The organism is Geodermatophilus sp. SYSU D00766 (genome assembly GCF_054049915.1).
In genome coordinates this window covers 1-56,503 of the sequence record NZ_JBJGYI010000007.1, presented here as the reverse complement: position 1 = coordinate 56,503, position 56,503 = coordinate 1, and the positions used below count along the sequence as shown (strand labels likewise).

The 56,503-nt window shown below is 76.2% G+C and carries 52 protein-coding genes (1 of these 52 cut by a window edge); 27 read left to right on the top strand and 25 right to left on the bottom strand.

The window, feature by feature from the left end; genetic code table 11:
• A protein-coding gene (locus ACI8AD_RS08285) for an aldo/keto reductase (RefSeq protein WP_456870142.1) crosses the window boundary here: on the top strand, positions 1-959 show its 3' portion. 103 nt of this gene lie to the left of the window's left edge; the window shows 959 of its 1,062 coding nt (coding positions 104-1,062); its start codon lies off the left edge, out of view; it ends in the stop codon at positions 957-959.
• 41 nt (positions 960-1,000) lie between these two features.
• On the opposite strand, the gene ACI8AD_RS08280 is transcribed toward ACI8AD_RS08285, so the two are convergent.
• Positions 1,001-1,213: a hypothetical protein gene (locus tag ACI8AD_RS08280; protein WP_456870054.1), complete on the bottom strand. Its 213-nt coding sequence runs from the start codon at positions 1,211-1,213 to the stop codon at positions 1,001-1,003.
• A gap of 111 nt (positions 1,214-1,324) precedes the next feature.
• On the opposite strand from ACI8AD_RS08280, the gene ACI8AD_RS08275 reads away from it, so the two are divergent.
• From ACI8AD_RS08275 to ACI8AD_RS08260, 4 genes are read left to right on the top strand one after another with little or no spacing between them, the layout of a single operon-like run.
• On the top strand, positions 1,325-1,765 hold the full coding sequence (locus tag ACI8AD_RS08275) for a phage holin family protein (protein ID WP_456870053.1): 441 nt from the start codon (positions 1,325-1,327) through the stop codon (positions 1,763-1,765).
• Entirely contained in the window at positions 1,762-2,322 is a 561-nt protein-coding gene (locus tag ACI8AD_RS08270; protein WP_456870052.1) for a DUF3618 domain-containing protein, read from the top strand. The genes ACI8AD_RS08275 and ACI8AD_RS08270 overlap by 4 nt, the downstream gene beginning before the upstream one ends.
• Positions 2,319-2,594, top strand: a complete 276-nt coding sequence (locus ACI8AD_RS08265; RefSeq protein WP_456870051.1) for a DUF4235 domain-containing protein — start codon at positions 2,319-2,321, stop codon at positions 2,592-2,594. The genes ACI8AD_RS08270 and ACI8AD_RS08265 overlap by 4 nt, the downstream gene beginning before the upstream one ends.
• Before the next feature lie 40 nt (positions 2,595-2,634).
• Entirely contained in the window at positions 2,635-3,771 is a 1,137-nt protein-coding gene (locus tag ACI8AD_RS08260; protein ID WP_456870050.1) for a YihY/virulence factor BrkB family protein, read from the top strand.
• Between the two features lie 9 nt (positions 3,772-3,780).
• Here the strand turns inward: ACI8AD_RS08260 and gcvT are convergent, their stop codons facing one another.
• Entirely contained in the window at positions 3,781-4,890 is a 1,110-nt protein-coding gene (gene gcvT / locus ACI8AD_RS08255; protein WP_456870049.1) for a glycine cleavage system aminomethyltransferase GcvT, read from the bottom strand.
• Between the two features lie 81 nt (positions 4,891-4,971).
• Here gcvT and ACI8AD_RS08250 point away from each other — a divergent pair, with 81 nt between their 5' ends.
• From ACI8AD_RS08250 to ACI8AD_RS08235, 4 genes are all read left to right on the top strand, one after another.
• Entirely contained in the window at positions 4,972-6,483 is a 1,512-nt protein-coding gene (locus ACI8AD_RS08250) for a leucyl aminopeptidase (RefSeq protein ID WP_456870048.1), read from the top strand.
• Positions 6,484-6,639: 156 nt separating this feature from the next.
• The gene (gene lpdA, locus ACI8AD_RS08245) at positions 6,640-8,019 is read left to right on the top strand and encodes a dihydrolipoyl dehydrogenase (protein ID WP_456870047.1); all 1,380 of its coding nucleotides are present in this window, start codon (positions 6,640-6,642) and stop codon (positions 8,017-8,019) included.
• 66 nt (positions 8,020-8,085) lie between these two features.
• A complete protein-coding gene (sucB, locus tag ACI8AD_RS08240) occupies positions 8,086-10,005 on the top strand; it encodes a 2-oxoglutarate dehydrogenase, E2 component, dihydrolipoamide succinyltransferase (protein ID WP_456870046.1) in 1,920 nt (639 codons plus the stop codon).
• Between the two features lie 70 nt (positions 10,006-10,075).
• Positions 10,076-10,987: a TIGR01777 family oxidoreductase gene (locus ACI8AD_RS08235; protein ID WP_456870045.1), complete on the top strand. Its 912-nt coding sequence runs from the start codon at positions 10,076-10,078 to the stop codon at positions 10,985-10,987.
• 3 nt (positions 10,988-10,990) lie between these two features.
• On the opposite strand, the gene ACI8AD_RS08230 is transcribed toward ACI8AD_RS08235, so the two are convergent.
• A complete protein-coding gene (locus tag ACI8AD_RS08230) occupies positions 10,991-12,673 on the bottom strand; it encodes a serine/threonine-protein kinase (protein ID WP_456870044.1) in 1,683 nt (560 codons plus the stop codon).
• A gap of 118 nt (positions 12,674-12,791) precedes the next feature.
• On the opposite strand from ACI8AD_RS08230, the gene ACI8AD_RS08225 reads away from it, so the two are divergent.
• Genes ACI8AD_RS08225 through lipB form a run of 3 tightly spaced genes read left to right on the top strand, consistent with a single transcriptional unit; the run spans position 12,792 to position 15,437 of the window.
• Positions 12,792-14,039, top strand: a complete 1,248-nt coding sequence (locus tag ACI8AD_RS08225; protein ID WP_456870043.1) for an NAD(P)/FAD-dependent oxidoreductase — start codon at positions 12,792-12,794, stop codon at positions 14,037-14,039.
• Positions 14,039-14,773 carry a Type 1 glutamine amidotransferase-like domain-containing protein gene (locus ACI8AD_RS08220; RefSeq protein ID WP_456870042.1) on the top strand — a complete coding sequence of 245 codons (735 nt, stop codon included), beginning with the start codon at positions 14,039-14,041 and terminating at the stop codon, positions 14,771-14,773. The genes ACI8AD_RS08225 and ACI8AD_RS08220 overlap by 1 nt, the downstream gene beginning before the upstream one ends.
• A 22-nt stretch (positions 14,774-14,795) precedes the next feature.
• Positions 14,796-15,437, top strand: a complete 642-nt coding sequence (lipB, locus tag ACI8AD_RS08215; protein ID WP_456870041.1) for a lipoyl(octanoyl) transferase LipB — start codon at positions 14,796-14,798, stop codon at positions 15,435-15,437.
• A 64-nt stretch (positions 15,438-15,501) separates the two neighbouring features.
• Here lipB and leuS read toward each other — a convergent pair whose 3' ends face one another.
• The gene (gene leuS, locus ACI8AD_RS08210; protein ID WP_456870040.1) at positions 15,502-18,402 is read right to left on the bottom strand and encodes a leucine--tRNA ligase; all 2,901 of its coding nucleotides are present in this window, start codon (positions 18,400-18,402) and stop codon (positions 15,502-15,504) included.
• A gap of 214 nt (positions 18,403-18,616) precedes the next feature.
• Here leuS and ACI8AD_RS08205 point away from each other — a divergent pair, with 214 nt between their 5' ends.
• The 4 genes from ACI8AD_RS08205 (at position 18,617) to ACI8AD_RS08190 (ending at position 24,100) form a co-directional block, all read left to right on the top strand.
• Positions 18,617-20,893 (top strand): putative bifunctional diguanylate cyclase/phosphodiesterase, encoded by a 2,277-nt coding sequence (locus ACI8AD_RS08205; protein ID WP_456870039.1) that lies wholly within the window; start codon positions 18,617-18,619, stop codon positions 20,891-20,893.
• Between the two features lie 99 nt (positions 20,894-20,992).
• Positions 20,993-22,132 carry a hypothetical protein gene (locus tag ACI8AD_RS08200; protein ID WP_456870038.1) on the top strand — a complete coding sequence of 380 codons (1,140 nt, stop codon included), beginning with the start codon at positions 20,993-20,995 and terminating at the stop codon, positions 22,130-22,132.
• An 84-nt stretch (positions 22,133-22,216) separates the two neighbouring features.
• The gene (gene lipA, locus ACI8AD_RS08195) at positions 22,217-23,188 is read left to right on the top strand and encodes a lipoyl synthase (protein WP_456870037.1); all 972 of its coding nucleotides are present in this window, start codon (positions 22,217-22,219) and stop codon (positions 23,186-23,188) included.
• Positions 23,189-23,239: 51 nt separating this feature from the next.
• On the top strand, positions 23,240-24,100 hold the full coding sequence (locus tag ACI8AD_RS08190) for a DUF4191 domain-containing protein (RefSeq protein WP_456870036.1): 861 nt from the start codon (positions 23,240-23,242) through the stop codon (positions 24,098-24,100).
• Positions 24,101-24,186: 86 nt separating this feature from the next.
• Here the strand turns inward: ACI8AD_RS08190 and ACI8AD_RS08185 are convergent, their stop codons facing one another.
• Both ACI8AD_RS08185 and ACI8AD_RS08180 read right to left on the bottom strand, forming a co-directional pair.
• Positions 24,187-24,684, bottom strand: coding sequence for a GNAT family N-acetyltransferase (locus tag ACI8AD_RS08185; RefSeq protein WP_456870035.1), 498 nt, complete (start codon positions 24,682-24,684; stop codon positions 24,187-24,189).
• 10 nt (positions 24,685-24,694) lie between these two features.
• On the bottom strand, positions 24,695-25,105 hold the full coding sequence (locus ACI8AD_RS08180; protein ID WP_456870034.1) for an RDD family protein: 411 nt from the start codon (positions 25,103-25,105) through the stop codon (positions 24,695-24,697).
• A 169-nt stretch (positions 25,106-25,274) separates the two neighbouring features.
• On the opposite strand from ACI8AD_RS08180, the gene glnA (ACI8AD_RS08175) reads away from it, so the two are divergent.
• The gene (gene glnA / locus ACI8AD_RS08175) at positions 25,275-26,711 is read left to right on the top strand and encodes a type I glutamate--ammonia ligase (RefSeq protein ID WP_456870033.1); all 1,437 of its coding nucleotides are present in this window, start codon (positions 25,275-25,277) and stop codon (positions 26,709-26,711) included.
• Positions 26,712-26,840: 129 nt separating this feature from the next.
• Here the strand turns inward: glnA (ACI8AD_RS08175) and ACI8AD_RS08170 are convergent, their stop codons facing one another.
• A complete protein-coding gene (locus tag ACI8AD_RS08170) occupies positions 26,841-29,762 on the bottom strand; it encodes an AfsR/SARP family transcriptional regulator (protein WP_456870032.1) in 2,922 nt (973 codons plus the stop codon).
• A 159-nt stretch (positions 29,763-29,921) separates the two neighbouring features.
• Between ACI8AD_RS08170 and ACI8AD_RS08165 the strand changes: the two genes are divergently transcribed.
• Together ACI8AD_RS08165 and ACI8AD_RS08160 are read left to right on the top strand one after the other, a co-directional pair.
• Positions 29,922-30,740, top strand: a complete 819-nt coding sequence (locus ACI8AD_RS08165; RefSeq protein WP_456870031.1) for an alpha/beta fold hydrolase — start codon at positions 29,922-29,924, stop codon at positions 30,738-30,740.
• 96 nt (positions 30,741-30,836) lie between these two features.
• A complete protein-coding gene (locus ACI8AD_RS08160) occupies positions 30,837-31,271 on the top strand; it encodes an ester cyclase (protein ID WP_456870030.1) in 435 nt (144 codons plus the stop codon).
• A gap of 97 nt (positions 31,272-31,368) precedes the next feature.
• Here ACI8AD_RS08160 and ACI8AD_RS08155 read toward each other — a convergent pair whose 3' ends face one another.
• From ACI8AD_RS08155 to ACI8AD_RS08130, 6 genes are all read right to left on the bottom strand, one after another.
• A complete protein-coding gene (locus tag ACI8AD_RS08155; RefSeq protein ID WP_456870029.1) occupies positions 31,369-32,721 on the bottom strand; it encodes a dicarboxylate/amino acid:cation symporter in 1,353 nt (450 codons plus the stop codon).
• Between the two features lie 224 nt (positions 32,722-32,945).
• Positions 32,946-33,314, bottom strand: coding sequence for a hypothetical protein (locus ACI8AD_RS08150; protein WP_456870028.1), 369 nt, complete (start codon positions 33,312-33,314; stop codon positions 32,946-32,948).
• 308 nt (positions 33,315-33,622) lie between these two features.
• Positions 33,623-34,171, bottom strand: a complete 549-nt coding sequence (locus tag ACI8AD_RS08145) for a DUF1353 domain-containing protein (protein WP_456870027.1) — start codon at positions 34,169-34,171, stop codon at positions 33,623-33,625.
• Positions 34,172-34,209: 38 nt separating this feature from the next.
• A complete protein-coding gene (locus ACI8AD_RS08140) occupies positions 34,210-34,347 on the bottom strand; it encodes a hypothetical protein (protein ID WP_456870026.1) in 138 nt (45 codons plus the stop codon).
• Positions 34,344-34,751, bottom strand: a complete 408-nt coding sequence (locus tag ACI8AD_RS08135; RefSeq protein WP_456870025.1) for a hypothetical protein — start codon at positions 34,749-34,751, stop codon at positions 34,344-34,346. The genes ACI8AD_RS08140 and ACI8AD_RS08135 overlap by 4 nt, the downstream gene beginning before the upstream one ends.
• A 113-nt stretch (positions 34,752-34,864) precedes the next feature.
• Positions 34,865-35,710, bottom strand: coding sequence for an SDR family NAD(P)-dependent oxidoreductase (locus ACI8AD_RS08130; protein WP_456870024.1), 846 nt, complete (start codon positions 35,708-35,710; stop codon positions 34,865-34,867).
• Between the two features lie 75 nt (positions 35,711-35,785).
• On the opposite strand from ACI8AD_RS08130, the gene ACI8AD_RS08125 reads away from it, so the two are divergent.
• Positions 35,786-36,796, top strand: coding sequence for an iron-containing redox enzyme family protein (locus ACI8AD_RS08125; RefSeq protein WP_456870023.1), 1,011 nt, complete (start codon positions 35,786-35,788; stop codon positions 36,794-36,796).
• Positions 36,797-36,898: 102 nt separating this feature from the next.
• Positions 36,899-38,458, top strand: a complete 1,560-nt coding sequence (locus tag ACI8AD_RS08120) for a methyl-accepting chemotaxis protein (RefSeq protein ID WP_456870022.1) — start codon at positions 36,899-36,901, stop codon at positions 38,456-38,458.
• Positions 38,459-38,502: 44 nt separating this feature from the next.
• Here the strand turns inward: ACI8AD_RS08120 and ACI8AD_RS08115 are convergent, their stop codons facing one another.
• The 7 genes from ACI8AD_RS08115 to ACI8AD_RS08085 all read right to left on the bottom strand — a co-directional run bounded on the left by ACI8AD_RS08115 (position 38,503) and on the right by ACI8AD_RS08085 (position 46,917).
• Positions 38,503-38,826: a CDGSH iron-sulfur domain-containing protein gene (locus ACI8AD_RS08115; RefSeq protein ID WP_456870021.1), complete on the bottom strand. Its 324-nt coding sequence runs from the start codon at positions 38,824-38,826 to the stop codon at positions 38,503-38,505.
• 40 nt (positions 38,827-38,866) lie between these two features.
• The gene (locus tag ACI8AD_RS08110) at positions 38,867-41,959 is read right to left on the bottom strand and encodes a bifunctional [glutamine synthetase] adenylyltransferase/[glutamine synthetase]-adenylyl-L-tyrosine phosphorylase (RefSeq protein ID WP_456870020.1); all 3,093 of its coding nucleotides are present in this window, start codon (positions 41,957-41,959) and stop codon (positions 38,867-38,869) included.
• A 4-nt stretch (positions 41,960-41,963) separates the two neighbouring features.
• Complete coding sequence (locus ACI8AD_RS08105) at positions 41,964-42,698, bottom strand: type 1 glutamine amidotransferase (protein ID WP_456870019.1); 735 nt, start codon at positions 42,696-42,698, stop codon at positions 41,964-41,966.
• A 160-nt stretch (positions 42,699-42,858) separates the two neighbouring features.
• Positions 42,859-44,199: a type I glutamate--ammonia ligase gene (glnA, locus tag ACI8AD_RS08100; RefSeq protein WP_456870018.1), complete on the bottom strand. Its 1,341-nt coding sequence runs from the start codon at positions 44,197-44,199 to the stop codon at positions 42,859-42,861.
• Positions 44,200-44,308: 109 nt separating this feature from the next.
• Positions 44,309-45,529: an NAD(P)/FAD-dependent oxidoreductase gene (locus ACI8AD_RS08095; protein ID WP_456870017.1), complete on the bottom strand. Its 1,221-nt coding sequence runs from the start codon at positions 45,527-45,529 to the stop codon at positions 44,309-44,311.
• A 13-nt stretch (positions 45,530-45,542) separates the two neighbouring features.
• The gene (gene folE / locus ACI8AD_RS08090) at positions 45,543-46,172 is read right to left on the bottom strand and encodes a GTP cyclohydrolase I FolE (RefSeq protein WP_456870016.1); all 630 of its coding nucleotides are present in this window, start codon (positions 46,170-46,172) and stop codon (positions 45,543-45,545) included.
• Positions 46,173-46,251: 79 nt separating this feature from the next.
• On the bottom strand, positions 46,252-46,917 hold the full coding sequence (locus tag ACI8AD_RS08085) for a helix-turn-helix transcriptional regulator (protein ID WP_456870015.1): 666 nt from the start codon (positions 46,915-46,917) through the stop codon (positions 46,252-46,254).
• 124 nt (positions 46,918-47,041) lie between these two features.
• Between ACI8AD_RS08085 and ACI8AD_RS08080 the strand changes: the two genes are divergently transcribed.
• Positions 47,042-47,572 carry a DinB family protein gene (locus tag ACI8AD_RS08080; protein WP_456870014.1) on the top strand — a complete coding sequence of 177 codons (531 nt, stop codon included), beginning with the start codon at positions 47,042-47,044 and terminating at the stop codon, positions 47,570-47,572.
• 13 nt (positions 47,573-47,585) lie between these two features.
• Here the strand turns inward: ACI8AD_RS08080 and ACI8AD_RS08075 are convergent, their stop codons facing one another.
• A complete protein-coding gene (locus ACI8AD_RS08075; RefSeq protein ID WP_456870013.1) occupies positions 47,586-48,047 on the bottom strand; it encodes a hypothetical protein in 462 nt (153 codons plus the stop codon).
• A gap of 106 nt (positions 48,048-48,153) precedes the next feature.
• On the opposite strand from ACI8AD_RS08075, the gene ACI8AD_RS08070 reads away from it, so the two are divergent.
• Together ACI8AD_RS08070 and panB are read left to right on the top strand one after the other, a co-directional pair.
• Complete coding sequence (locus ACI8AD_RS08070) at positions 48,154-49,995, top strand: NAD+ synthase (protein WP_456870012.1); 1,842 nt, start codon at positions 48,154-48,156, stop codon at positions 49,993-49,995.
• On the top strand, positions 49,992-50,822 hold the full coding sequence (gene panB, locus ACI8AD_RS08065) for a 3-methyl-2-oxobutanoate hydroxymethyltransferase (protein ID WP_456870011.1): 831 nt from the start codon (positions 49,992-49,994) through the stop codon (positions 50,820-50,822). Before ACI8AD_RS08070 ends, panB begins: the two co-directional genes overlap by 4 nt.
• Positions 50,823-50,829: 7 nt before the next feature.
• Here the strand turns inward: panB and ACI8AD_RS08060 are convergent, their stop codons facing one another.
• A complete protein-coding gene (locus tag ACI8AD_RS08060) occupies positions 50,830-51,204 on the bottom strand; it encodes a DUF2784 domain-containing protein (RefSeq protein ID WP_456870010.1) in 375 nt (124 codons plus the stop codon).
• 71 nt (positions 51,205-51,275) lie between these two features.
• Between ACI8AD_RS08060 and ACI8AD_RS08055 the strand changes: the two genes are divergently transcribed.
• Positions 51,276-52,385 (top strand): glycosyltransferase, encoded by a 1,110-nt coding sequence (locus ACI8AD_RS08055; protein ID WP_456870009.1) that lies wholly within the window; start codon positions 51,276-51,278, stop codon positions 52,383-52,385.
• A gap of 8 nt (positions 52,386-52,393) precedes the next feature.
• Here ACI8AD_RS08055 and ACI8AD_RS08050 read toward each other — a convergent pair whose 3' ends face one another.
• Positions 52,394-52,579, bottom strand: a complete 186-nt coding sequence (locus ACI8AD_RS08050) for a hypothetical protein (protein WP_456870008.1) — start codon at positions 52,577-52,579, stop codon at positions 52,394-52,396.
• A gap of 148 nt (positions 52,580-52,727) precedes the next feature.
• Between ACI8AD_RS08050 and ACI8AD_RS08045 the strand changes: the two genes are divergently transcribed.
• On the top strand, positions 52,728-53,870 hold the full coding sequence (locus tag ACI8AD_RS08045; RefSeq protein ID WP_456870007.1) for a diguanylate cyclase: 1,143 nt from the start codon (positions 52,728-52,730) through the stop codon (positions 53,868-53,870).
• A gap of 58 nt (positions 53,871-53,928) precedes the next feature.
• The gene (locus ACI8AD_RS08040) at positions 53,929-55,218 is read left to right on the top strand and encodes a M24 family metallopeptidase (protein ID WP_456870006.1); all 1,290 of its coding nucleotides are present in this window, start codon (positions 53,929-53,931) and stop codon (positions 55,216-55,218) included.
• Between the two features lie 12 nt (positions 55,219-55,230).
• On the opposite strand, the gene ACI8AD_RS08035 is transcribed toward ACI8AD_RS08040, so the two are convergent.
• Both ACI8AD_RS08035 and ACI8AD_RS08030 read right to left on the bottom strand, forming a co-directional pair.
• Positions 55,231-55,737 carry a hypothetical protein gene (locus tag ACI8AD_RS08035; RefSeq protein ID WP_456870005.1) on the bottom strand — a complete coding sequence of 169 codons (507 nt, stop codon included), beginning with the start codon at positions 55,735-55,737 and terminating at the stop codon, positions 55,231-55,233.
• A 162-nt stretch (positions 55,738-55,899) separates the two neighbouring features.
• Positions 55,900-56,325 (bottom strand): ChaB family protein, encoded by a 426-nt coding sequence (locus ACI8AD_RS08030; RefSeq protein WP_456870004.1) that lies wholly within the window; start codon positions 56,323-56,325, stop codon positions 55,900-55,902.
• Positions 56,326-56,503: the final 178 nt, after the last annotated feature.

The window sequence follows — 56,503 nt, the reverse complement described above, 5'->3', positions numbered from 1 at the left end:
GGGGGGCGGGGGGGGCCGGGGGGCGGGGCGAGGGGCTACCCGCGCACCGCCCGCCCGACCCCCCCCCCCCCGCACCCCCCCGACCCGCCCCCCCGCACGACCCCCCAAACCCCCCCACCCACCCCCCCCCCCCCCCCCCCCCCCCCCGCCCCCCGGCCCCCCCCCCCCCCCCCCCCCCCCCCCCCCGCCGCGAGGGCCTGGAGATCTTCACCAAGGTCTACTGGCCCACCGGCCCCGGCCCGAACGACCGCGGTCTGGGCCGCAAGCACGTCCAGGAGAGCTGCGAGGCCTCGCTGCGGCGGCTGCAGACCGACCACATCGACCTCTACCAGGCGCACCGCTACGACGAGACGGTGCCGCTGGAGGAGACCATGACCGCCTTCGCCGACCTGGTGCGGGCGGGCAAGGTGCTCTACATCGGGGTGTCGGAGTGGCGCGCCGAGGAGATCGCCGCCGGCGCGGCGCTGGCCCGCGACCTCGGCGTCCAGCTCATCAGCAACCAGCCGCAGTACTCGATGCTCTGGCGGGTCATCGAGGAGGAGGTCGTCCCGACGTCGCAGCGCGAGGGCGTCTCGCAGATCGTGTGGTCGCCGCTCGCCCAGGGCGTCCTCACCGGCAAGTACCGGCCGGGTGAGCAGCCGCCCGCCGGCAGCCGCGCCACCGACCCGGAGGCCGGCCGGTTCATCCGGCAGTTCATGACCGACGACGTCCTCACCCGGGTGCAGGACCTGCGGGCGGTCGCCGACGACCTCGGGCTGTCCATGGCGCAGCTCGCGGTGGCGTGGGTGCTGCAGAACGAGAACGTCGCCGCGGCGATCATCGGCGCGACCCGGCCCGAGCAGGTGCACGACAACGTGAAGGCCGCCGGCGTCCGGCTCGAGGCCGACGTCCTCGCCCGGATCGACGAGGTCCTCGGCGACGTCGTCGAGCGGGACCCCGCGAAGACCTCTCGAGGGTGATCCCCGCCGCCCCGGCCTGACCCTCGACGTCGAGGTGAGGTTCAGGCCGGGGCGAGGCCCATCGGGCCGTAGGCCTTCCGGTCGCCGTCGAAGAGGGACACCGTCGCCACGCCGCGGGCGAGCAGGTCGCGCCAGTTCTCCCCCAGCCACGACTCGGCGTCCCCCTGGTTGTCCGAGCGCGGCACCTCGACGCCGAGCGCGGCGGGGTCGATGGTCGCGCCGTCGGGGTCCTCGAGCCGCCAGGTCCAGGTCATGGACGGAGGCTAGTGAGGCCGGCCGTGTCCGGGGTGTGACCGGTCACCGGGTGTCGGGACCGGCCGGCGAGGGCATGGGAGGTCCGACCACCCGTGCCCACCGGAGGACCGATGACCGTGCCGACCACGGGGGGCGCCTCGCGCGCCACCCCGCCACCGCCCTCGACCGAGGACGCCTCCACCGGGCAGCTGATCAGCCAGCTGACCGAGCAGGTCTCGCGCCTGGTGCGCGACGAGGCCCGGCTGGCGCAGGCCGAGATGACGCAGAAGGCCAAGCGCCTGGGCGTCGGCGCCGGTCTCTTCGGCGGTGCGGGGCTGTTCGGCTTCCTGGGGCTGTGCGTGCTCGTCGCCACCGCCGTCCTCGCCCTCGACGTGGTGTTGCCGGCCTGGCTGGCCGCCCTGATCGTGGCCGTGGTGCTGCTCGCCGTCGCCGGTGTGCTCGCGCTGATCGGGAAAAAGGATGTCCAGCAGGGTTCCCCGCCGGTGCCCACCGAGGCCATCGCGAGCACCAAGGCCGACATCGCGACCGTCAAGGAGAGTGCGCGCCGATGAGCACCCCGTCCGGCAGCTCCCGCCCCGACGGGCCGGACTCCGGGGCCACCGGCCCCGCCGACCCCGACGCCATCAAGGCCGAGATCGAGGCGACCCGCGAGCAGCTCGGCCGCACCGTCGACGAGCTCAGCGCCCGCCTCGACGTCCCCGCGCGGGCCAAGGAGGGGGCGGCGCGCGCCAAGGACACCGCCGTCGAGACCTACCGGGAGAGCCCGCCGGCCGTCATCGGCGCCGGTGCCGCGCTCGCCGGCCTGGTCGGCCTGCTGACCTGGCGCCGCCGGCGCAAGCGCCGCCGCGCCGCGGCCGTCTCCACCGCGACGGGCGCCGCGCTGGCCCAGGCGCGCGCGGAGGCCCGGCGCGCCCGCGCGCAGGCCGCGCGGGAGACCGCCCGCGCGCAGCGGGCCGTCGCCCGGGACGCCCGGCGCCGGGCCCTCGCGCAGGGCGCCGCGAAGAAGGCCGTCGTGACGAAGGCCGCCTCCACCAAGGCCACCTCCACCAAGGCCACGGGCAAGGGCATCGCCAAGAGCGGGGCGGCGAAGGGGAAGGTGCGCAGGTGAGCGGTAAGGGCGCCAAGCTGGTCTACCGCCCGGTCGGCCTCGGCGCCGGCATCCTCGCCGGTGTCGTCTCGGGCGCGATCTTCAAGCAGGTCTGGAAGCGGGTCTCCGGCGAGGAGGACGCCCCCGACGCGCTGCAGAGCGAGTACCGCATGCGCGAGGTCGTGCTGGCCGCGGCGATCCAGGGCGCCATCTTCGCCGCGACGAAGGCGACCATCGACCGGCTCGGGGCACGCACCTTCACCAAGCTGACCGGCACCTGGCCGGGCGACTGACGGACGGCACGGGCGCGCGACGTCGACGGGAGGGACGCAGATGGCCGGGACGAGGGAGCGCGACAGCGCCGTCGACCGGATCCGGCAGCGGGTGGAGGAGAAGGCGGCCCGCCGCGCGGCCGCCCGGGAGGCCGAGGAGCGGGCCGCCCGCGGTGAGGGCCCCTCCGATCCCGGCCGGGTGCCACCTGGTGGCCCCGGCGCCGCGCAGCTGCCCGGCGTGCACGCCGAGTCGCCGACGCAGATCCCGGCGCGGGGGTGGAAGCAGGTCGTCAAGCGGGCGTGGGCGGAGAACAACGCCGACAACATGCCGATCATCGCCGGCGGCGTCGCGTTCTTCGCCTTCCTGGCGATCTTCCCGGCGCTGATCGCGACCATCTCCATCTACGGCCTGGTCGCCTCGCCGGAGACCGTCGCGCGGCAGGTCGAGAGCCTCTCGGCGCAGCTGCCCGACGAGGCGGCCGCCCTCATCGGCGACCAGCTCACCTCGATCACCCAGAACAGCGGCGGCGCGCTGTCCGTGTCGCTGGTGGTCTCCGTGCTCGCGGCGCTGTGGTCCGCGTCCGGCGGCACCGGCAACGTGATCACCGCGGTCAACATCGCCTACGACGAGGTGGAGACCCGCGGTTTCGTCAAGCGTAAGGCGATGGCGCTCGGGCTCACCCTTGGCGCCATCGTGTTCGTGCTGGTGACGTTCACGCTGGTCGCCGTCGTCCCGGCGGTGCTCGACTCGCTGCCGCTGGGCGTCGTCGGCACGGTCCTGGCGCAGGTCGTGCGCTGGGTGCTGCTGCTCGGGGTGTTCGCCGGCTCGCTGGCGGTGCTCTACCGGGTGGCGCCCGACCGCGACGCACCGCAGCTCAAGTGGGTGAGCCTCGGCGCGATCGTCGTCACCGTCATCTGGGCGCTGGTCAGCCTCGGCTTCAGCTTCTACGTCAACAACTTCGGCTCGTACGACAGGACCTACGGCGCGATCGCCGGCGTGATCGTGCTGATGCTGTGGCTGTACCTGACCTGCTACCTGGTGCTGCTCGGCGCGGAGATCAACTCCGAGGCCGAGCACCAGACGGCGGAGGACACCACCGAGGGCGAGCCGGTGCCGATGGGGCAGCGCAACGCCACCGTGGCCGACTCGCTGCCCGACCCGCCGGAGCCGACCAAGGAGTCGAAGCAGAAGGCGTGAGCCGGTCCGCTACCGCACGTGGGAGGGCACGAACGGCGGCCTGACCACCTCGACCGGCTGCGGGCGGCCCCGGACGTCGACGGCGAGGGCGGTCCCCTCGGCGGGCTGCGCGGCGGTGTCGAGCAGGGCGAGCGCGATGCCGGTGCGCAGGCTGGGCGAGAAGGTGCCGCTGGTGACCTCGCCGACCCGCGCCCCGCCGTCGTCGAGGACCGCCATGCCCGGGCGCGGGATGCCGCGGCCGGGGGCGCGCAGGCCCCACAGCAGCCGCGCGGGACCGGCCTCCTTCTCGGCCAGCAGGGCCTCCCGCCCCCAGAACGCCGGCTTGCGCCAGCCCACCGCCCAGCCGCTGCGCGCCTGGTTGGGGGTGATCGAGCGGGACAGCTCGTGGCCGTGCAGCGGGTAGCCCATCTCGGTGCGCAGCGTGTCGCGGGCGCCGAGGCCGCACGGGCGGATCCCCTCGGCCGCGCCGGCGGTCAGCAGCCGGTCCCACAGCTCGCCGGCGCGGTCGGCGGCGACGAGCAGCTCGTAGCCGTGCTCGCCGGTGTAGCCGGTGCGGCAGACGGTGACCTCCTGCCCCTCCCCGCCGGCGAAGGCCATGTAGGACAGGTCGGCGGCCAGCCCGGCGGCATCCAGGACGGCGGCCGAGCGCGGCCCCTGCACGGCCAGGACGGCGACCTCCTCGTGCCGGTCGGTCACCGTCACCCCCGACGGCGCCGCGTCGGCCAGCCGGGCGAGCACCTCCTGCGCGTTCGCCGCGTTGGGCACGAGCAGGACGTCGTCGTCCCCGTGCAGGTAGACGATCAGGTCGTCGACGACGCCCCCCGCGTCGGGCTCGCCGTCGGGGACGCAGCAGAGCGTGTACTGCGCCTGCCCCGGGCCGATGCGCGAGAGGTCGTTGCTCAGGCAGGCGTCGACCAGCGCCGCGGCGCCCGGGCCGCGCACCGTGCCGGTGCCCAGGTGGGACACGTCGAACAGGCCCACCGCCTCGCGCACCGCGGCGTGCTCGGCGAGGACGCCGCCGCCGGCGTACTCGATGGGCATCGACCACCCGCCGAAGTCGGCCAGCTTGGCGCCGGCCGCGACGTGCCGGTCGTGCAGGGGCGAGGTCCGCGCGGTCACCCCCGCACCGTAGCGACGCCCACCCGCCGACTCCTTCGCCGTCCTCACGACCCCGCCGACGGTGCCCCCTACGATGCAGCGGTGCCGCCGACGATCACCGCCACCGACCGCCCGCTCGAGAAGACCTCCGCCGACGCCGTCGTGGTCGGCGTCGGCAAGGGCGCCTCCGGCCTGCTGCCCACCCCCGGCGCCGAGGCCGTCGACCGCCTGCTCGGCGGCCGGCTGCTGCCCGCGCTGGCCGACCTCGGGGCCCGCGGGGCCGCGGACGAGGTCACCCGGGTCGCCAGCCTCGGCCAGGGCCCCTTCCCCGTCGTGGCGGCCGTCGGCCTCGGGGCCCCGGAGGCGGCCGGTGGGTACTCCGCCGAGGCGGTCCGCCGCGCCGCCGGTGCCGCCAGCCGCGCGCTGGCCGGCCGCGCCTCGGTGGTCACCCTGCTGGCGGCCGTGGGCGGCACGCCGGACGCCGAGCGGCTGCACGCCGTCGGCGAGGGCTCGCTGCTGGGCGCCTACGAGTTCACCGCCTACCTCTCCGACCTGCCCGCGGACCGGCCGACGCCGCCGCGCGAGATCACCGTCGTCGTCCCGGACGCCGGCGCGGCCAAGGCGCCGCTGAACCGGGTGCGTGCCGTCGCCGACGCGGTGGCCCTGGTGCGCGACCTGGTCAACACCCCGCCCAACGACCTCTACCCGGCCGAGTTCGCCGCCCGCGGCGCGGCGGCCGGCAAGGCCGCGGGCCTGTCGGTCGAGGTGCTCGGCGAGGCGGAGCTGGCCGCCGGCGGCTACGGCGGCGTGCTCGCCGTCGGCGGGGGCTCCGCGCGCGGCCCGCGGCTGCTGCGGCTGACCCACCGCCACCGGAAGGCGCAGAAGAAGGTGGCCCTGGTCGGCAAGGGGATCACCTTCGACAGCGGCGGCCTGTCGATCAAGCCGGCCGCGAACATGCACCACATGACCAGCGACATGGCCGGCGCCGCCGCCGTGATCGCCACCGCCTGCCTGGTGGCCCGGCTCGGCCTGCCGGTGGAGCTGACCGCCACCGTGCCGATGGCGGAGAACCTGCCCAGCGGCACCGCCTACCGCCCGGCCGACGTGGTCACCTTCCGCAACGGCAAGAAGGCCGAGATCACCAACACCGACGCCGAGGGCCGCGTGATCCTCGCCGACGCCATCGCCCGTGCCGCCGAGGACTCCCCCGACGTCCTGCTGGAGACCTCGACGCTGACCGGCGCGCAGCTGGTCGCCCTCGGGGCCCGCACCGCCGGCGTCATGGGCAGCGACGACCTGCGCGACGCCGTCGTGGCCGCCAGCCGCCGCAGCGGCGAGCCGATGTGGGCGATGCCGATGCCCGAGGAGCTGCGGCGGGGCATCGACTCCCCGATCGCGGACTTCGTCAACGCCAACGCCGACCGCATGGGCGGGATGCTCGTCGGGGCGCACTTCCTCGCCGAGTTCGTGCCCGCCGGTCTGCCCTGGGCGCACATCGACATCGCCGGCCCGAGCTACAACACCGGCGCCCCGTGGGGCTACACGCCCAAGGGCGGCACCGGCGTCCCGGTCCGCACGCTGCTGGCCACCATCGAGGACCTGCTGACCCGCTGAGCACCCGCCGGCCGGGCCGCCGGCGTCGCGCCCGCGACCCGCGCCCGGCCGGTGGTCGGCGCCCCGGGCCTGCAGTTCTCCGGAGTGGCAGGATGGGCCAGGACCATCCCCCCGCCCGCACCGGCGGGGAAGGCCGAGATCAACGAGGAGCACGTCGTGAGCGCACCCACCACCCCCGCCGACCTGGTCATCCTCGGCGGTGGCTCGGGTGGCTACGCCGCCGCACTGCGCGCGGCGGAGCTGGGCCTGTCGGTCGTCCTGATCGAGAAGGACAAGGTCGGCGGCACCTGCCTGCACCGGGGCTGCATCCCCACCAAGGCGCTGCTGCACAGCGGTGAGATCGCCGACCAGGCCCGCGAGGGCGAGCAGTTCGGCGTCAAGACCTCGCTGGCCGGCATCGACATGGACGGCGTCAACGCCTACAAGGACGGCGTCATCGCGCGGCTGTACAAGGGCCTGCAGGGCCTGGTCAAGAGCCGCGGCATCACCTACGTCGAGGGCGAGGGCCGGCTGGTCTCCCCCACCGCCGTGTCGGTGAACGGGCAGACCTACGAGGGCCGGCACGTCCTGCTGGCCACCGGCTCCTACTCCCGCAGCATCCCCGGCGTCGAGCTCGACGGCGTCCGCGTCATCGACAGCGAGCAGGCGCTGGCGCTCGACCGCGTCCCGACCTCGGCGATCATCCTCGGCGGCGGCGTCATCGGCTGCGAGTTCGCCAGCGCGTGGAAGTCCTTCGGCGTCGACGTGACCATCATCGAGGGCCTCAAGCACCTCGTGCCGCTGGAGGACGAGAGCTCCTCCAAGCTGCTGGAGCGGGCGTTCCGCCGTCGCAAGATCAACTTCGAGCTGGGCAACCTGGTGTCCGGGGTGGCCCACACCGAGAACGGCGTCAAGGTCAGCCTGCAGAACGGCAAGGAGTTCGAGGCCGAGATCGTCCTCGTCGCGGTCGGCCGCGGTCCGGTCAGCCAGGGCCTGGGCTACGAGGAGGCCGGGGTCGCGATGGACCGCGGCTTCGTGCTGGTCGACGAGTACTGCCAGACCAACGTCCCGACCATCTCCGCCGTCGGGGACCTCATCCCCACCCTGCAGCTGGCCCACGTCGGCTTCGGCGAGGGCATCCTCGTCGCCGAGCGGCTCGCCGGGCTGCCGGTCGTCCCGATCGACTACGCGGGTGTCCCGCGGGTGACCTACTCCGAGCCCGAGGTGGCCTCGGTCGGCCTCACCGAGACCCAGGCCCGCGAGCAGTACGGCGACGTCGAGACCCTCACCTACGACCTCGGGGGCAACGGCCGCAGCCAGATCCTCAAGACGCAGGGCGCGGTCAAGCTCATCCGCCAGAAGGACGGCCCCGTGGTCGGCGTGCACATGGTCGGCAGCCGGGTCGGCGAGCTGATCGCCGAGGCGCAGCTGATCTACAACTGGGAGGCCCTGCCCGACGAGGTGGCCGCCCTGATCCACCCGCACCCGACCCAGAGCGAGGCCATCGGCGAGGCCCACCTCGCGCTGGCCGGCAAGCCGCTGCACGCCCACAGCTGACGCCGCTCCCCGCGTCGCCGACCGCCGTCTCCCCTCCCCTCGCGACCCCGAAGGAGCCCTCTCCCGATGCCGACCTCCGTCACCATGCCCGCCCTGGGCGAGAGCGTCACCGAGGGCACGGTCACCCGCTGGCTCAAGCAGGAGGGTGAGCAGGTCGAGGTCGACGAGCCGCTCCTCGAGGTGTCCACCGACAAGGTCGACACCGAGATCCCCTCCCCGGCCGCGGGCGTGCTCACTCGGATCCTGGTGTCCGAGGACGAGACGGTCGAGGTCGGCGCCGAGCTCGCGGTCATCGGCGGCGAGGGCGACGGCGACGCCGGAGGCGCCCCCGCGTCCGCCGACGACGCCGACACCCCGCAGACCCCCGCCGAGCAGGTGGAGGACGCGGGCCCCGGCCCGTCGGAGGAGCCGCAGCCCGCTCCGGCGGCCGCGGCGCCGTCGTCCGGTGGGCAGGACGGTGGCCAGGGCGGCGGCCAGGGTGGTGGTGAGGGGACGCCGGTGACGATGCCGGCGCTCGGCGAGAGCGTCACCGAGGGCACCGTGACCCGCTGGCTCAAGGCCGTCGGCGAGGAGGTGACCGCGGACGAGCCGCTGCTGGAGGTCTCCACCGACAAGGTCGACACCGAGATCCCGGCTCCGGTGTCGGGCACGCTGCTGTCGATCAGCGTCCAGGAGGACGAGACGGTCGAGGTCGGCGCGCAGCTCGCGGTGATCGGCAGCGGGGCAGCGGCGAGCGCCCCCGCCGAGCAGGAGGCGCCCGCCCCGCAGGAGGCCCCTGCCCCGCAGGAGGCCCCTGCCCAGCAGCAGACGCCCGTGCAGCAGCCGCCGGCACCGCGCCAGGAGCCGCCGGCCGCCGCTCCTCCCGGGCCCCCGCCGTCGGTGCCCGCCGGCGCCGACTACGGCTCCGGGGCCGCCGAGACGGTCGCCGAGCAGCGCAGCACCCCGCCGACCCAGCCGCGCCCGGCTCCCTCCGGTGGGCAGGCCCCGGCTCCGGCGTCGACCCCGGCGCCCGCCGACGGCGGTGGCACCTACGTGACGCCGCTGGTCCGCCGTCTGGCCGCCGAGCACGGTGTCGACCTCACCGCGATCGAGGGTACCGGTGTCGGGGGTCGGATCCGCAAGCAGGACGTCCTCGCCGCCGCGGAGTCGGCCAAGGCCCCCGCGGAGGCGCCGGCCGAGGCACCGGCTGCTGCGGCACCCAGCGCGCCCGCCGCCGGCCGGCCCGCTGCCCCCTCCCCCGCGGCGCAGCCCGACCCGTCGCTGCGCGGGCGCACCGAGAAGATGTCGCGGCTGCGCGGGGTCATCGCCCGGCGCATGGTCGAGTCGCTGGCGATCAGCGCACAGCTGACCACCGTCGTCGAGGTCGACGTCACCCGGATCGCCCGGCTGCGCGACCGCGCGAAGCGGGACTTCCAGGCCCGCGAGGGCGTGAAGCTGTCGTTCCTGCCGTTCTTCGCCAAGGCGGCCGTCGAGGCGCTCAAGGTCCACCCGGCGGTGAACTCCTCGGTCGACCTGGAGGCCGGGACGGTCACCTACCACGACGCCGAAAACCTCGGCATCGCCGTGGACACCGAGCGTGGACTGCTGGTGCCGGTCATCCACGGAGCCGGCGACCTCAGCCTCGGGGGTCTGGCCCGCAAGATCGCCGACCTCGCCGAGCGGACCCGCATCAACAAGGTCACGCCGGACGAGCTCGGTGGGGGCACCTTCACGCTGACCAACACCGGCAGCCGAGGCGCCCTGTTCGACACCCCGATCATCAACCAGCCGCAGGTGGCCATCCTGGGCACCGGCTCGGTCGTGAAGCGGCCGGTCGTCGTGCAGGACCCCGACCTCGGTGAGGTCATCGCCGTCCGGTCGATGGTGTACCTGGCGCTGACCTACGACCACCGGATCGTCGACGGTGCCGACGCGGCGCGGTTCCTCGTGACCGTGAAGGAGCGCCTGGAGGCCGGTCAGTTCGAGGGCGAGCTCGGCCTGTCCTGACGTCCCCGGTCGGGTCCCGGCGTCCGCGCCGGGACCCGGCCACATCCGTGCCCGGGGGACGAGGAGGGTCATGAAGATCGCGGTCACCGGGGCCTCGGGCCTCATCGGGCAGGCGCTGGTCCCGGCGCTGCGCACCGACGGGCACGAGGTCATCCGCCTCGTGCGCCGGACCCCGCGCACCGCCGACGAGCACCGCTGGGACCCCCAGCACCGGCGGATCGACCCGGTGCTCCTGCAGGACGTCGACGCCGTGGTGAACCTCGCCGGCACGCCCATCCGGCCCCGCCCGTTCACGGCGGGCTACAAGCGCGACCTGGTGGCCAGCCGGATCGACAGCACGACCACGGTGAGCGAGGCGCTGGCCGCGGCGGCGGCCGCCGACCCCTCCCGGCCGCGGGTGCTGCTGTCGGCCTCGGCGGTCGGCTACTACGGCGACACCGGTGACCGCGTCGTCGAGGAGGACGCCGGCCCCGGGGAGGACTTCCTCGCCCGGCTGTGCGTGCAGTGGGAGCAGGCCACCCGCCCCGCCGCCGACGCCGGCGTCCGCGTGGCCACCCTGCGCACGGGCCTGGTGATCGGTCGCGACGCCGTGCTCGTGCGGATCCTCGGCACGGTGTTCCGCCTCGGCCTCGGTGGCCGGATGGGGTCGGGACGGCAGTACTGGCCGTGGATCGGCCTGGCCGACGAGGTCGGCGCCATCCGGTTCCTGCTGACGGCCGGCGAGGTCAGCGGGCCGGTGAACCTGACCGGCCCCGCGCCGGTGCCCAACAGCGAGTTCGTCCGCGACCTCGCCGCCGCCGTCTCCCGTCCCGCCGTGCTGCCCGTGCCGGCGGTGGCCCTGCGCCTCGTGCTCGGGGAGTTCGGGCGCTCCAGCGTCCTGGCCGGCCAGCGCGCGGTGCCCGCCCGGCTGCAGGAGGCCGGCTACCGGTTCACCCACGCCACCCTCCCGTCGGCACTGCGCGAGGCCCTCGGCCGCGGCTGACCGTCACGACAGCCGGCCGGCCGAGCCGATCCGCCACCCGTCCGGGCCGGGCACCAGCACCATCTCCACCCGTGCCGGCGCCCGGCCGGCCTCGGTGCGCAGCACCGGGCCGTCCGGGACCGCGGCCGAGACGACGGCGCACTCCGGCCAGCTGTCGAGCAGCTGCACCTGCACGGTCCCGTCGGCGCCGGCCACCCCGGTGACGGCCACCTGCGCGACGGTGGGACGGAACCCGCGCAGCACCTCCCCCGCCGCGCCCAGCGCCGCCAGGTACGCCCGGTCGGCGGCGAGCAGCGGGCTGTCGGCGGTGTAGACCTCCGCCAGCAGCGCCGCGTCCCCCGTGCCGAACGCCTCGGCGCGCCGCTCGTAGAGGGCGGTGAGCACCGCCGTCCAGTCCGTCTCCTCCACGGTCGGCGCGGGGGACGGGACGGGCAGGGACGGGACCGGCGAGGACGGGGTCGAGGCCGGCGGCGAGGAGGCCGGCCGGGCGGCCGCGCGCTCCGGAGACGTCGACGGGGTGGCGGAGACCGTCGACTCCCCGGCCACGGCGACCGGTGCGGCACCGGGCCCGGACCGCGACCACGCGAGGCCGCCCCAGACCGCCACGACGACCAGGGCCGCCGTCCCCACCCCGGCCCCGAGGCGGCGCACGGCCGACCGGCCCGGCCACCGGAGCCCCCGGCCCGCCGGCCGGACCTCGCGCGGCGCCGGCCTGCGGTGGCGGCCGGGCACCTGGTGGGTCAACTCCGTGCGCGGTCCCCGGCCGGTGCGGGCGAGGTCGGCGTCGGGGGTGCCGGCCCGGGGCAGCCGCACGGGCTCGGGACGGCAGGCGTGCCGCAGGTCCAGGGCGAACGCCGCGGCCGACCCGCGGGCGTGGGGGTCCTCCGACAGCCCCCGGGACACCACCTCCAGCAGCGCCGGCGGCGCGTCCGGCGCCAGTGCGGCGAGGTCGGGCAGCTCACCGCTCGCCGCGACCCGGAGGGTGTCCGCCGGCGTCGCCGCGTTCCAGGGAGCGACACCGGTGAGCGCGTGGAAGGCCGCCGCGGCCACCCCGAAGACGTCGGACGCGGGACCGGGGGCACCGCCGCGCGCCACCGCGGGGTCGACGTAGGCCGGCGTCACCTCACCGGCCGCCTCCTCCCCCAGGACGCGGGCCACACCGAGGTCGGTGAGGACCGGGCGGCCCTCGGCGGTGAACACGACGTTGCCCGGCGACAGGTCGCCGTGGACGACCCCCTCCTCGTGCGCCCGGGCCAGCGCCGCCGCGACCGGTGCGAGCGCGGTGACGACCTCTCCCGGACGCAGCCGGCCGCGTCGTGCCAGCAGCGCGGCGAGGCTGCCGCCCTCGAGCAGGTCGAGGACCAGCGCCACCCGGGGTGGGCCGCCGCGCCGGGGCTGGTGCACCACCTCGCGCAGCCGGACCAGGTGCGGGTGGTCCAGCGCGCCGAGCAGCGCGGCCTCGCGCGCCTGCCGCTCGGCGTCCCCGGCGAGGAGCACCTTGACCGCCACCGGAGGGCCGCCGCCGCGGGGGTGGGCGCGCCACACCTCGCCGGACCCGCCCCGTCCCAGCAGCCGGTCGAGCCGGTAGCCGGGCACCACCGGCGGGGCCGGGGACCCGGGTCCGGCGTCGGGGTCGGGGTCGGGGTCGGGACGCTCGGCGTCGTCGGCATCGCGCAGCGGGGACACGGCCGGGACGGTAGGACGCCCGGCCACCGGCCCGCTCCGGCTGTCCACAGGCGCCGGCTGCGTCCACAGCCACCGGCCCGGACAGGTGCGCGGGCCGCGCTGCACCTAGGTTCGGGCCATGCCACCACCTCCCCGCGCCGAGGTCGTCGTCGTCGGCGCCGGGCTGGCCGGGCTGTCCGTGGCCACCCGGCTGGTCGCGGCCGGCTGCGACGTCCACGTGCTCGAGGCCGCGGGTCACGTCGGCGGGCGGCTGGCCACCGACCGGGTCGACGGCTTCGTCGTCGACCGCGGCTTCCAGGTCTTCAACACCGGCTACCCCCGCGCCGCCGACCTCGACCTGGACGCGCTCGACCTGGGCTTCTTCGCGCCCGGCGCGGTCGTCCGGGCCGGCGGGCGGGCACACCGGGTGGTCGACCCGCGGCGGGTGCCCACGGCGCTGCCGGACACGCTGCGCGCTCCGGTCGGGTCGCTGCGCGAGAAGGCCGCCATCGCCGCCTTCTCCGCCCGGGCGGGCTACTGGCCGGTCCCCCGCCTGCTCGCCGCGCGGGAGACCACGGCCGCCGAGCACCTGCGGCAGGCCGGGGTGGGGGCGGTGGCCCTGGAGCGGTTCTTCGGCCCGTTCCTCGCCGGGGTGCTGCTCGAGGACCGGCTGGAGACGTCGAGCCGCTACCTGGACCTGCTGTGGCGCAGCTTCGCGCGCGGCGCGACCGGCCTGCCGGCCCGGGGCATCCAGGCCATCGGCGAGCAGCTGGCCGGCCGGGTCGGCGCCGAGCGGGTGCACATCGGCGTCGGCGTCACCGCGGTGAGCGGCACGGAGGTCACCACCGCGGCCGGGCCCGTGCGCGCCGACGCCGTCGTGGTGGCCACCGACCCCGGCACCGCGACCCGGCTCGTCCCGGCCGTCGAAGCCGCCGCGCCACGGCAGGTGACCACCCACTACCACGTGCTGCCGGCCTCGCCCTGGACCGAGCCGCTCATCGTCCTCGGCACACCGGGCGGGCGACTGGTCAACAGCGTGGTGCTCACCGACGCCCAGCCGGGCTACTCCCCCGACGGGCGGGCGCTGCTGGCCAGCAACTCGCTCCCGCCGACCCGCGAGGCCGATGTCCGCGACGAGGTCGCCCGGCTGCACGACGTGGCCCCGGCCGACCTCGAGCACCTGACCACGGTCACCGTGACCGGCGCCCAGCCGGCCGCGCTGCCCCCGCTGCGGCACCGCCGCCCGGTCGACCTCGGCGGCGGCCTGTACGTGTGCGGGGACCACCGCGACACCCCGTCCATCCAGGGCGCCATGGCCAGCGGCCGGCGCACCGCCGCGGCCGTCCTCCGCGCGCTGCGGCCCGCCCTCGCGACCGGAGCCGCCTGATGCCCGCCGACGCCCCCACCGTCCTGGCCACCAGCATCGGCTTCGACTCCCGCCGGCGCGGCCCCTACGACTGGGCGCCGGGCCCGGTGTTCGACCTCGCCGTCGAGCTCGCCGGCGCGCCGGAGCACCCGCGGCTGTGCTACCTCGGCACCGCCACCGGCGACGACCCCGCGCGGCTGGCCGCCGTCTACGGCGCCTTCGCCGGCAGCGCCGTCCGGATGAGCCACCTGAGCCTGTTCCCCATGCCCACGGTCGGCGACGTGCGGGCGCACCTGCTGGCCCAGGACGTCGTGTGGGTCGGCGGCGGCAGCGTGGCCAACCTGCTGGCGGTGTGGCGGGTGCACGGCCTCGACGAGGTGCTCGCGGAGTGCTGGCGCGCCGGTGTCGTGCTCGGCGGGGTGTCGGCCGGGTCGCTGTGCTGGCACGTCGGGGGCACGACCGACTCCTACGGCCCCGACCTGCGGCCGGTCACGAACGGGCTGGGGCTCATCCCGACGTCCAACGGCGTGCACTACGACTCCGAGGAGCAGCGCCGCCCGCTCTACCACCGGCTGGTGGCCGACGGGACGCTGCCCGGCGGGCACGCTACCGACGACGGCGTGGGCCTGGTGTACCGGAGCACCGACCTGGTGGAGGCCGTTGCCGACCGGCCGGGCGCGGCCGCCTACCGGGTCGAGCGCGGACCCGACGGCACGGCCGTGGAGACCCGACTCGAGCCGCGCAGGCTCCGCTGAGCGCGGGCTTAGGCTGGGGAGCGTGACCGAGTTGCACGTCGTCCGGGCCGGCACCGTCCCCTACGAGGAGGCCTGGGCGCGGCAGCGCGAGATCCACGCCGCGCGGGTCGCCGGCGAGGGTCCCGACACGCTGCTGCTCCTGGAGCACCCGTCGGTCTACACCGCCGGCCGCCGTACCGAGCCCCACGAGCGCCCGTTCGACGGCACGCCGGTGATCGACGTCGACCGTGGCGGCAAGATCACCTGGCACGGGCCGGGCCAGCTGGTCGGCTACCCGATCGTCGCGCTGCCCGACCCGGTCGACGTCGTGGCGCACGTGCGGCGGCTGGAGGCGGCGCTCATCGAGGTCTGTGCCGGGCTGGGGCTCGCCACCGAGCGGGTCGAGGGCCGCAGCGGCGTGTGGGTGCGCGCCGACGACCGCGGCCCCGACCGCAAGATCGCCGCGATCGGGGTCCGGGTGGCCCGCGGCGTGACCATGCACGGGTTCGCGCTCAACTGCGACCCCGACATGTCGGCATTCGCCAACATGATCCCGTGCGGCATCGCCGACGCCGGGGTCACCTCGCTGAGCGCCGAGCTCGGCCGCGACGTCCCCGTCGCCGAGGTGGTCGACGCCGTCGAGGCCGCGGTGCGCCGCGTCCTCACCCTCGCACCCGCCGTCTGACCCGCGGCCCCGTCCCGAGGCGAGCCTGCGAGCCCGCGAGCGCTGAGGGGGACGGGGTCCGTCGTCAGCCGACGACGAAGTTGACCAGCCGCCCCGGGACCGCCACCACCCGCCGCACGGTCTTCCCGGTCAGCTGCGCGGCCACCCGCTCGTCGGCCCGCGCCGCCTCCTCCAGCACCGCGGCGTCGGCGTCGGCCGGCACGGTCACCTGCGCCCGCACCTTCCCGTTGACCTGGACGGCGACCTGCACGGTGTCCTCGGCCAGCCACCGCTCGTCGGCCACCGGGAACGGCGCCCACGCCACCGAGTCGGGATGGCCCAGCCGCGCCCACAGCTCCTCGGCCAGGTGCGGTGCCAGCGGCGCGACCAGCAGCACCAGCGGCTCGGCGACCGCCCGCGGCACCGGCGCGTCCGCCCCGTAGGCGGCGGTCAGCGCGTTGGTCAGCTCGGCGATCCGGGCGATGGCCACGTTGAACCGCAGCGTCACCATGCCGTCGCGCACCCCGGCGATCGCCCGGTGCAGCGCGCGCAGCACGTCGTCGGACGGGGCCGAGTCGTCGGCGCGCACCGCGCCGGTCTCCTCGTCGACGACGACGCGCCAGATGCGCTGCAGCAGCCGCTGGGAGCCGACGACGGCCTTGGTGTCCCACGGCCGCGACTGCTCCAGCGGGCCGGTCGACATCTCGTACACCCGGAAGGTGTCGGCGCCGTAGGCCCCGATCATCTCGTCGGGCGTGACCATGTTCTTCAGGCTCTTGCCGATCTTGCCGTACTCGCGGGTGACCGGCTCGCCCTCGTAGAGGAAGCGCCCGTCCTCCTCGACCACGTCGGCGGCGGGCACGTAGAAGCCGCGGGCGTCGGTGTAGGCGTAGGCGGAGATGTAGCCCTGGTTGACCAGCCGCCGGAACGGCTCCTCGCTGGAGACGTAGCCCAGGTCGTGCAGCACCTTGTGCCAGAAGCGCGCGTACAGCAGGTGCAGCACCGCGTGCTCCATCCCGCCCACGTACAGGTCGACACCGCCGACGTCGCCCGGGGACTGCGCGCCCAGCCAGTAGCGCTCCAGCTCGGGGTCGACCATCTGCGTGTCGTCGCCCGGGTCCAGGTAGCGCAGGTAGTACCAGCACGAGCCCGCCCAGTTCGGCATCGTGTTCGTCTCGCGGCGGTAGGTCCGCAGGCCGTCGCCCAGGTCCAGCTCGACCGTCGTCCACTCGGTCACCCGCGACAGCGGCGGCTCGGGGACGGAGTCGGCGTCGTCGTCGGGGAAGGTCTTCGGCGAGTAGTCGTCGACCTCCGGCAGCAGCACCGGCAGCAGCGACTCGGGCACCGCCCGCGGCAGGCCGGCGTCCTCGCCGTCGACGGCGTAGACGATCGGGAACGGCTCGCCCCAGTAGCGCTGCCGGCTGAACAGCCAGTCGCGCAGCTTGTAGGTGGTGGTCGCCTCGCCGGCGCCGCGCCGGACCAGCCAGTCGGTGATCGTGGCGATGGCGGTGGCCTTGTCCAGCCCGTCCAGCGAGACCTCCTCGTTGGAGGAGTTGATCATCGCGCCGCTACCGGTGAACGCGCCGCCCTCGAAGCCCTCCGGCGGCTGCACGGTGCGCACCACCGGCAGACCGAACGCCTCCGCGAACTCCCAGTCGCGGGTGTCCTCGCCGGGCACCGCCATGATCGCGCCGGTGCCGTAGCCGGTCAGCACGTAGTCGGCGATGAAGACCGGCAGCTCGCGGCCGTCGACCGGGTTGACGGCGGTGACGCCCAGCCACACGCCGGTCTTCTCCCGGCTCTCGTTCTGCCGGTCCAGCTCAGACCGGCGCGAGGCCTGCCGCTGGTAGGCCTCGACGGCCTCGCGCGGGGTCGCCGCGCCGCCGGTCCAGCGCGGGTCGGTGCCGTCGGGCCACGCCTCGGCGGTCAGCTCCCCGACCAGCGGGTGCTCGGGTGCCAGCACCATGTAGGTGGCGCCGAACAGCGTGTCGGGGCGGGTGGTGAACACCTCGATGGTGCGGTCGCCGGCGGCGAAGCGGATGCGCGCACCGGTGGAGCGGCCGATCCAGTTGCGCTGCACCTGCTTGACCGAGTCCGACCAGTCCAGCCGGTTCAGGTCGGCCAGCAGCCGCTCGGCGTAGGCGGTGATCCGCATCATCCACTGGGTCAGCGGGCGCCGGAACACCGGGAAGTTGCCGCGCTCGGAGCGGCCGTCGGCGGTGACCTCCTCGTTGGACAGCACCGTACCCAGCCCGGGGCACCAGTTGACCGGCGCCTCGTGGCGGTAGGCCAGCCGGTGGGCGTCGACCACCTGCCGCTTCTCGACGGCCGACAGCTCCGCCCACGGCCGCCCCGAGGGGTTGGTCCCCGGCGCCGGCTCGCGCGTGCCGGCGTCCAGCTCGGCCACCAGCTCCTCGACGGGGCGGGCCTTCCCGGCCTGCTCGTCGAACCAGGACCCGAAGATCTTCAGGAAGATCCACTGGGTCCACCGGTAGTAGCCCGGGTCGATCGTGGCGAAGGTGCGGCGCTCGTCGTGGTCGAAGCCCAGCCGCCGCAGCTGCGCGCGGATCGCCGCGATGTTGGCCTCGGTGGTGACCCGCGGGTGCTGCCCGGTCTGGACGGCGTACTGCTCGGCGGGCAGGCCGAAGGCGTCGTAGCCCATCGGGTGCAGCACGTTGTCGCCGTCCATGCGGCGGAACCGGCTGGTGACGTCGGTGCCCAGGTAGCCCAGCGGGTGCCCGACGTGCAGGCCGGCACCGGAGGGGTAGGGGAACATGTCCATCACGAAGGACTTGGGCCGCCCGGCGACCCGCTCGAAGCCCGCCGAGAGCCGGCCCACGGGGTTGGGCGTGTGGAAGGTGCCCTCCCGCTCCCACCGGTCCTGCCACGCCAGCTCGATGCGCTGGGCCAGCGCGGGCGTGTAGCGGTGCGGCGGCACGCCGTCCTCGGCAGGCTCGGTCGTGGTCTGGCTCGCCGTCTGGCTCATCGAGGTGCTCCCGGGGTCATCCGTCGGCGGACACGAAAAAACCCCTCACACAGGAGGGGTCGCCGTGCTGACTGCGCGATCAGGTCAGCACGGCCGGAGAAGCAGGCGCCCGCCGGTCACCCCTCCAGCCTAGCGCGCGGCGCCGTCTCACCCGGAGGGGTCGACCGGGGCCGCCGGGGTGCACCCGGGGGCGCTGCCCGCCGATGCAGTACCCGTGCGCGCCGCGACGGTGTCCCCCCGGTCCCCGGGAGCCGGCCCCCGCGACCACCTGCTGGTGGTCGCGGTCCTCGGCGTGGCCGCGTTCACCACCGGCATCGGGCCGCGGCCCGGCGGGGTGGTGTGGGACGTCCTCTACGACGTCGTCGTCTACCACGTGCCGTGGCTGGCCGCGGGCGCCGCGTGCTGGCTGACCGCCCGCACCGCGCCGCGCGAGGCCCTGGCCTGGCGGGCGCTGGCGACCACGCTCGTCGTCGGCGCGCTCGGCAACGTCGTGCGGATCCTGCAGACCGGGCAGGCCGGCACCACGCCGTCGCTGCTCGGCGACTCATCCGTCGCCGTCGCCTACGGCAGCCTCTACGTGGCGCTGTTCGTCTTCATCCGCGCCCGCGTGTCCCGCTTCCTGACCAGCATGTGGCTCGACGGCGTCGTCGTCGCCCTGGGGACGACGGCGGTCGGCATCGGCTTCGTGCTCGGCCCCTTCCTCGGCGCCGACGGCGACATCTCGCTGCTGCAGCTGGCCTGGCCGGCGGCCGACGTCCTGCTGCTGGCCCTGGTCGCGGGCGTGTGCGCCATCCTCGGCGTGCACGTCGACCGCACGCTGCTGCTGGCCGCCGGGGCCGTGGCGTTCTTCGCCGTGGCTGACGCCGCCCTGTTCGCGCTCAGCGTCGCCGGCCGCTACACCGACGGCGGACCGCTGGAGCTGATCTGGCTGGCCGGCGTCCTGTGCGCCGCGGTCGCCGCGCAGCGCACCACCGGCGACCCGGCGCCGCGCGACGACGACGGCGGGGTGCGGATCACCTGGCGGCTGGTGGCCCTCCCGCTGGCCGGCACGCTGGCCGCGCTCGCCGTCCTGGCGGCCGGCTACGGCGACGACCTGCCCGGCAGCGCCGGGTGGCTGGCCGTGGGCTGCGTGCTCGCCGCACTGGCCCGCACCGCGGTCACCTTCCGCGAGGTCCGCTCGTTCGCGGCGGTCCGGCAGGAGGCCCGCACCGACGAGCTGACCGGCCTGCCCAACCGGCGCGCCCTGCTTGAGGCGGCCCGCACCGTGCTCGCCGGGGCCACCACCGCCCGCCCGGCCGCGCTGCTGCTGCTCGACCTCGACGGGTTCAAGGAGGTCAACGACAGCCTCGGGCACGGCTCCGGGGACCAGCTGCTGCGCCAGGTCGGCCCGCGGCTGGCCCCGGCGCTGGCGCGCGGTGAGATCCTCGCCCGCCTCGGCGGCGACGAGTTCGCCGTCCTGCTGCCCGACGCCGGCCTGTCCACCGCCGCCGAGCGCGCCCGCACCGTCCACGACCTGCTGCGCCGGCCGTTCACCGTCGACGGCATCCGGCTGCACGTCGGGGTGAGCATCGGCGTCTCCACCGCGCCGGTGCCCGCCGACGACGTCCAGGAGCTGCTGCGCTGCGCCGACGTCGCCATGTACGCGGCCAAGACCGAGCGGACCGGCGTGCACGTCTACGTGCCCGACCCCACCAGCGGCTCCGGCGAGCGGCTGCGCACGATGGAGGAGCTGCGCACCGCGCTCGTGGCCGGGGAGCTCGACGTCCACCTGCAGCCGCAGGTCGCCATGGCCGACGGCCGCGTGGTCGGCGTCGAGGCGCTGCTGCGCTGGCACCACCCGGACCGCGGGCTGCTGGGGCCGGCCGTGGTCCTGCCCGCCGCCGAGCAGGCCGGCCTGCTGCGCCCGCTCACCGACGCCGTCCTCGAGCGGTCGCTCGACGCGGTGTCGCGCTGGTGGGCCGAGCACCGCGTCCCGGTGTCGGTGAACCTGTCGGCCGCGAACGTGGCCGACCTCGACCTGCCGGGGAAGGTCGCCGCGCAGCTGGCCCACCGCGGGCTGCCCGCCGCGGCGCTCACCCTCGAGCTGGTCGAGGACACCCTGATGGCCGACCCCGAGCGCGGCCGCACCGTGCTCGCCGAGCTGCGGCGCCTGGGCGTGCGCACCTCCATCGACGACTACGGCACCGGTTACAGCTCGCTGGCCTACCTGCGCCGGCTGCCGGCCGACGAGCTCAAGCTCGACCGCAGCCTCACCGCCGACGTCGCCGAGGACGAGCGCGCCGCGGCGATCGTGCGGCACACCGTGGCGCTGGCCCACGACCTCGGCCTGAGCCTGGTGGCCGAGGGCGTGGAGGACGCGGTCACCGCCGCCCGGCTGGCCGCACTGGGGTGCGACGTCGCCCAGGGCTACGCCGTCGCCCGGCCCATGCCGGTCGGGGACCTGCTGCGCTGGCTGGCCGCCGAGCGGCAGCCGCTGGTCCGCACCGCATGACGGCGCCGCGGCCGAGGCGCCCGGGCGCGCCACCCCGGGATGTGCCGATCCGGCCGAGCGGGCAGGATGGCCGGAGTCGATCAACCGGAGGTGCATCCCGTGTTCCGCTCATCGTCCCGCGACCAGGTCGTCGGGACCGAGACCCACGGCCAGGTCATCGGGGCCGAGCTCCAAGAGAGCCTGACCCACCTGGGAGCCGCCGTCGCCGAGGCCCGCCTGGCCGCCGCGGAGCACCTGTGGCCACGCGTCGACGCCGCCCTCGAGGTGGCCGGCCCGGTCCTGGACGCCGCCCGGGTCGCGGTCGCCCCGAAGGTCGCCGCGGCCGCAGCCGCCGCCGCGCCCGCCGTCACCTCGGCACGCGAGGCCCTCGCCCCGCGGGTGGGCGCCGCCCGCGACGCCGCCGGCCCGGCGCTGGACGTCGCCCGCGAGCGGGTCGACGCCGCCGTCGCGGCGCTCACCCCGCGGGTCGTGGCCGCCCGGGACACCGCCGGTCCCGCGGTCACCGCCGCGCTGGCCGCCGCCGGCACCGCCGCGGCCCGGACCGCCGCCGACCTCGGGCCGCGGCTGGAGGCCGTGCAGGCGGCGACGCGCACGGCGCTGGCCGCCGAGGTCGCGCCCCGGGTGGCGGCCGCCCGCGACACCGTCGTCCCCGTGCTCGGGACCGCCCGCGAGAGCGTCGTCGCCGGGGTGGGCACCGCGCTCGGCGAGCTCGAGCACCGCCGCGCCGAGCTGGTGTCCGGCGTCGGCCGGGCCGGCCGCGACACGACCCGCAAGGCGGCCACGGGCAAGGCGAAGGCCAAGGCCAAGGGGAAGGCGAAGGCCAAGCGGAAGGCGGCTCGGGCGAAGGCCCGGGGCGGGGCGTCGGAGAGCCGGCGCTGGCCGTGGGTGCTGCTGGCGCTCGCGCTGGGTATGGGCACGTTCGCGGTCCTGCGCCGCAAGAAGGACGACCCGTGGACGCCGGCCCCCGCCGGTGACGGGCCCGTGCCCAGCTACCGAGAGGACCCCGTGCCCAGTTCCCCGAGTAACGACCAGTCCGGCAAGACCGTCTCCGATGCGATGTTCGTCGCCGGCGACTCCGCGCCCGCCGAGTCCGACATGGGCATCCGCGACGCCCAGAACGTGGCCGGCGACGACGACGCCGGCGCCACCGACCCGACGCAGACCGCTCCCGAGCCGTTCACCAGCGGCGGCAACGCCCAGGAGGGTCCGACCGCGGGCCCCGCGGCCGGCCAGGCCTGAGCCCCACCGGGACGTCCCCGCACCGCCCCCGCTGCCTCCCGCAGGCAGCGGGGGCGGTGCGCGTCCGGGGGTACCGTGCAGGTCATGAGCGAGACGGCGGCCCCCACCCCCTCCCCCGCGAAGGTCGAGCCAGCCGGTCGCAAGCTGCTGCGCCTGGAGGTGCGCAACAGCCAGGTCCCGATCGAGCGCAAGCCCGACTGGATCAAGACCCGCCTGCGGACGGGCCCGGAGTACACCGAGCTCAAGTCGCTGGTCCGCCGCGAGGGCCTGCACACCGTGTGCGAGGAGGCCGGCTGCCCCAACATCTTCGAGTGCTGGGAGGACCGGGAGGCGACCTTCCTCATCGGCGGTGACCAGTGCACCCGCCGGTGCGACTTCTGCCAGATCGACACCGGCAAGCCCGCCGACTTCGACGCCGACGAGCCCCGCCGCGTGGCCGAGAGCGTCGCCGCGATGCAGCTGCGCTACGCCACGGTCACCGGCGTCGCCCGCGACGACCTGCCCGACGGCGGCGCCTGGCTCTACGCCGAGACGGTGCGCCAGATCCACACCGCCGTCCCTGGCTGCGGCGTCGAGCTGCTCATCCCCGACTTCAACGCCGACCCCGACCAGCTGGCCGAGGTGTTCTCCTCCCGGCCGGAGGTGCTGGCCCACAACGTCGAGACCGTGCCGCGGATCTTCAAGCGGATCCGGCCCGGCTTCCGCTTCGAGCGGTCGCTGGCGGTCATCACGGCGGCCCGCGAGGCCGGCCTGGTCACCAAGTCCAACCTCATCCTCGGCATGGGCGAGGAGCCGCACGAGGTGGTCGAGACCATGCAGGCCCTGCACGAGGCCGGCTGCGACCTGCTGACCATCACCCAGTACCTGCGCCCCTCGCCGCGGCACCACCCCGTCGTCCGCTGGGTCAAGCCCGACGAGTTCGTCGGCTTCCAGCAGCGGGCCGAGGAGATCGGCTTCCCCGGGGTGCTGGCCGGGCCGCTGGTGCGCAGCTCCTACCGGGCCGGGCGGCTGTACCAGCAGGCGATCGAGGCACGCGGTCTCGCTCCTCGGGGCTGATCGGCCCGCCGCCTGACCGGGGGGACGCCCGCGCGCCCGTATCCTGGGGACATGGCACGCAGCAAGCCCACCGACTCCTCCGCGCCCCCCGGCCGCGGCAAGGCCGCGACCGGCCCCGGCACCGCAGGGCGCGGCCGGTCGGGCGGGGGTGCCACCGCAGCCGGGGCGACCGCCGCGGGCGGGAAGGGCCGGGCCCCGAAGCTCGGCAAGGACGGCCAGCCGAAGGTCGGCCGGCTGAAGCGGGTCGGCAACCAGGTCCGCATGATCAAGCAGGCCTACTCGCTGACCCGGAAGAACGACCCACGGCTGCCGTGGCTGATGCTCATCGCCTTCGTGGCGGTGGCCGGCGTCGTCGAGCTGCTCGCCGTGCTGTTCGGCGCGCCGTTCCTGATGCTGCCGCTGGCGATCGTCCTCGGTGTGCTCGCCGCCATGATCGTCTTCGGCCGGCGGGCGCAGGGGTCGGCCTACCGTCAGGTCGAGGGCCAGCCCGGCGCCGCGGCGTGGGTGCTCGAGGGCATGCGCGGCGACTGGCGGGTCACCGCCGGCGTCGCGGGCACCGCCCAGCTCGACGCCGTCCACCGGGTCCTCGGCCGGCCCGGGATCGTGCTCGTCGGTGAGGGCTCCCCCGCCCGGGTCCGCGGCCTGATCGCGCAGGAGAAGAAGAAGATCGCCCGGGTCGTCGGCGACACCCCGATCTACGACCTCGTGGTGGGCGACGAGGAGGGCCAGGTCCCGCTGCGCAAGCTCAGCACCCACGTGATGAAGCTGCCGCGCAACCTCTCCGCCGCCGAGGTCAACACCCTCGGCCGGCGCATGGCCGCCCTGGGCGGCCCGAAGATGCCCGTTCCCGGTGGCCCGATGCCGGGCGGGCGGCAGATGTCGGTCAGCCAGCGGCAGGTCCGCCGCCGCTGACGCGAGCCTCGGCATAGGAAGCGATACGCACGTCCAGGGCGCCTGGACGTGCGTATCGCTTCCTATGCCCGGGAGTCCGCGGGGTCTCAGAGCCGGTCGAAGGGCGCGGCGTAGCGGAAGGTGCCGCGCGGGGCGTCGTCGGCCAGCGCCCGCGCCTGGAAGTGCACGCCCCAGGCGGGGTCGGGGGACGCGATCCCCAGGTCGGCGGCGGGCAGGAAGCCGAACCGCCGGTAGTAGTCCGGGTCCCCGAGCAGGACGGCCAGCCGCTCGCCGGCCGCCTCGGCCACGGCGAGCAGCGCGTGCACCAGCACGGTGCCCACTCCCCCGCGCTGCCGGTCGGGCCGCACGCCGACCGGTCCGATGCCCAGCGCGGGCGCGCCGGCCGGCTCCACCCGGCCGCGGGTGGCGATGACGTGCCCGACCACCTCCCCGCCGTCGACGGCGACCAGCGACAGGTGCGGCAGGACGCCCGCGTCGCGCCGCAGCTCCCCGACCAGCCGGGCCTCGACGTCGGTGGGGAACGCCGCCCGGTGCACGGCGTCGACGGCGACGGCGTCGGCAGGCCGCTCGCGGCGGACGATCACCGGCGGCCCCTCAGCGGTCGCGGACGACGGCGGTGTCGGTGACGCGGTCGTGCAGACCGCGGCCGTCGGCGTCGACGACGAGGGCGGGCACCAGCAGCATGAGCAGCCCGGTGCGCACCACCGCCCGCCACAGCGCCAGGCGGGCCGCCGGCCGCGGGTGGGCCAGCCGCAGCCCGAGCAGGCGCATGCCCGGCGTCTGCCCCACCGCCACGAGGAACACCACGTAGACGACGGCGAAGGACAGCAGGCTCCAATTGCCCGGCAGGTCGGGCGCGGTGAACAGCCCGGCGACGACGGCGGAGAGGACCGCGTCGACGAGGAAGGCCAGGACCCGCGTGCCGAACGGCGCGAGTGACCCCGGACCGTCGCCGGGCAGGCCCAGGGAGGCGCCCCGCCTGCGCTCCTGAGAGGGTGGCTGCACGTCCCCGACCATGCGCCAAGCGTAGAACCCGCTCGTGACGAGCCCGTGCGACGAACGGCCCGTGCGACACGCCGGGGCCGTTGTTACCGCCCCGAAACAGTCGGGACACCCCCGGGCAACCGCCCGGCCATAGCGTTCCAGCGGCTGTCCGCCCACTCCCGGAGGATCGATGTTCACCAGTCCCGACGAGGTCGCCGCCTACATCCGCGACAACGACGTCGAGTTCGTCGACGTCCGCTTCTGCGACCTGCCCGGCGTCATGCAGCACTTCACCATCCCGGCGTCGGCGTTCGGTGAGGACACCTTCTCCGACGGTCTGGGCTTCGACGGGTCCTCGATCCGCGGCTTCCAGGCCATCAACGAGTCGGACATGCTGCTGCTGCCCGACGCCAACAGCGCCTTCGTCGACCCGTTCCGCAAGAGCCGGACGCTCAACGTCAACTTCTTCATCCACGACCCGATCACGCGGGAGGCCTACAGCCGCGACCCGCGGAACGTGGCGAAGAAGGCCGAGGCGTACCTGGCCAGCAGCGGCATCGCCGACACCGCCTACTTCGGACCGGAGGCGGAGTTCTACATCTTCGACTCGATCCGCCACAGCACCGGGATCAACGAGGGCTACTACCACATCGACTCGGTCGAGGGGTCCTGGAACTCCGGCTCCCCCACCGGCGAGAACGGCGTCGGCCCCAACCTCGGCTACAAGACCCGCGCCAAGGGCGGCTACTTCCCGGTCGAGCCCTACGACCACTACAGCGACCTGCGCGCGGACATGATGCGCAACCTGGCCGGCGTGGGGCTCGAGCTCGAGCGTGGGCACCACGAGGTGGGCACCGCCGGGCAGGCCGAGATCAACTACAAGTTCGACACGCTGCTGCGGGCCGCCGACAGCCTCATGCTGTTCAAGTACGTCATCAAGAGCACCGCCTGGCAGGCCGGCAAGACCGTCACCTTCATGCCCAAGCCGCTGTTCGGTGACAACGGCTCGGGCATGCACTGCCACCAGAGCCTCTGGAAGGACGGCGAGCCGCTCTTCCACGCCGAGACCGGCTACGCGGGGCTGTCCGACACCGCCCGCCACTACATCGGCGGCCTGCTGGCCCACGCCCCGTCGCTGCTGGCCTTCACCAACCCCACGGTGAACAGCTACCACCGGCTGGTGCCCGGCTACGAGGCGCCGATCAACCTCGTCTACTCCGCGCGCAACCGCTCGGCCTGCTGCCGCATCCCGATCTCGGGCGACAACCCCAAGGCCAAGCGCATCGAGTTCCGGGTGCCCGACCCGTCGGCCAACCCCTACCTCGCCTTCTCGGCGATGCTCATGGCCGGCCTCGACGGCATCAAGAACAAGATCGAGCCGCCGGCGCCGGTGGACAAGGACCTCTACGAGCTGCCGCCCGAGGAGGCCCTGGGCATCGAGAAGGTCCCGGCCTCGCTGGACGCCGTCCTCGACCGGCTCGAGGTCGACCACGAGTACCTCGTCGACGGCGGGGTGTTCACCCCCGACCTGATCGAGACGTGGATCGAGTACAAGCGGGAGAACGAGATCGACCCGATCCGCCTGCGCCCGCACCCGCACGAGTTCGCCATGTACTACGACATCTGATCCCGCCCGTCCGCGCAGGGGCCGGTGACCCGCTCGGGTCACCGGCCCCTGCGCGTGCCCGCGGGCGCTCCCGGTGCCTGCCGCGGCGGGCCCGGCGTCGGTGGAGGGCGCCGCCGTGCGACCGGCGGATCAGGGCGCGGGCGGCGTCGCCGCGCCGATGAGCCGCCGGGCGCACCGCCCGGCCTCCTCGTACGACATCCGGCCGCCCTCGGCCAGCCTGGCGTCGGCGGCGGCGTCACCCATCCGGGCACGCAGGGTGGCCACCGCCTCGTCGAAGCGCCGCTGCTCCCGCACGAACGCCGGGTGTTGGTCGCGGTGCGCGCGCACGGCCCCCGCCAGCAGGGCGGCGTCCCGGTCGCGGCCGTGGGCGGTCAGGACCACGGCGAGGGTGAGCAGCACCCACCACGCCGAGGCCTCGTTGCCCAGGTCCTCCCAGTGGTCGAGCAGCCGGCCGAGCTCGGCCACCACGACGGAGGGCGGCTGCTCGTCACCGAGCACCGTGGCGGCGGAGCTGCGCGCCAGCCCGAGGAGCAGGCGGTTGTCGGCACGCGCCGCGTGCTCGGCGGCCGTGGTGTAGTCCGCCAGCGCCGCCGCCGGGTCGGCGCGCACCGTGGCCTCGCCCCGCACGTAGTGCCACCACGCGAGCCCGGAGGGGTTCCCACTGCGCCGCACCGGCTCGGACAGCTCCTCCACCCGTGCGGCGGCCTCCGCCTCGCCGCCGTCGTAGCTCAGGACCTGGCACACCGACAGGTCGCACAGGGCACCGGGGAGGTCCTCGCCCGCCGCCCGGTAGAGGTCCGCGGCCCGGCGGTAGCGGGCGACCCCCTCCTCGGTGTGCCCCGCGAACATGGCCAGCGCGGCCCGCTGGTCCATGGCGCGCGCCGCCGCGGGTGCGTCGGGACCGCCGGCCGCCGCGACGCCCCGGCCGGTCAGCTCCTCGGCCTCGGCCAGCCAGCCGGCCGCCCACGCGCCGGCCGCAGCGGTCGCCAGGGCGTCGGCCAGCCGCGGGTGCGGCTGGTCCCACCGGCCCACCTCGAGCCCCCAGGCGAGCAGGTCCGGCCGCTGCCGGAAGTACGCGTAGTCGTGCACGTCGGCGGCCAGCTCGACGGCGAGCGCCCGGTCGTGCGCGGCGGCCCAGGACCAGGCGGCGTGCAGGTCGGGGACGAGCTCCCGGAGGGCGGCGGCCGCCTCCGGCTCCCGCGGGCTCCACAGCGCCCCGGTGAGCGAGGCCAGGCGCCGCGCCGTGTCGGCGGCGTGCCGGGCGCGCACCGCGGCTCGCTCGCCGTCCCCGAGGTGTTCGGCGGCGTAGGTCCGCAGCGTCTGCAGCAGCCAGAACCGGCCCTCCCGGGCCTGCACCAGGGACTGCTCGCACAGCCGCGCCAGCAGCGGCGCGACCGAGGAGCCGGGCAGCGCCCCGTCCGCGCAGACCGACTCGGCGCGCTCGGTGGTGAACGCCGAGGGGAAGACGGCCAGCCGGTCGAACAGGCACGCCTCGTCGGCCGAGAGAAGCCGGTAGGACCAGTCGACGACCGCGCGCACCGAGCGGTGGCGGGCGGCGGCCGTCCGGCGCCCGCCGGCCAGCAGGTCCAGTCCCCGTTCCAGGTGGGCCGCGAACTCGCGCAGCCCGAAGGTGGGCGCGCGGGCCGCGCCGATCTCGATGGCCAGCGGCAGGCCGTCGAGCCGGCGGCAGGTGGCGGCGATGACCTCGACGTCGTCGTCGGAGACGGTGGCGACCTCCAGACCCGGCGCCCGGTCGAGGAACAGCCGGACGGCCGGGTTGTCCCGGCCGGCGCCGGCGGGCACGGGCAGCGGGGCGAGGACGTGCACGTGCTCGTGCGCCGCGTCCAGCCGCTCCCGGCTGGTCACCAGCAGGGTGAGTCCCGGCGCCGTGGCCACCAGCTGCTCGACGAGCGGGGCGAGGTCGGCCAGGACGGTCTCGGCGTTGTCCAGGCAGAGGACGCCGCGCAGGTCGGCGGTACCGGCGGCCAGGCCGCCGACCGGGTCCGGACCCATCGGCGGATCGACCCCCGTCACCTCCGCGAGCACGTCGGCGAGCACGTGCCCGGCGGTGGCCGAGAGGTCGCCCCACCAGACGGCGGTGCCCCCGGCGGCGAGGTCGTGGGCCGCCTCCAGGGCCAGCCTCGTCTTGCCGACACCTCCCGGGCCGACCAGCGTGACCAGCCGCTGCTCCGCCAGGCAGTCGGCGATCAGCGCGAGGTCCTCGCCGCGGCCGAGCAGTGGTCCGGGCCGCCAGGGCAGCGGCCGGGCAGGTGGTGCCGGGGGCACCGGCTCCCCGGGTGCCGCCCGCCGCGGCGGCGGGAGCACGTCGGAGAGCACCTGTCGCTGCAGGTCCTGCAGCGGCGCGGCCGGGTCCATGCCGAGCTCGTCGGCCAGCACCTCCCGGTGGCGGCGGTAGACCTCCAGCGCGTCGACCGCCCGGCCGTCGGCGGCCAGCGCCCGCACCAGCACCTCGACCGGCCGGGAGCGGAGCGGGGCCGCGGCCACCAGTTCCCGGGCGGCGGCCAGGGCGTCGGCGACCGCACCGGACTCGTACAGCAGCGCCGCGCGCTCCTCCGCGGCCGCGACGCGCAGCTCCTCCAGCCGCTGGGCCGGCGCCCGGGCGAAGGTCTCGGCGAACTCGCCGTAGGCGGGTCCGCGCCACAGCGCGAGGGCGCGGTCGAGCAGCGCGACGGCTGCGGCCGGGTCGGCGGCTGCCCGGGCGCGGGCCGCCCGGCACGTCCGCTCGAAGACCTCCGCGTCGACGGCGTCCGGAGCGACGGCCAACCGGTAGCCCGGCGGCCGGGTCTCGAGCGCGCCGCCCGCCGGACCCAGCTGGGCGCGCAGTCGGCGGACGACCTGGTGCAGGGCGTTGTCCGCCCGGGCCGGGGGGTCCTCGTCCCACAGCGCCTCGACGAGGACCCGGGCGGGGACCACCGCGCCCGGCCGCAGCAGCAGCGCCACCAGGCAGGCACGCAGCCGCTGCCCGGGGAGCGTGGTCCGCTCGGTCTCCCCGACGTCGATCTCGAGCGGACCCAGGACGCGGAACCTCATCGTCGGTCACCTCGACGGGGTCGGACCGGTGGAGTCTGACACGTCCGCCGTCGTCAGGGGGCTGCCGTGTCACCCCGGTGTCAGCGCCGTGACAGCGCGGCCGAGCAGGGTCGTCGCCGAGGCCGGATCCACCGGCCCGAGCACGGGAGGACCGCGGCGATGCCCTTCTTCACCGGTGTCCGGGGACGCATCCACCACCACGCCTGGCTGCCCGACGGCGACGTCCGGGGCGTCGTCGTCTTCTGCCACGGCGGGTTCGGTGAGCACCTGGGCCTGTACGACACCCTCGCCCGGCGGCTGACCGCCGACGGGATCGCCGTCCACGCGCTGGACGCCATCGGCCACGGCCGCAGCGACGGGCCGCGCGACCTCATGTCGTCCTGGGACGACTACGTCGACGACGCCCGCACGCTGGCGAACCTGGCCCAGGCACGGCACCCGGGGCGCCCCCTGGTGGTCATGGGGCACTCCGGTGGGGGCCTGGCCGCCCTCCTGCTCGCCCAGCGGTTCCCGCAGCTGGCGCGGGCGCTCGTCGTGTCCGCGCCGCCGGCCCGGCCGCTCCCCTGGGTCCAGGCCCTCGCCGCCGCCGGCAGCCAGGAGGTCGACTCCCCGGACCCGACGGAGGCGTTCAGCACCCACCCGCGCTACGTGCACGCCCTGCTGCACGACCCGCTGGTGTACCGCGGGGCCGTGCCCCGGGCGACCCTGGACGCGGTGGTGCGGACCTGGCCCGAGGTCGCGGCCTCGCTGGCCGAGGGCCGGCCGTCGATCCCGGTCCTCGTCCTGCACGGCGAGAGCGACCCGGTGGTCCCCGTCGAGGACTCCCGCGCGCTCGCCGCGCAGCTGCCCCGGGCGACCCTGCGCACGTTCCCCGGCGACCTGCACGACGTCCTCAACGAGCACGACCGCGACCGGGTGCACGACGTCGTCGCCGGGTTCGTCCTGGAGCAGACGCGGGTCCCCGCCGACCTCGCCTGAGCCCCTCGTCCGACCCCCTCGCCGGCCCGCCGGCCGGCACCCCCGTCCCGGACCGGCACCCGCAGCGCCGGGTGCCCCGTCGGAAGGAGATCCCCCGTGTCCGAGGCAGTGTTCCGCGCCCACATCGAGCAGATCTGGAACGGCAAGGACCCGAGCGGCATCCCGCGGTTCATCTCACCCGACTACCACGGCCACGACCCGGCGGAGCCCGAGGTCATCCGCGGCGTCGAGGGCTACGAGAGGCACTACGAGACGCTGACCACCGGCTTCCCGGACCTGCGGATCACCATCGAGCACGTCCTGGAGGTCGGCGAGCAGGTCTCGGTGCGGTGGTTCGTCCAGGCGACCCACGGAGGCGACTTCGGGGGCATCCCGCCCACCGGGAGGCGGGTGCACGTCGCCGGCATCAGCGTCGCCCGGATCGTCCGCCGCCAGCTGGTCGAGGAGCACGGGATCACCGACGTGCTCGGGTTGCTGAAGCAGCTCGGGGTCGTCCCGAAGACCGTCGAGGTCCCCTCCGTGCTCGTCTGACCGGACGCGGGTGGCTGCGGCCGCGGCGACCGGGCCGGACACGGCGACGGGCCGGTGACCTCGCGAGGAGGTCACCGGCCCGTCGGTGGGGCTGCGGTCAGGCGGCCGCGGGGGCGCGCAGGTCGGCGTCGACGCCGCCGGTCTGCTCGGGCAGCGGGCCGGCCGCGCGGCCGGAGCGGAACCGCTCGACGTCGAGGATGCCCTCGCGCTTGGCGACGATCGTGGGCACCAGCGCCTGGCCGGCCACGTTCACCGCGGTGCGGCCCATGTCCAGGATCGGGTCGATGGCCAGCAGCAGGCCGACGCCGGCCAGCGGCAGCCCGAGGGTGGACAGCGTCAGCGTCAGCATGACCACCGCGCCGGTGACCCCGGCGGTGGCGGCGGAGCCGACGACCGACACCAGCGCGATGAGCAGGTAGTCGGTGACCGACAGGTCCACGCCGAAGAACTGCGCCACGAAGATCGCCGCGAGCGCCGGGTAGATCGCCGCGCAGCCGTCCATCTTCGTCGTCGCCCCCAGCGGCACGGCGAAGGAGGCGTAGGACCGCGGCACGCCCAGGCTCTGCTCGGTGACCCGCTCGGTCACCGGCAGGGTGCCGATCGAGGACCGGGAGACGAAGGCCAGCTGGATCGCCGGCCAGGCGCCGGCGAACCACCGCAGCGGCGAGAGGCCGTGCAGGCGCAGCAGCACCGGGTAGACGACGAACAGCACCAGGGCCAGACCGGCGTAGACGGCGCCGGCGAAGACGCTCAGCGAGCCCAGCGACTCCCAGCCGTAGCTGGCCACGGCGTTGCCGATGAGGCCGACGGTGCCGATCGGGGCCAGCAGGATGACCCACCAGAGGATCTTCTGGACGATCGCCAGCGCGGAGCGGACCAGGCGCAGGAACGGCTCGGCCGGCTCGCCGACCTTGAGGACGGCGACACCGACGGCCACCGCGATGACGATCAGCTGCAGCACGTTGAACGACAGCCCGATCGAGCCGTCGTCGCCGGCGGAGGCCTGCAGGCCGAGGACGTTGCCGGGCACCAGGCCGGTGAGGAAGTCCCACCAGCCGCCGGTGGTGCCGGGGTCGGTGGCGCTGGCCGCGTCGACGGAGCTGTTGCGGCCGGGCTGGGTGAGCAGGCCCAGGCCGATGCCGATGGTGACGGCGATCAGCGCGGTGATCGCGAACCACAGCAGCGTCTGCCCGGCCAGCCGGGCGGCGTTGGACACCTGCTTGAGGTTGGCGATGCTGACGATGACCGCGGTGACGATCAGCGGCGGGACCAGCGCCTTCAGCAGCGTGACGAAGGTCCCGCCGACGGTCTGCAGGGTGCTGGTGAGCCAGTTGGGCGTGCCGTCGGCGACGGGGCCCATCTCGCGGGCCACGAGGCCCAGGGCGACGCCCACCACGAGGGCGAGGAGGACCTGCGCCGCGAACGGGACGCGGCGGAGACGTGCGAGCACGGACGTGCCTTCCGGGAGGGAGGAGGAGGGGGCTGACGACGCGGGGACGGCACCGGTCAGCCGGCGCTCGTCACCCGGCACAGGTCCACCTCACGGCAGCGCGTGAGACCCCAGACGTTCCGCACGAGGAGGTCAATGCCGCAGGCCCGGCGCCGCATCCCGGCTGTGGGCGGTCTCACGCCGGGTCAGCGCGGGGCGCGTGCCGCTCCGGCGCGGGTCCCGCGTCAGGCGGCGTCGTCCTCGGCGACCGCCCCGTCCCCGAGGCCGACCAGGACCTCGTTGGTCTGCAGGGTGACCAGCCAGGCCAGCGCGTGGTCCTCGACCGACTGGCCGGTGACGCGGGCGATGGCGTCGAGCTGGGCGGCGACCAGCCCGCGCGCGGCCTGGTAGACGTCGGCGGCGCCGACCTCCACCTGCTGCTCGGTCAGCCACAGCCGGCCGTCGGGCAGCACGCGGACCCGGGGCTGCGCGCCCACGCCGAGGTCGGCGGCGGCGCTGCTGACCACGGACATGCCGGCGCGCAGCTCGGTGAGCCGGTGGTCGGGCCGTGCCGGCTGGGGGGACGACGGCTGGGGGGACGACGGCACGGACATCGGGTGCCTCCTCGGACGGGCCCGCGGGCTGCGGGTCGTGTCCCCAGGGTCGGCAGTCCCGCCACCGGACCCGGGCACGCGTGGGGCGGGAGGGAGTGCACGGGACGGGCGGGACGAACCGTTGCACGCACGACGCGCGCGGGCGGCCCTTCCACCGCAGGCGGGCGCCGTGCAGCATGCCGCCCCGTGACCGCCCGCCCCGGCTGCACCCGACGCCGAGCCCGCCGACGGTCCCGGCGCACCCGCGGCTCGACCTGGGACGGCTGCGGCGGCAGCGACCCGGTCCCGCCACCGCGGGGCGGGTGAGGTCAGCCGGCCCGACGGCGGCTCCCCCGGGCGCGCGACCACGGCCGCACGCCCGCCCTGCCCGACACCAGCCGCTCGGCGGCGGCGTAGACCAGCAGGCCCGGGACGACCACCACCGACGGCAGCACCAGCGGCGCGGCCAGCAGCGAGACGGCGAGGACGCCGGGCGCCGTCGCCAGCCAGCCGCCGCGGCGCTGCGGGTCGGCCAGCGCCCCCCACCGGACGCCGGTCCACATCAGCCAGCGCAGCAGCACCGGGACGTCGGCCTCGCGCATCGCCCGGCGGAACAGCCCGTCGGCCTGCCGGGAGGTGACCGCGCCGGTGGCGATGCCGACGGTGCACAGCCAGTCGTGCAGCACCGCTGCCGGCGTGTACCGCCCGGCCTCGGGCACCAGCCACAGCACCGGCCGCGGCACGGTGGCCAGGTCGGTCTCGAAGCCGGCCGGGACGACGAACCGGTCCCGCCGGCCGCGGTAGGTCAGCGGCTCGACCAGCGTCCAGCCGCCGGCGCCGGTGGTGCGCAGCACGGCCGACGGCGGGTCGAAGGGCACCCCGCGATCCTGCCGCCGGCCGGCGCGCGCCGCTCGGGTCAGGACCGCGGCCGGGCGGCGCCCTCGACGCGGGTGCCGGGACGGCAGGCGGCCAGCGGCGTGGCGACGTCCTCCAGGGACTTGCCCTCCGCGTCCACGCCGAGGAAGGCGGCCACGACGCCACCGAGCACCATCACGCCGGCACCGATGAGGTAGCCGACGAACAGCGGCCCGGTGCTCTCCCCCTCGCCGATGAGCTTGCCGTAGAACCACGGGCCGAAGGCGCCGAAGAGCTGGGCGATGGCGAAGAAGACGGCGATCGCCTTGGCCGCACCTCGAGCGGGAAGATCTCGCTGACGGTGAGGTAGGCCGAGCTCGCCCCCGCCGAGGCGAAGAAGAAGATGATCGACCAGGCGATGGTCTGGGTGATCGCGTTGAGCACCCCGGCCTGGAACAGCACCGCGGTGATCGCCAGGAGCACCCCGGACAGGACGTAGGTGAACGCGATCATCCGGCGGCGGCCGACGGTGTCGAACAGGTGGCCGAGCGCGAACGGGCCGACCGGGTTGCCGACGGCGAAGGCGATGAAGAACAGCGGCACCGACCCGCTGTCGACGTCGAAGAAGGAGCACCTCCGGGTCGGGAACCGGACCGCCCTCTACCCCGTTGGTTGACGCCCCCAACCTCCGGTGTGCCCGACCGGGTGAGCGCCGGTCAGCGGGTCCGCCGCTCGACCATCCGCGCGGCGACCCGCCGGATCCGGTCGGTCTGCCGCGACAGCACGGCGTCGAGCAGCCGGTCGACCGGGAACACCTCCCCCAGCCGCGCCACGCCCATGGCCCGCGGGACGGCGACCGAGCGCGAGCGGGACGAGGTCAGGCAGCCGGCGACGCGGTCAGCCACCCGCCCGGGGGCGATGCCCGGGGTCAGCCGGCCGCGGGCGTCGTCGTCGGAGGCCGGCGCCGCCCCGTGCCCGCGGGCCATCCACTCGGTGGCCACCGGGCCGGGCATGACCGAGTGCACCCGGACCCCGCGGGCGGTGACCTCCCGCCGCAGCCCGGCGACGAACCCCTGCACGCCGGCCTTGGTGGCCGAGTAGACCGTCAGCGGCGGCACCTGCGACAGTCCGGCCACGGAGCTCACCACCAGCAGGTCCCCCCGCCCGCGCAGGGCCGCCGCGGCCAGGAGGTGCGGCAGCGCCAGCACGGTCAGGTCCACCACCCCGGTGAGGTTGGTGGCCACCATGCCCTCGACCGCCGCGCGCGGGGTGTCCTCCACCAGCGCGGCGTGGGCCAGCCCGGCGTTCAGGACGACCGCGTCGAGCCGGCCGTGCTCGGCCAGCACCTTCTGCACCAGCAGCTCCCGGTCGCCGGCGTCGGCCACGTCGGCGACCACGCCGGTGACGCCGGGCAGGCCGGTGCACGCCTCCTGCAGCCGGTCGCCGCCGCGGGCGCAGGTGACCACCCGGGCTCCCGCGCCGGCCAGCCGGGCGACGGTGGCCCGCCCGATGCCGGCGCTGCCGCCGGTGACGAGGACGACGCGGTCGCGCAGGTCAGCCATGTCCCGCCACTACCCCGTGTGACATCCCATCGTGCGCGGTGCATCGAAGTCGCGGCCGGTGGGCATGCCGCCCCCATGCGCCTGCCCGAACCCCGCGGTCCGCTGACCGCCGCCCTCCGCGACGACCTGCTCGCCGGTGCGGTCTCCGCCGCCGCCGTGGAGCTGGCGCGCACGACCGCGGAGGCCGCGGCCGAGCCGCTGCTCGACGAGGACCTGCAGCTGGCGCTGGCGGTCTGCTACGAGCTGCACTACCGCGGGTTCGACGGCGTCGACGACGTCCTGGAGTGGGACCCCGACCTGCTCACGCTGCGGGCCTCCCTCGAGCGCCGGCACCTGGCCGCGCTCCGCGACCTCACCGGCCCGACGGCGGCCACCGACGACCCGGTGGACCAGCAGCTGGCCGCGCTCATCGCCGCCGACGACGGTCCGTCGCTGTCGCGGTACATGGCCCGCTCCGGAACCCCCGAGCAGTGGCGGGAGTACCTGACCCTGCGGTCGGTCTACCACCTCAAGGAGGCCGATCCGCACACCTTCGCCATCCCGCGGCTGTCGGGGCGGGCCAAGGCCGCGATGGTGGAGATCCAGGCCGACGAGTACGGCGGCGGCTCGGCCGAGCGCATGCACAGCGAGCTGTTCGCCGGGATGATGCGCGACCTCGGCCTCGACGCCGGGTACGGCGCGCTGTGGGACGCCGCCCCGGCGGTCGCCTTCACCACGGTCAACACCATGTCGCTGTTCGGGCTGCACCGGCGCTGGCGGGCCGCGGCCCTGGGGCACCTGGCCTGCGTGGAGATGACCTCCTCCGAGCCCAGCCGCCGCTACTCCTCGGGTCTGCGCCGCCTCGGCCACGGCGAGCGCACCACCGTCTTCTACGACGAGCACGTCGAGGCCGACGCCGTCCACGAGCAGATCGCCGCGGTGGACATGTGCGGGTCGCTGGTCGCCGAGGACCGCGCGCTCGCCGACGACGTCGTGTTCGGCGCCGCCTGCTCGCTGGCGCTCGACGGGCTGGCCGCCGGCCACCTGCTCGGCGCGTGGGAGGCCGGCCGCTCGGCGCTGCGGGGGGAGCCGGCTCTCGCCGCGTGAACCGGGGCCGGCCCGACTGCACATGAGGGACCCGGCTGCCGATCCTCCCCGGACACGGACCGTGGGCCTGCGCCCGCGGCACCCCCGACCGCGGAGGACCCCATGTGGCGGCGCACCGACCCCGTCCCCGTCAGCAGCACGCCTCCGCCGCCGACCCCGCGGGACATCGAGACGCTCGAGGCGGTGGTCGCCGCCCTCGACGCGTCGGTGCGCACGCAGCTCGACGCCCACGTCGCGGTGGTCCGCACGATCACCGAGACCAACGGCCTGGACTACGGCGCCGTGTGGGCGCCCACGGGCAGCGGCGCGTTCACCCTCGCCTACGAGACCGGTCCCCTGGCGCCGGCCATCCGCGCCGGCTGGCGGCAGGAGCTGCCGCTGACGGAGTCGGCGGGCATGGGCGGCAAGGCGCTGCGGGAGCGCCGGACGGTGCACGTGGACAGCGCGCCGGCCGGGCGCGGCAGCTGCGTGCGGTGGGAGAACGCCTGGGCCGCGGGTGCGCGGGAGGGGTGCTTCGTCCCCGCCGTCGACGGCGGCCGGGTCACCGCGGTGCTCGAGTACCACCACCGCGGCCAGCTGCCCTTCTTCGGCGCCCGCCGGGAGAAGTGGGAGGCCATCCACCGGCTGCTCGACCACATGCGCGCCGCGGCGCTCGCGACGGCAGCGGTGCGCGAGACCGTCGACGACCGGGCGGCCGTGACCGCCGTCGTCACCTCCGTCGGCGAGGCCAGCGACGAGGCGGCCGCCCTGCAGACGGCGCTGGAGACCGTGCGCGCCGCGTTCGGCTGGGCCTACGGCTCCTTCTGGGCGCTCGACGACGCCGAGCGGCTGCTGCGCTTCCGCACCGAGTCCGGCACGGCCGGCGAGGAGTTCCGCCGGGTCACCCTGACGGCCACCTTCGCCGAGGGCGTCGGCCTGTCCGGGCGGGCCTGGCGGGAGCGCGACCTGGTCTTCGTCCGCGACCTGGCCGAGGTCACCGACTGCGTGCGCGCGCCGGCCGCCCAGCGGGCCGGGGTGCGCTCGGGCGTCTGCTTCCCGATCACCGTCGGCGGGGAGGTCATCGGCACCATGGACTTCTTCACCACCGACACCGTCGAGCTGTCGGAGTCGCGGGCCGACGCGCTGCGCAACGTGCAGCGCCTGGTCTCCCAGCGGCTGGACGCGCTGCGCCGCGCCGAGGCCGACGCGCAGCGCGCCCGCGAGCTCCTCGACAGCGTCGAGCGGCTGCGCTCGGCGGCCGCGGCCGCCGGGGAGGTGGCCGACAGCGCCGTGACGCAGGCCTCCGCGATGACCACCGAGGTGGCCACGCTGACCGAGTCGTCGACGTCGATCGGCGAGGTCATCCGGATCATCTCCGGCATCGCCGACCAGACCAACCTGCTGGCCCTCAACGCCACCATCGAGGCCGCCCGCGCCGGGGAGCTCGGCCGCGGCTTCGCGGTCGTGGCCAGCGAGGTCAAGGACCTGGCGCGGGAGACCGCGGCGGCCACCCAGCGGGTGTCGGACCAGATCGCCGGCATCCAGGCCAGCAGCGAGCAGGTCACCGCGGGCATCCACGCCACCAGCGAGGTGATCGGCCGGCTCGACGCCGTCCAGGCACGGATCACCGACGTGCTGGAGGAGCAGGTCCGGATGGCGCGCGCCATCCAGACCGACCGCTGAGGCGGGCGCGGGCCGGGCACGGGGGCCGGCCCGCGCCCCCTCGGTCACTCCTGCGGGGCCGTCCCGGGCCGCTGCGCCGCGCGCAGGATCGTCGCGGCCGGGCGCGGGCGGCTCGGCGCGCTGGGCGCGGAGAAGCCCGAGCGCTTGTGCGAGCCGTCGCAGAACGGCTTGAGGCCGGACTTGCCGCACCGGCACAGCGCCACCGTCTTGCGGCCGGGGTCGATCTCGGCGCCGTCCTGGTCGACCAGCCGGAAGTCGCCGCGCACGATCAGCGGCCCGTCGCGGTAGGGCGTGATGGTGGCCCCGGCGTCGGCACGGGACAGGTCGTCGTCGGCGGGCGGGTCGTCGGCGGGCACGGCTGAGCTCACCGTCCCAGCGTGCCCCGCCGCCGGGGACGGCACACCCGGGTCAGCCGGCCGGCTGACCGTAGAAGACCTGCTCGACGACGCCGCGGGCACGCCGGGTGGTGCGGCGGTAGTCGTCGAGGAAGCGCCCGGGGTCGACGTCGGGACCGCAGCCGCTGGCCCGCGCCACCCCGGCCAGCTCCAGCCCGGGCCGGGGCAGCTGGTCGCTGGGCCGGCCGCGGACGAGGAAGACGGCGTTGCGCGCCCGGCCGGCCACCTCCCACGCCTCGCGCAGCGCGTCGGCGTGCGCCGGCTCCAGCAGCCCCGCGGCGGCCAGCCGCTCCAGCGCCGCGACCGTCGAGGGCAGCCGCAGCTCCGGCAGCCGCCCGGCGTGCTGCAGCTGCAGCAGCTGGACGGTCCACTCGACGTCGGCCAGCCCGCCGCGGCCGAGCTTGGTGTGCGTGGCGGGGTCGGCGCCGCGGGGCAGCCGCTCGCGCTCCACGCGGGCCTTGATGCGGCGGATCTCGGCGACCTGGGCGTCGGTGAGGCCGTCGGCGGGGTAGCGCAGCGGGTCGGCCAGCGCGACGAAGGCGGCCCCCAGCTCCGGGCTGCCGGCCACCGGCACCGCCCGCAGCAGCGCCTGCACCTCCCACACCGACACCCAGCGCTCGTAGTACTCGCGGAACGCGTCGAGGCTGCGCACCAGCGCGCCCTGCCGGCCCTCCGGGCGCAGGTCGGCGTCGATCTCGAACGCCGGGTCGGGCGCGGGCTCGGCGAGCAGCCGGCGCAGCGTGTGCGCGATCGCGTTGGCCGCCTGGGTGGCCCTCGACTCCTCGACACCGGCCCGCGCCCGGTGCACGAACAGCACGTCGGCGTCGGAGCCGTAGCCCATCTCGCCGCCGCCGAGCCGGCCCATCCCGATGACGGCCAGCTCCACCGGCACGTCGTCGGCGGCGACGCCGGCCTCGCGGGCCCACGCCCGCTCGGCGAGGTCGAGGCCGGCCTGCAGGGTGGCGACGGCGACGTCGGTGAGCGCCTGCCCGACCCGGACGACGTCGAGGCGACCGAGCAGGTCGGCGGAGGCGATCCGCAGCAGCTCCTGGCGGCGCTGGGCCCGCAGCACCCCGACGGCGGCCTTCGGGTCACCGGACCGCGCGGCGGCGGCCCGCCAGGCACCGGCCAGGGTCGCGGCGGTGCGCGGCTCGAGCTCGGCGTCGTCGGCGAGGATGCGCAGCGCCTCGGGGGTGCGGGTGAGGAGCGCCGCCACGTACTGGCTCGAGCCCAGCAGCCGGGCCAGCCGCTCGGCCACCTGGCCCTCGTCGCGCAGCAGCCGCAGGTACCACTGGTTGCCGCCGAGGGCCTCGCTGACCTGCCGGTAGGCCAGCAGTCCGGCGTCGGGGTCGGCGCAGTCGGCGAGGGTCTGCAGCACCACCGGCAGCAGGTACTTCTGCATCGACGCCGAGCGCGACACCCCGCCGGTGAGCGCCGCCATGTGCCGCAGCGCGCCCTGCGGATCGCCGAAGCCCAGCGCCCGCAGCCAGTCGCCGGCCGCCTCGCTGCCCAGTTGCGCGGCCTCGGCCGGCACGCGGGCCACGGCCGACAGCAGCGGCCGGTAGAACAGCTTCTCGTGCAGCCGGCGCACCTCGCGGGTGTGCAGCGCGAGCTCGGCGCGCAGCACGTCGACGGCGTCGCCGCGGGCGTCGGGCTTGTAGCCCAGGGAGCGCGCCAGCCAGCGCAGCTGCTGCTCGTCGGTGGGCAGCAGGTGGGTGCGCCGCAGCCGCAGCAGCTGCAGCCGGTGCTCCACGGTGCGCAGGAAGCGGTAGGAGGCGATGAGCGTGTCGGCGTCGTCGCGGCCGACGTAGCCCCCGGCCCGCAGCGCCGCCAGCGCGGGCAGCGTGCCCCCGACGTGCAGCCGGACGTCGACCCGGCCGTGCACGAGCTGCAGCAGCTGGACGGCGAACTCGACGTCGCGCAGCCCGCCGCGGCCGAGCTTGAGCTCCCGGTCGGCCTGCGCGGGCGGGACGTGCTCCTCGACCCTGCGGCGCATCGCCTGGATCTCGCCGACGAAGCCGGGCCGGTCGCCGGCCTGCCAGACCAGGGGGAACAGCTCGTCGACGTACGCCCGGCCGAGGTCGGGGTCGCCGGCGACCGGGCGCATCTTGAGCAGGGCCTGGAACTCCCAGGTGCTGGCCCACTGCCGGTAGTAGGCGGCGTGGCCGGCCAGCGTGCGCACCAGCGGCCCGGCCTTGCCCTCCGGGCGCAGCGCGGCGTCGACCTCCCAGGCGGCCTGCCCGCAGATCCGCATGAGCGCGGCGGCCACCCGCGTGGCGCTCTGCACGGCCGCCGGCTCGGGGTCGCCGGCGTCGACCGGCTCGGCCACGAAGACGACGTCGACGTCGCTGACGTAGTTGAGCTCCCGGCCGCCGCACTTGCCCAGGCCGATGACCGCCAGCCGGCAGGCCGCGGCGCTGTCGGGCTGCTCGGCGACGGCGATCGCCAGGCCGGCGGTGAGCACCGCGGCGGCGATGTCGGCGAGCTCGCCGGCGACGTCCTCGGCGGGCAGCCCCTCCCCCAGGTCGCGCCCGGCCAGGCTCAGCAGGACCCGCCGGTGGGCCAGCCGGAGCGCGGCGACCCGCTGCGGCGAGGCGTCGGGCGCGGCGCGGCCCAGGCGGACGCCCCACGGCGGGTCGTCGGGGTCGGCGCCGACGGCGACCAGCAGCTGCCGCTCCAGCGCCAGCGCGGTGGGCCGCGTCGCGCCGCGGGTGTCGTCGTCGAGGACGGTCCAGTCGCCGGGGTGGGCGGCGAGGTGGTCGGCCAGGCCGGCGCTGGCGCCCAGCACCGACAGCAGCCGGGCGCGCAGCGTCGCCGAGCCGCGCAGCCGGGCGAGCAGCGCGGCCGCCGACCCGCCGGTGGGGTCGGCGGCGTCGAGCGCCTCGACCAGGCGGGTGAGCGAGCGGACGGCGAGGTCCGGGTCCCCGGCGCGCGCCAGCGCGGACACCACCGGGCCGGCCTCGGGGTCGGCCGGCTCGTTGCGGTCGAGGTCCCACAGCCCCAGGGCGGGGTCGGACAGCAGCAGCGCCGCCCGCTCGCCGTCGAGGAAGCCGAAGCGGACCAGCCGCACGACCGCCGGGCGGGGCACCTCGCGCGCGGTGGTCACCGGGTCACCCCGCGGGGCGGGCGGCGCGCACCAGGTCGGCGAAGCGGGCGGCGAACGGCGCCCAGACCTCCTCCAGGTCCGGGTGCACCGCGTCGGTCAGCCGGACCAGCGTCTCGCGGTCCCACGGGCTCGCCGCGACGCCGACGGTGTCCCGCTCGGCCCACTCGCGGACGATCTCCGGCGTCGTCTCGATGTGGAACTGCACCCCGTAGACGTGCCGGCCCACCCGGAAGGCCTGGTGGGTGTAGAGCGGGCTGCTGGCCAGCAGCGTGGCGCCGGCGGGCAGCTCGCAGATCTCGTCGTGGTGGAACTGGATGACGTCCGGGGAGAGCGGGAGCGGGCCGAACACCGGGTCGTCGGCCGCGGCGTCGCGCTTGGCCACGAGCAGCGCCCCGACCTCCGGTCCCTCGATGCCCTCGCGCACCCGCCCGCCGCCGGCCTGCGCCAGCAGCTGGGAGCCCAGGCAGACGCCCAGGGTCGGCGCGTCGTCGGCCAGGGCCTTGGCCAGCAGCGCGCGGACCGGCTCCAGCTCGGTCGCGGCGTCGTCGACGCTGGACTGCGGCCCGCCCGTGACGAGCAGCCCGTCGTGGCCGGTGAGGTCGGCGGGGACCTCGTCGCCGGCGTCGAGGTGCCGCTCGTCGAGCTCCAGGCCGGCGGCGCGCAGCCACGCGCCCAGCCGCGCGGGCGGCGCGGTGTCACTGGGGACGACGACGAGCAGGCGGGCGGGCTGGTCCGGCACGGCGTCGAGGTTAGTGCGCCTCCGCGTCAGCGCCCCGCAGGTGCCCTCATCGCGGTGTTGGCTGTCGGAGCGCGGGGCAGTGCGGGCATTCCCCGTCGATTGCCGGTCCTGCAGCACCGGCATTCGACGAGGAACACCCGCAGAGCGCGGCCTCGGGCCGTCAGAGGCCCGGCAGGTAGCGCTTGAGCTCGAAGGGCGTGACGTTCTGCCGGTAGGAGTTGAACTCCTCCCACTTGTTGCGCAGGAAGAACTCGAACACGTGCTCGCCGAGGGTCTCGGCGACCAGCTCGCTGCCCTGCATCGCCGTCAGCGCCTCGCCGAGGGAGACCGGCAGGTCCTCGTAGCCGGCGGCGCGGCGCTCGGTGTCGGTGAGCGACCAGACGTCGTCCTCGGCCTCGGGCGGCAGGTCGTACCCCTTCTCGATGCCGCGCAGCCCGGCGGCGAGCAGGACGGCGAAGGTGAGGTAGGGGTTGCACGCGGAGTCCGGGGAGCGGACCTCCACGCGCGCCGACTGGCCCTTGTTCGGCTTGTAGGAGGGCAGCCGCACCAGCGCCGAGCGGTTGGCCCGGCCCCAGGTGGCCGCCGTCGGCGCCTCGGTGCCGGCCAGCAGCCGCCGGTAGGAGTTGACCGTCTGGTTGGTGACGGCGGTGAACTCGCGGGCGTGGGTGAGCAGGCCGGCGATGAACTGCCGCCCGGTGGCCGACAGCCGGATCGGGTCGCCCGGGTCGTGGAAGGCGTTGCGGTCGCCCTCGAACAGCGACACGTGCGTGTGCATCGCCGAGCCGGCCAGCTCGGTGAACGGCTTGGGCATGAACGTGGCGTGCACGCCCTGCGCCAGCGCCACCTCGCGGACGACGTGCCGCAGCGTCATCACGTTGTCGGCCATCGACAGCGCGTCGGCGTAGCGCAGGTCGATCTCCTGCTGGCCGGGGGCGACCTCGTGGTGGCTGAACTCCACCGAGATGCCCATGGCCTCCAGCGCGAAGACCGCCTCGCGGCGGAAGTCGTGCGCGACGTCGTGGGTGGACAGGTCGAAGTAGCCGCCGGTGTCGGCCGGCTGCGGCGGGCTGCCGTCGGTGGGCAGGTCTTCGATCAGGAAGAACTCCACCTCGGGGTGGGTGTAGAAGGTGAAGCCCATCTCGGCGGCCTTCGACAGCGCCCGGCGCAGCACGTGCCGCGGGTCGGCCCAGGACGGCGAGCCGTCGGGCAGCGTGATGTCGCAGAACATCCGCGCGGTGTCGCTGGGCTGCCCCTTGCTCGCCGGCATCACCTGGAAGGTGCCGGGGTCGGGCTTGGCGAGCATGTCGGACTCGTAGACCCGCGCGAAGCCCTCGATCGCCGAGCCGTCGAAGCCGATGCCCTCGGCGAAGGCGGCCTCGATCTCGGCCGGGGCGACGGCGACGGCCTTCAGGTAGCCCGAGACGTCGGTGAACCACAGCCGCACGAAGCGGATGTCGCGTTCCTCCAGGGTGCGCAGGACGAACTCCTGCTGTCGGTCCATGCTCGCCATGATCGGGTCCGCTCGTGTCCGGGGTGTGACGTCGGGGACCACCCTGCCCGGTCCGGCCCGGGAGCACACGGGGGCCCGCCGCCGGCAGCGGCCCGGGCAGTCAGACGGCGACGTCCTCCAGCGGGACCCCGGGGTCGGCCAGCCGGTCGACGGCGACCTGCCGTCCCGACCGGACCAGCTCCTGGATCGGGTCCGTCACGTCCCACACGTTGACGTTCATGCCGGCCTCGACGCGGCCCTCCCGCACCCAGAACGCGATGAACTCCCGTGACTCGACCGGTCCCCGGCAGACGACCGTCGACCCGGGCGAGGCGAGCCCCGAGTACTCCATCCCGAGGTCGTACTGGTCGGTGAAGAAGTAGGGCACGCGGTCGTAGGCGACCTCCAGGCCGAGCATCGACCGCGCGGCCGCCGGCCCCTGGTGGAGCGCGTTGGCCCAGTGCTCGACCCGCACCGGCCGGCCGTGGAGCGGGTGGACGGCGGCGGCGACGTCCCCGGCGGCGAACACGTCGGGCGCCGAGGTCCGCAGCGCGGCGTCGGTGAGCACCCCGCCGTCGACGTCGAGGCCGGCCGCCTGCGCCAGCCCGGTCTCCGGGACGGCGCCGACGCCGACCAGCACCAGGTCGGCCGGGACCTGCCCGCCCCGGTCGGTCAGCACCGAGCGCACCGCGCCGTCGCCGGCGAACCCGCGCACCCCGGTCCCGGTGCGCAGGTCGACGCCGTGCTCGCGGTGCAGCCGGGCGAAGACGCCGCCCATCTGCTCGCCGAGCACCCGGTGCAGCGGCGTGGGCAGGGGCTCGAGGACGGTGACGTCGTTGCCGTGGGTGCGCGCCGCGGCGGCCACCTCGAGGCCGATCCAGCCGGCCCCCACGACCACCAGGCGCCGCCCTCCGCCGGCGAGGTCGGCGTGCAGGCGGTCGGCGTCGGCCAGCGTGCGCAGGTAGCGGACGCCGTCGAGGCCGGCGCCGGGCACGTCCAGCCGCCGGGCCGAGCACCCGGTGGCCAGCAGCAGGCGTGCGTAGCCGAGCTCCTCCCCGGTGTCGAGGCCGAGCCGGTGCCCGGCGGGGTCGAGCCCGACGGCGCGCACGCCGAGCCGCAGGTCGACGTCGTGCTCCCCGTACCAGCCGGGGGCGAGGACCTGTGCCTCCTCGCGGGCCGCGGTGCCCAGCAGCCGGCCCTTGGACAGCGGCGGGCGCTCGTAGGGGACCTCGGGCTCGGCCGCGACGAGCACGACCGGTCCGTCGAACCCCTCGGCGCGCAGGGTCTCGGCGGCCTTCGCGCCGGCCAGTCCCCCACCGACGACCACGAACGGGGTGTCCACGGTGCCTCTCCCCTCAGGCCGCCGCGCCGGCCGCGGTGGCGCCGGCGAGGGCCAGGAACTCCTGCCGCGTGCGGGCGTCCTCGCGCAGCAGGCCGTGCAGGGCGGAGGTGGTGGTGCGCGAGCCGGTGGCCCGGATCCCCCGCAGCGACATGCACTGGTGCTCCGCCGCGATCACCACCCCGACGCCCCGGGGGTCCAGGGCGTCGCGCAGCCAGTCCGCGACCTGCTGGGTCAGCCGCTCCTGCACCTGCAGGTCGCGCGCGAACGAGTCGAGCACCCGGGCGAGCTTCGACAGCCCCAGGATGCGCTCCCCCGGCAGGTAGCCGATCGCGGCGACCCCGGTGAAGGGCAGCAGGTGGTGCTCGCACAGCGACACGACGGGGATCCCGGTGGCCACGACCAGCTCGTCGTAGCCCTCGTCGTTGGGGAACGTGGTGAGCGCGAAGGGCCGGCCGGTGAGGAGCTCGGCGTAGGCCTCGGCGACCCGGCGGGGGGTGTCCGCCAGGTGCGGTGCGGCCGGGTCCCTGCCCAGGGCCCGCAGCAGCTCGGCGACCGCCCGCTGCGCGGCCGGGACGTCCACCCCGGCGCGCGCCACGGGGAGGCGGTCGGGACGGGGCTGTCGTGCGGCGAGCCGGGCGGTCATGGGACCTCCTCTAGAGCCAACAATGGTTGGTATTAGAGACCCGCGCCCCGTCCCCATCAACGGCGGCCGCCGCGACCGGTCAGGCAGGGACGAGGTGCACGCAGCAGGCCCCCTGGAGCGGGCGCAGCCGGGCTCGCAGCCGGTCGGCCCCGGCGCCGTCGAGCACGCCCTGGACCAGCCGCAGGTTCATGCCGCAGACGAGCTCGGTGTGCTGCCGGGCGAGCCGGTGGAACGGGCAGTTGACCAGCGTCACGCCGTCGGCGTCCTCGCGCGGCTCGTAGCCGTGCGCCTCCAGGACCCGCAGGACGGCCGCCCGTCCCCGCCCCCCGCCGGCCGCGAGTGCCCGCCCGCGCTCGTGGGCGCGCCGGCCGAGCGCGGCCGCCGGCTGCTCACCGGACTCCTCGGCCTCGCTCACGGCACCGGCGAGGAGGTCCCCGGCCAGGTCGTAGTGGCGCTCGGGCAGCGAGACGGCGACGGCGGCCGACGCCCGCCGGTAGAGCTTCGCCGGCCGCCCGGCACCCGGGCCGCTGCGCCCGGTCCGCCGCTCGAAGTGCACGTCGAGCAGGCGCTCGTCCACGAGCCGGTCGAGGTGGAAGGCCACCGTCGCCCGGGGCAGGCCGAGTGCGGCGGCCACCTCGTCTCGGCCGACCGGCCCGGACTGCCGGACGACGTGGTCGTACAGCCGGCGCCGGGTGGGCTCGGCGAGGGCCGCGACGGCGGCGACCTGGTCGGCGCGGGGATCCACCCCGACACTCTAAGAGCAACGACGGTTGGTGGAACACCGTGCGCACCCCGCTGGCAGGATCCCGGCGGAACGGGACCGTCCCGACGCTGGTGGCACCGGCCCGCGGTCGGCGAGGCTGCCTCCCGTGACGACGACCTCCCCGCTCGCCGACCCGGTGACCACCGCCGCCGCGCTCGCCGCCCAGCAGCGCCGCGTGGCCGACCTGCTGGCCCGCGCCGCCGGGCGCCCCGTCCGGCCGCTGGCACCGGAGGCGCGCCGCCGGCTGGTGGACCTCGGGCACTTCCCCGGCTACGCCGGCGAGCTGGACTGGACGCCGCAGGAGGTCGCCGGCCACCTGCGCGACAGCGCCCGCGTCTTCACCGACCGCATCGGGCGGATCGGCCGCGGCACCCGCCCCGCGCTGCCCGACTTCGTCCCCGACGCCCCCGAGCGGGTCGCCGGCTACCGCGCCACCCCGCCGGCGGTCCTGGTCGCCCAGCTGGCGGCAGCGCAGGAGGAGCTGCTGCGCGCGGTCGCGGCGGTGCGGCCCGGGCAGCTCGCCCTGGAGGGCGTGCACGAGGTCGACGGCCCGGTCACCGTGGCCGACCTGCTCGCCTTCCTCCCCGCGCACCAGCGCGACCACGCCGAGCAGCTCGCGGCGCTGGTCGGGCGCTGAGCCCGGCGGCGGCTCAGCCGCCGACCGGCTCCACGTCGGGGTCCCCGGCGTCGTCGGGGTGCTCGAGGCCGTCCGGGTCCCCGCCGCGGGTGGGCGGCCCGGCGTCGAGCCGCACGAGGCGCTCCGGCTCCGGCGGGGGCAGGACGGCGGCACCGGCGACCGGGCGCGGCCGGGGCCGGCGCGGGACGGCGGCACCGGCCCCGCCGCCCCGCCCGCGGTAGACCAGCAGCCCCGCCAGCGCATCGGGCACCGCGTCGAGCGCGGCGCGGACGGCGGGCAGCGCGCGGAAGCGCTCGAGCCGGTCGTCGTCGTCGAAGGCGACCTCCAGCACGGTCCCCCAGCGGGTGTCGTGCCACTCCCAGTACCGGGCGCCCTGGGTGACCGCGGCCTCGACGAGGCCGTCCTCGTGCGCCCGGCGCCAGAGGGACGCCGGCTCCCTGCCGTCGAGCACCTCGACGGTGAGCCACTCGGCCACGGAGGGGACGCTAGGCCGCCCCGCGCTCGCGGTCCAGCCCCCGTTGTGGCGTGGGTCACACCGCCCCGCTGCCCGGCTCCCGGCGCGCAGGACGAGGATGGCCGGCGTGGACGGTGCGGTGCAGCTGAGAGTCGCGATGGCCCAGGTCGACACCCGCGTGGGCGACCTGGACGGCAACGCCGCGCTCGTCGTCGAGTGGGCGGCGCGGGCCGCTGACGACGGCGCGCACCTGGTCGTGTTCCCCGAGATGACGCTGACCGGCTACCCGGCCGAGGACCTGGTGCTGCGGGAGTCCTTCGCCGCCGCCAGCGAGCACGCGCTCACCGACCTCGCCGGCACCCTCGCCGAGCGGGGCCTCGGCGAGCTCGCCGTCGTCGTGGGGTACCTGGCGCACACCGAGGGCCCCGCCGAGATCGACACCCCGCCGAGCGACGAGGAGACCCTCGACGACGAGCGGCCCGGCGACGCCAACCCCCGCCGCATCCAGCCCCGCAACGCCGCGGCGCTGCTGCACGGCGGGCGGGTGGCCGCCCGCTACGCCAAGCGCCACCTGCCCAACTACGGGGTCTTCGACGAGGCCCGCTACTTCGTGCCCGGCACCGAGCTGCCGGTCGTGCGGCTGCACGGCGCCGACGTCGCGCTGACCATCTGCGAGGACCTGTGGGTCGAGGGCGGCCCGTGCGGCGTGGCCGGGCGGGCCGGGGTCGACCTCGTCGTCTCCCCCAACGCCTCCCCCTACGAGCGGGCCAAGGACGACCTGCGGCTGCCGCTGGTGCGGCGCCGCGCGGCCGAGGCCCGCGCGCCGGTCGTCTACTGCAACCTGGTCGGCGGGCAGGACGAGCTCGTCTTCGACGGCGACTCCCTCGTCGTCTCCGCCGACGGCGAGCTGCTGGCGCGGGCGCCGCAGTTCGTCGAGCACCTGCTCTGCGTGGACCTCACCCTCGACCGCGGCCGGGCGCCGGAGCGGCGGGAGGGCCGGATCGGGCCGATGACGGTCACCCGCACCGTCGTCTCCGAGGAGCCGGTGCCCGCCTTCGCGCCGCGGCCCGGGCAGGTCGCCGAGCCGCTCGGGGACTGCGAGGAGGTCTGGCGGGCGCTGGTCCTGGGGCTGCGCGACTTCATCGACAAGAACGGCTTCCCGTCGGTGGTGCTCGGCCTCTCCGGCGGCATCGACTCCGCGCTGGTGGCCGCGCTGTCGGTCGACGCCCTCGGCGCCGACCGGGTGCACGCCGTCGCGCTGCCGTCGCGGTGGTCCTCGGAGCACTCGCTCGCCGACGCCGCGGACAGCGCGCGGCGACTGGGGCTGCACTTCTCCACGGTGCCGATCGCGCCGATGGTCGACGCCTTCGAGTCCGCGGTGGAGCTGTCGGGGACGGCGGCGGAGAACCTGCAGGCGCGCATCCGCGGCACGCTGCTCATGGGCCTGTCCAACCAGCACGGGCACCTGCTGCTGACCACCGGCAACAAGAGCGAGGTCGCCGTCGGCTACTCGACCCTCTACGGCGACGCCGCCGGCGGGTTCGCGCCGATCAAGGACGTGCCCAAGACGCTGGTGTGGGAGCTGGCCCGCTGGCGCAACGCGCACGCCCGCGACCGCGGCGAGACCGAGCCGGTCCCGCAGAACTCCATCGACAAGCCGCCGTCGGCCGAGCTCGCGCCGGGGCAGAAGGACAGCGACTCGCTGCCCTCCTACGAGGAGCTCGACGCCGTCGTCGCCGACTACGTCGACCGCGACCTCGGCATGGCCCAGCTGCTCGAGCGCGGCCACGACCCCGAGGTGGTCGCCCGGGTGCTGCGGCTGGTCGACGTCGCGGAGTTCAAGCGCCGGCAGTCCGCGCCCGGCACGAAGATCAGCCTCAAGGCGTTCGGCCGCGACCGGCGGCTGCCCATCACCAACCGCTGGCGGGAGAGCCTGCCCAGCGTCCGCGAGGGAGCGGCGCAGTCATGACCGAGTCGGTGCTCTACGGCGGGACCTCGACCGCGCGGGTGCGCATCCACCACCTGCAGCAGGCCAAGGAGCGCGGCGAGAGGTGGGCGATGCTCACCGCCTACGACACCTACGCGGCCGCGGTGTTCGAGGAGGCCGGCATCCCGGTGCTGCTGGTCGGGGACTCGGCGGGCAACGTCGTCCTCGGGCACTCCTCGACCGTGCCGGTGACGGTGGAGGACCTGCTGCTGCTGACGAAGGCCGTCACCCGCTCGACCACGCGGGTGCTGGTCGTGGCCGACCTGCCCTTCGGCAGCTACGAGTCCGGCCCGCAGCAGGCGTTCGACACCGCCGTCCGGATGATGAAGGAGGGCGGCGCGCAGGCGGTGAAGCTCGAGGGCGGGGTGCGGGTGGCGCCGCAGATCCGGCTGCTCAGCGAGAACGGGATCCCGGTGATGGCCCACGTCGGGTTCACGCCGCAGAGCGAGCACGCCCTCGGCGGGTTCCGGGTGCAGGGCCGCGGCGCGGGGGCCGAGCAGCTGCTCGCCGACGCGCACGCGGTGCAGGAGGCCGGTGCGTTCGCCGTCGTCCTGGAGATGGTGCCCGCCCCGCTGGCCGCGAAGGTGACCGCGGAGCTGTCCATCCCGACGATCGGCATCGGCGCCGGGCCCGACTGCGACGCCCAGGTGCTGGTCTGGCCGGACATGGCCGGGCTCAACGGCGGGCGGGTGCCGCGCTTCGTCAAGAAGTACGCCGACCTGCGCGGGGAGCTGCTGCGCGCGGCCCGCGAGTACGCCGACGACGTCCGCGGCGGCGTCTTCCCCGGCCCGGAGCACGGCTTCGAGTAGCCCTCGCTCAGCGGCGGGCCACCGGTCGGTGGGCGCGGACGCGGGCGGCGAGCAGGCCGTAGCCGAGGGCGTTGAGGCCGAACGCCGCGGAGTACAGGCCGACCTGGACGGCGGCCGAGCCGACGTCGAGGCCGAGCGGGCCGAACACGTGGTGGCCGAGGAAGCCGCCCTCGTAGGGCGCCGCCCCGGCGCGCTCGCGCAGCGCCAGCTCCAGCGTGGTCAGCGGGCACGGGGCCCCGGCCAGGTTCACCGTCAGGACGGCGAGGGCCACCGGCGCGTGCAGCAGCACCAGCCGCGGCCACCGCATGGCGAGCAGCGCGCCGGTCAGCATCACCAGGACGACGGCCGCGTGCAGGACCGCGACCGCGTGCGCGAGCAGCACGCCCCCATCCTCCCGCGACCGGGGCGCGCGGGTGCCTTGTGCCGGCCCCTGACCCCGGCCAGCCTGGCGGTGTGCGCGTCCTGGTGGTGGCCTCCCCGCTGACCGGCCACGTGCTGCCGCTGGTGCCGCTGGCCCTCGCGCTGCGGGACGCCGGCGCCGAGGTCACCGTCGCGACCGCCGGCGACGGCGTCGCCGCCTGCCCGCCGGAGCTCTCCCCCACCGACGTCGCGCCCGGGCTGCGGCTGGGCCCGCTGTTCGGCCGGCTGATGCTGCGCCACCCGGGGCTGGCGCGCCGCGAGCTGGCCGGGCGGGGCGGCACCGACGCCGTCGGGCTGCTGTTCGGCGCGCTCGGCGCGCGCACGGCCGACGGCGTCGTGGCACTGGCCGACCGCCTGCGGCCGGACCTGGTGGTGCACGAGCCGCTCGCACCGGCCGGTGCGGAGGTCGCCGGCCGGCTCGGCGTCCCGGCGGTGCTCGCCGAGGGCAACCTCTTCGACGCCCGGCGGCTGCGCACCGCGGCCCTCGACGTCTACCGGCCCGCCCGCGGCCTCGGCGAGCTGCCGGAGCCCGCGGAGGTGCTGACCTCGTCCCCGCGCAGCCTGGTCGGCCCGCGGGAGGGCCGGCCGGTGCGCGTCGTGCCGTGGACGCCCCAGCGGCCCTTCGACGAGTCGTTCACCCGCCCGGGCCCGCAGCCGCGGGTGCTGGTGAGCCGCAGCACCGTGGCCTCCCCCGGCCGGGACCGGCTGATGACCGACGTCGCCGCCGCGGCCGCGGGCACCGACCTCGACGTCGTCCTCGTCCGGCCCGACCGGTGGGTGACCCGCCGCCGGCTGCCGCCGCAGGTCCGGACGGCGGACTGGCTGCCGTTCCCGCGGGTGCTGCCCGCCGCGGCCGGCGTCGTGCACCACGGCGGCGCCGGCACCGTGCTCACCGCCCTGGCCACCGGGGTGCCGCAGCTGGTCGTGCGCGGCGCCGGCGACCGCCGCACCAACGCCGACCTGGTCGCCGTGCGCGGCGCGGGCATCGCCACCGAATCCGGCGAGATCACCCCGGCGCAGCTCGAGCGGCTCGCCGCCGACCCGGCGCTCGCGTCCGCCGCACGGGAGGTGGCCGCCGAGATCGCCGCGATGCCCGCACCGGCCGACGTGGTGCCCGGGCTGCTGTCACTCGCCGGGCGCTGAGCGGCCGGTCAGTCGCCCTCGCGCCACTCGCGGTCCTCGGCGTCGAGGCGCTCGTTGCGCTCGGCCACCGACTGCAGCGCGTGCTCGGCCTCCTCTCGGGTGGCGTAGGGCCCCAGCCGGTGCCGCTCCGCACACCCGTCCCGGTCCTCCACGGTGTTGTGCTTGAGGCAGTAGAACCACGGTCCCTGCGCCACGGGCGCACCTCCTCCTCGACGGGCCGTCCCCGGAGCGGCGCCCCGGGAGGTGCCTGCACCCCACCCTGCCGCACTCCCCGGCCGCAGCGCGACGGCGCCCGCGCGCGGGGGGCTCCGCCCCGGCCGGGCATGCGGCATCCTCCTGCGCGTGACCGCCCGACGTCCTGGTCCCGACGTCCTGCCCGCCCCGCCGCGCCGGGACGGCGCCGAGGGCCGCGCCGCCGCCCTGCTGCTCGCCGCCCTGCTGGTCACCGGCGGAGCCACCGGACTGGTCAACCTGGCCCTCGACGGCGTCGTCGGCGACGGCGTCACGCGCCTCGCCTACGGCGCGACGATGCTCGCCTGCGTGCTGGCCGCGGTGCCGCTGGTGGTGCGCCGCCGCGTCGGCCGGTGGCAGACCTTCGGCCTGGTGCTGCTCGGCGACCTCGTCTACGCCGTCGTCGCGCTGTGCGTCGAGGACCCGGTGCGCTACGCCACGCCGCTGATGCTGCTGTTCCCCGCGGTGGTGGCCGCCTGGTTCCTCCGGCCGTGGATGCTGGCCGTGCACATGGCGGCCACCCCGCTGGTGGTGCTGGTCGCGCTCTGGGGCAGCTACCCCTCCGCGGCCGCGCTCGCCGTCCAGGTCGGCGTGCACGCCGGCATGCTCGACGTCGTCGCCGCCACCGTGAGCGTGCTGCGGCGCCGCGAGCGGCGGCTGCTGGCCGCCACCGAGGAGCTCTCGCAGCGCGACCCGCTCACCGGCCTGGCCAACCGCCGCCACCTCGTCGAGGAGGCGCCGCGGACGTGGCGGCAGGCCCGCCGCGAGGGCCTGCGGGTGGCGGCGATGGTCATCGACCTCGACCACTTCAAGCGGGTCAACGACGTCCACGGGCACGCCGTCGGCGACGCGGTGCTGCAGGCCGTGGCCGGGGCGCTGGCCGCCACGGTCCGGCCCAGCGACGTGCTCGCCCGCCTCGGCGGTGAGGAGCTGGTGGTCCTCGGCCTGGTCGGCGACCCGGCCGAGGCCGGGCGGCTGGCCGAGCGGCTGCGGCACGCGGTGTCGGACGCCCGCACCGCGCAGGGCCACGGCGTCACCGCCTCGATCGGCGTCGCGCTCACCCGGCCGGTCGACGGCGAGGACCTCGCCGCGGCGCTGTGGTGGCTGGTCGACCGGGCCGACGCGGCCATGTACGAGGCCAAGCGCGGCGGCCGCGACCGGGTCGCCGGCTCCGCTCCGCCCCGCCCGCGGCCGGCGCCGGCCGGCGAGCTGGTCGACCCCCCGACCGTCCCGGGACCGGCGCTGCCCTCCTGACACCGGCCGGTCCCGTTCCACCCGGTGGGAGCGGCGGTTCTCTGCTTCCCTGTTCCCCATGACGCTGGTCGTCCCGGACCCGACGCGGACCGTGCCGCTGCCGCTTCGGCAGCAGGCCGACGTCCGCGACCGGTGGCTGACCCAGCGCCTGCTCGACGTGCTGCCCGGCCTCATGGACCGCACCGGCATCGACCTGTGGATCGTCACCGGCCGGGAGAACAACGAGGACCCGGTGCTGGCCACCCTGCTGCCGGCGTCGTGGCTGTCGGCCCGGCGGCGGGTGGTGCTGCTGCTGCACCGCAGCGACGACGGCGTCACCCCGGTCGCCGTCTCCCGGTACCCGGTGGGCCAGTTCCTCCCCGGCTGGTCCCCGGAGGACGGCGGGCAGTGGGACGCGGTGCGGCGGGTCGTCGAGCAGGCCGCCCCGCGCCGCATCGGTGTCGACGTCTCGGCCTCCTGCGCGCCGGCCGACGGGCTCACCGTCTCCGAGCACCGGGCGCTCACCGCCGCCCTGGGCCCGTGGGCGCAGCGCCTGGTGTCGGCCGAGGACCTCGCCGTCGGCTGGCTGGAGACCCGGCTGCCCGAGGAGGTGGCCGCGCTCGACGCGCTCGACAGGCTCACCTCGCGCGTGCTGCGGCAGGCGCTGTCCCCCGCCGCCCTAACACCCGGCGCGACGACGGCGGCCGACCTCGCCTGGTGGCTGCACCAGCGGCTGGCCGACCTCGGCGTCCCGCCGTGGTTCCACCCCGGTGTCACCGTGCAGCGGGCCGGGGTGCCACTGCGCGACGACGGCGGCGTGCCGCTGCCGGCGGTGCCGCAGGACGCCGTCCTGCAGCCCGGCGACCTCGTCACCTGCGACGCGGGGCTGGTCAGCCTGGGGCTGGCCACCGACCTGCAGCGCAGCGGCTACCTGCTGCGGCCCGGGGAGACCGCTCCCCCGCCCGGGCTGCAGGCGGCGTGGACCGCCGGCACCCGGGTGCGGGCGCTGACCGCCGAGGCGCTCGTCCCCGGGCGCACCGGCAACGAGGTGCTCGCCGCCGCCCGCGCCGCCGTCGACGCCGAGGGGCTGGCCGCGGACGTGTACTCGCACCCCGTGGGGGTGCACGGGCACGGCGCCGGCCCGGTCATCGGCCGCTGGGACGACCAGCGCGGCTCCCCCGGCGCCGGCGAGCGGGTGCTGCACCCCGACACCGTCTACGCGCTGGAGCTGGCGGTGCGCGCGACGGTGCCGGAGTGGGGCGGGCAGGGCGTGCGGCTGGCGCTGGAGGAGGGCGTGGTCCTCACCCCCTCCGGGACGTCGTTCCTCGGCTCCCCGCAGCAGGAGCTGTGGACGGTGCCCCCGTCCTGACCGCCGGTCGGCCTACCCGAGCTGGTCGCAGAGATGGCCGACGATCTCCGGCGCCACGACGTCGAACCGCCCGTGGTACTCCTCCGACAGGAGCTCGCCGGTCTCGGGGTCGATGACGAGCACCCACAGCCCGATGGCGTGGGCGCCACCCTCCACCTTGAGGTGGATGCCGGTGCCGAACACGGTCAGCGTGCCGTCGGGATCGACCGTGGTCCGGTCCATGCCCCGGTCGGCGGTCGTGACGGTGCCGCCGGGGCCGGTGAGGGTGATGCTGGAGCTCGGGTGGCCGACGGCCCGGACGAACTCCCCGTTCCGGTCGAGGTGGATGGTCAACCGGAAGTGGCCCTTGGCCGAGCTGGTGACCTCGAAGCCGCACAGAGGACTGAGGTCCGGGTCCTTCTCGACCACGGCCGGGTCGAAGGTCACGTCCACCACCCGATCGGGAGGAATCGCCGCGGGGGTGGCGGCCGCGACCAGGCAGGCGGTGGCGGCCAGCGGGACGAGCAGGCGACACGTCATCGGATCACCCCGTGCTGTCGGCGCGGCGGCCCGTGCCGCCGCGACCGACCGAGGGTGCTCGCCCCGGTGGCGGGAACGCGCGCTCGTCACCGCCGGCCGCGGGCGTCCCGGCTCGTCGGCACGCTCCGTGCCCGGTCCCGTCCCGGTGCAGGGGCCCCGCTGCTACTCCTCGCGTGCCCTGCGTGTCTCCCTGTCGTTCGCCTTCTGGATGGCGTCGACCAGCTCGTCCTTCGTCATCGACGACCGGCCGTGGACGTCGAGCCGGCGGGCGAGGTCCATCAGGTGCTCCTTGGTGGCGTGGGCGTCGACGCCGCCCTTGGTCTCCCGGTCGGTGTCGGCGCCGCCCTCCGCCTGGGCGTCGCTGGGCCCCTTGTGGTCCTTGGGCTCCCAGTGGTCGCCGACCTTCTCGTGGGTGTGCTTGACCGCCGCCCACGCGACCCGGTTGGCCCGCTGCTCGTCGCCGTCGTAGGTCTCGACGGCGGAGTCGTGGGTCTTGGCCCAGGTGCGCTGGGCCTTCTCGTCCGAGCGCTGCAGCGTGCTGGGGATCTCCTCGGCCTTCGCGTCGCCGCTCTTCGTCGTCTTGGGCATGACGGTGGACTACCCCTCCCGGGAGGGCCCGCACGCCCGGGACCTGGGGGGGGGGGGGGCCGGGGGGCGCGGGGGGGCGGGGGGGGGGGGGGGGGGGGGGGGGGGGGGGGGGGGGGGGGCGGCGGGGGGGCGCGGGGGGGGGGTGCGCGGGGGCGCGGGGGCGCCGGGGGGGGGGGGG

Coding starts and splice junctions, on each gene's coding strand:
- ACI8AD_RS08275 (WP_456870053.1), top strand. CDS start 1,325: ATGACCGTGCCGACCACGGGGGGCGCCTCGCGCGCCACCCCGCCACCG.
- ACI8AD_RS08220 (WP_456870042.1), top strand. CDS start 14,039: ATGCCCGCCGACGCCCCCACCGTCCTGGCCACCAGCATCGGCTTCGAC.
- ACI8AD_RS08270 (WP_456870052.1), top strand. CDS start 1,762: ATGAGCACCCCGTCCGGCAGCTCCCGCCCCGACGGGCCGGACTCCGGG.
- ACI8AD_RS08120 (WP_456870022.1), top strand. CDS start 36,899: ATGTGGCGGCGCACCGACCCCGTCCCCGTCAGCAGCACGCCTCCGCCG.
- lipA (WP_456870037.1), top strand. CDS start 22,217: ATGAGCGAGACGGCGGCCCCCACCCCCTCCCCCGCGAAGGTCGAGCCA.
- ACI8AD_RS08040 (WP_456870006.1), top strand. CDS start 53,929: ATGACGCTGGTCGTCCCGGACCCGACGCGGACCGTGCCGCTGCCGCTT.
- ACI8AD_RS08125 (WP_456870023.1), top strand. CDS start 35,786: ATGCGCCTGCCCGAACCCCGCGGTCCGCTGACCGCCGCCCTCCGCGAC.
- ACI8AD_RS08130 (WP_456870024.1), bottom strand. CDS start 35,710: ATGGCTGACCTGCGCGACCGCGTCGTCCTCGTCACCGGCGGCAGCGCC.
- ACI8AD_RS08150 (WP_456870028.1), bottom strand. CDS start 33,314: ATGTCCGTGCCGTCGTCCCCCCAGCCGTCGTCCCCCCAGCCGGCACGG.
- ACI8AD_RS08170 (WP_456870032.1), bottom strand. CDS start 29,762: ATGAGGTTCCGCGTCCTGGGTCCGCTCGAGATCGACGTCGGGGAGACC.
- ACI8AD_RS08190 (WP_456870036.1), top strand. CDS start 23,240: ATGGCACGCAGCAAGCCCACCGACTCCTCCGCGCCCCCCGGCCGCGGC.
- ACI8AD_RS08225 (WP_456870043.1), top strand. CDS start 12,792: ATGCCACCACCTCCCCGCGCCGAGGTCGTCGTCGTCGGCGCCGGGCTG.
- ACI8AD_RS08235 (WP_456870045.1), top strand. CDS start 10,076: ATGAAGATCGCGGTCACCGGGGCCTCGGGCCTCATCGGGCAGGCGCTG.
- ACI8AD_RS08030 (WP_456870004.1), bottom strand. CDS start 56,325: ATGCCCAAGACGACGAAGAGCGGCGACGCGAAGGCCGAGGAGATCCCC.
- ACI8AD_RS08165 (WP_456870031.1), top strand. CDS start 29,922: ATGCCCTTCTTCACCGGTGTCCGGGGACGCATCCACCACCACGCCTGG.
- leuS (WP_456870040.1), bottom strand. CDS start 18,402: ATGAGCCAGACGGCGAGCCAGACCACGACCGAGCCTGCCGAGGACGGC.
- panB (WP_456870011.1), top strand. CDS start 49,992: ATGACCGAGTCGGTGCTCTACGGCGGGACCTCGACCGCGCGGGTGCGC.
- glnA (WP_456870018.1), bottom strand. CDS start 44,199: ATGGACCGACAGCAGGAGTTCGTCCTGCGCACCCTGGAGGAACGCGAC.
- sucB (WP_456870046.1), top strand. CDS start 8,086: ATGCCGACCTCCGTCACCATGCCCGCCCTGGGCGAGAGCGTCACCGAG.
- ACI8AD_RS08260 (WP_456870050.1), top strand. CDS start 2,635: ATGGCCGGGACGAGGGAGCGCGACAGCGCCGTCGACCGGATCCGGCAG.
- ACI8AD_RS08280 (WP_456870054.1), bottom strand. CDS start 1,213: ATGACCTGGACCTGGCGGCTCGAGGACCCCGACGGCGCGACCATCGAC.
- glnA (WP_456870033.1), top strand. CDS start 25,275: ATGTTCACCAGTCCCGACGAGGTCGCCGCCTACATCCGCGACAACGAC.
- ACI8AD_RS08035 (WP_456870005.1), bottom strand. CDS start 55,737: ATGACGTGTCGCCTGCTCGTCCCGCTGGCCGCCACCGCCTGCCTGGTC.
- folE (WP_456870016.1), bottom strand. CDS start 46,172: ATGACCGCCCGGCTCGCCGCACGACAGCCCCGTCCCGACCGCCTCCCC.